The sequence below is a fragment of the Clostridium sp. AM25-23AC genome (assembly GCF_003435125.1).
In the GTDB taxonomy this organism is placed as follows: Bacteria; Bacillota; Clostridia; order Lachnospirales; family Lachnospiraceae; genus Pilosibacter; species Pilosibacter fragilis.
Map to the genome: position 1 here is coordinate 57,672 of NZ_QWGI01000012.1, position 48,685 is coordinate 106,356.

36 protein-coding genes and 2 pseudogenes (1 of these 38 running past the window's edge) are annotated in these 48,685 nt (G+C 46.3%); 28 read left to right on the forward strand and 10 right to left on the reverse strand.

All coding sequences use genetic code 11. The features are described from left to right. The 6 genes from DW677_RS08950 to DW677_RS08985 form a co-directional block, all read left to right on the forward strand. Positions 1–1,081: the 3' portion of an MATE family efflux transporter gene (locus DW677_RS08950; RefSeq protein ID WP_347473110.1), read on the forward strand. 263 nt of this gene lie to the left of the window's left edge; 1,081 of the gene's 1,344 nt are visible here — the last part of the coding sequence; its start codon lies beyond the left edge, outside the window; it ends in the stop codon at positions 1,079–1,081. A gap of 122 nt (positions 1,082–1,203) precedes the next feature. Then, positions 1,204–2,043, forward strand: a complete 840-nt coding sequence (locus tag DW677_RS08955) for a class B sortase (protein WP_117472238.1) — start codon at positions 1,204–1,206, stop codon at positions 2,041–2,043. Between the two features lie 187 nt (positions 2,044–2,230). Then, the gene (locus tag DW677_RS08960) at positions 2,231–2,761 is read left to right on the forward strand and encodes an isochorismatase family cysteine hydrolase (RefSeq protein WP_015552652.1); all 531 of its coding nucleotides are present in this window, start codon (positions 2,231–2,233) and stop codon (positions 2,759–2,761) included. Between the two features lie 267 nt (positions 2,762–3,028). Then, positions 3,029–3,310: a sporulation transcriptional regulator SpoIIID gene (spoIIID, locus tag DW677_RS08965; RefSeq protein ID WP_015552650.1), complete on the forward strand. Its 282-nt coding sequence runs from the start codon at positions 3,029–3,031 to the stop codon at positions 3,308–3,310. 225 nt (positions 3,311–3,535) lie between these two features. Next, entirely contained in the window at positions 3,536–4,258 is a 723-nt protein-coding gene (locus DW677_RS19185) for a thioesterase family protein (protein ID WP_347465903.1), read from the forward strand. Positions 4,259–4,283: 25 nt separating this feature from the next. Continuing rightward, positions 4,284–5,636, forward strand: coding sequence for a M20/M25/M40 family metallo-hydrolase (locus tag DW677_RS08985; RefSeq protein WP_117472240.1), 1,353 nt, complete (start codon positions 4,284–4,286; stop codon positions 5,634–5,636). 77 nt (positions 5,637–5,713) lie between these two features. Here DW677_RS08985 and sigG read toward each other — a convergent pair whose 3' ends face one another. Further along, positions 5,714–6,490 carry an RNA polymerase sporulation sigma factor SigG gene (sigG, locus tag DW677_RS08990; RefSeq protein ID WP_117472242.1) on the reverse strand — a complete coding sequence of 259 codons (777 nt, stop codon included), beginning with the start codon at positions 6,488–6,490 and terminating at the stop codon, positions 5,714–5,716. Positions 6,491–6,746: 256 nt separating this feature from the next. Between sigG and DW677_RS08995 the strand changes: the two genes are divergently transcribed. Continuing rightward, positions 6,747–12,785, forward strand: a complete 6,039-nt coding sequence (locus DW677_RS08995; RefSeq protein WP_117566988.1) for an MBG domain-containing protein — start codon at positions 6,747–6,749, stop codon at positions 12,783–12,785. A 517-nt stretch (positions 12,786–13,302) separates the two neighbouring features. Here the strand turns inward: DW677_RS08995 and DW677_RS09000 are convergent. Continuing rightward, positions 13,303–14,637 carry an ATP-binding protein gene (locus tag DW677_RS09000; RefSeq protein WP_181968334.1) on the reverse strand — a complete coding sequence of 445 codons (1,335 nt, stop codon included), beginning with the start codon at positions 14,635–14,637 and terminating at the stop codon, positions 13,303–13,305. Between the two features lie 295 nt (positions 14,638–14,932). On the opposite strand from DW677_RS09000, the gene DW677_RS09005 reads away from it, so the two are divergent. From DW677_RS09005 to DW677_RS09025, 5 genes are all read left to right on the forward strand, one after another. Continuing rightward, a complete protein-coding gene (locus tag DW677_RS09005) occupies positions 14,933–16,048 on the forward strand; it encodes an iron-containing alcohol dehydrogenase family protein (RefSeq protein ID WP_117566991.1) in 1,116 nt (371 codons plus the stop codon). Next, positions 16,032–17,210, forward strand: coding sequence for a hypothetical protein (locus DW677_RS09010; protein WP_117566993.1), 1,179 nt, complete (start codon positions 16,032–16,034; stop codon positions 17,208–17,210). Before DW677_RS09005 ends, DW677_RS09010 begins: the two co-directional genes overlap by 17 nt. Positions 17,211–17,539: 329 nt before the next feature. Beyond that, positions 17,540–17,980: a DUF4869 domain-containing protein gene (locus DW677_RS09015; RefSeq protein ID WP_117503399.1), complete on the forward strand. Its 441-nt coding sequence runs from the start codon at positions 17,540–17,542 to the stop codon at positions 17,978–17,980. Between the two features lie 9 nt (positions 17,981–17,989). Next, entirely contained in the window at positions 17,990–18,949 is a 960-nt protein-coding gene (locus tag DW677_RS09020; protein WP_117552769.1) for a translation initiation factor 2, read from the forward strand. Between the two features lie 132 nt (positions 18,950–19,081). Then, the gene (locus tag DW677_RS09025; protein WP_117566995.1) at positions 19,082–19,345 is read left to right on the forward strand and encodes a pyridoxal-phosphate dependent enzyme; all 264 of its coding nucleotides are present in this window, start codon (positions 19,082–19,084) and stop codon (positions 19,343–19,345) included. Between the two features lie 10 nt (positions 19,346–19,355). Here the strand turns inward: DW677_RS09025 and DW677_RS09030 are convergent, their stop codons facing one another. Further along, the gene (locus tag DW677_RS09030; RefSeq protein ID WP_117566996.1) at positions 19,356–20,678 is read right to left on the reverse strand and encodes an acetyl-CoA hydrolase/transferase C-terminal domain-containing protein; all 1,323 of its coding nucleotides are present in this window, start codon (positions 20,676–20,678) and stop codon (positions 19,356–19,358) included. A 220-nt stretch (positions 20,679–20,898) separates the two neighbouring features. On the opposite strand from DW677_RS09030, the gene DW677_RS09035 reads away from it, so the two are divergent. After that, positions 20,899–22,635: a phospho-sugar mutase gene (locus tag DW677_RS09035; RefSeq protein WP_117566998.1), complete on the forward strand. Its 1,737-nt coding sequence runs from the start codon at positions 20,899–20,901 to the stop codon at positions 22,633–22,635. A gap of 367 nt (positions 22,636–23,002) precedes the next feature. Here the strand turns inward: DW677_RS09035 and DW677_RS09040 are convergent, their stop codons facing one another. After that, the gene (locus DW677_RS09040) at positions 23,003–23,992 is read right to left on the reverse strand and encodes a LysR family transcriptional regulator (protein ID WP_165859987.1); all 990 of its coding nucleotides are present in this window, start codon (positions 23,990–23,992) and stop codon (positions 23,003–23,005) included. Between the two features lie 283 nt (positions 23,993–24,275). Between DW677_RS09040 and DW677_RS09045 the strand changes: the two genes are divergently transcribed. The 9 genes from DW677_RS09045 to DW677_RS09085 all read left to right on the forward strand — a co-directional run bounded on the left by DW677_RS09045 (position 24,276) and on the right by DW677_RS09085 (position 36,266). Then, positions 24,276–24,989, forward strand: coding sequence for a DUF5058 family protein (locus tag DW677_RS09045; protein ID WP_015552637.1), 714 nt, complete (start codon positions 24,276–24,278; stop codon positions 24,987–24,989). Positions 24,990–25,002: 13 nt separating this feature from the next. After that, positions 25,003–25,677, forward strand: coding sequence for a hypothetical protein (locus DW677_RS09050; RefSeq protein ID WP_015552636.1), 675 nt, complete (start codon positions 25,003–25,005; stop codon positions 25,675–25,677). A 106-nt stretch (positions 25,678–25,783) separates the two neighbouring features. Continuing rightward, positions 25,784–27,220 carry an amidohydrolase gene (locus DW677_RS09055; protein ID WP_117567014.1) on the forward strand — a complete coding sequence of 479 codons (1,437 nt, stop codon included), beginning with the start codon at positions 25,784–25,786 and terminating at the stop codon, positions 27,218–27,220. A gap of 192 nt (positions 27,221–27,412) precedes the next feature. Continuing rightward, entirely contained in the window at positions 27,413–28,405 is a 993-nt protein-coding gene (locus DW677_RS09060) for a Wadjet anti-phage system protein JetD domain-containing protein (protein ID WP_117567001.1), read from the forward strand. A gap of 3 nt (positions 28,406–28,408) precedes the next feature. Further along, positions 28,409–30,022: a hypothetical protein gene (locus DW677_RS09065; protein WP_117513830.1), complete on the forward strand. Its 1,614-nt coding sequence runs from the start codon at positions 28,409–28,411 to the stop codon at positions 30,020–30,022. 3 nt (positions 30,023–30,025) lie between these two features. Then, positions 30,026–30,772, forward strand: a complete 747-nt coding sequence (locus DW677_RS09070; protein ID WP_117503407.1) for a DUF6063 family protein — start codon at positions 30,026–30,028, stop codon at positions 30,770–30,772. After that, positions 30,765–35,324: a hypothetical protein gene (locus tag DW677_RS09075; protein WP_117567003.1), complete on the forward strand. Its 4,560-nt coding sequence runs from the start codon at positions 30,765–30,767 to the stop codon at positions 35,322–35,324. The genes DW677_RS09070 and DW677_RS09075 overlap by 8 nt, the downstream gene beginning before the upstream one ends. Positions 35,325–35,508: 184 nt before the next feature. Then, entirely contained in the window at positions 35,509–35,850 is a 342-nt protein-coding gene (locus tag DW677_RS09080; RefSeq protein ID WP_117567004.1) for an arsenate reductase family protein, read from the forward strand. 95 nt (positions 35,851–35,945) lie between these two features. Then, on the forward strand, positions 35,946–36,266 hold the full coding sequence (locus DW677_RS09085; RefSeq protein ID WP_117567006.1) for a nucleotide pyrophosphohydrolase: 321 nt from the start codon (positions 35,946–35,948) through the stop codon (positions 36,264–36,266). Between the two features lie 122 nt (positions 36,267–36,388). Here DW677_RS09085 and DW677_RS09090 read toward each other — a convergent pair whose 3' ends face one another. Beyond that, a complete protein-coding gene (locus DW677_RS09090; RefSeq protein ID WP_117567007.1) occupies positions 36,389–37,453 on the reverse strand; it encodes a P1 family peptidase in 1,065 nt (354 codons plus the stop codon). A gap of 315 nt (positions 37,454–37,768) precedes the next feature. On the opposite strand from DW677_RS09090, the gene DW677_RS09095 reads away from it, so the two are divergent. The 6 genes and pseudogenes from DW677_RS09095 to DW677_RS09120 all read left to right on the forward strand — a co-directional run bounded on the left by DW677_RS09095 (position 37,769) and on the right by DW677_RS09120 (position 42,496). Continuing rightward, positions 37,769–38,386, forward strand: coding sequence for a Fic family protein (locus DW677_RS09095; RefSeq protein ID WP_117567016.1), 618 nt, complete (start codon positions 37,769–37,771; stop codon positions 38,384–38,386). 34 nt (positions 38,387–38,420) lie between these two features. Next, positions 38,421–39,311 (forward strand): Fic family protein, encoded by an 891-nt coding sequence (locus DW677_RS09100; protein WP_117567009.1) that lies wholly within the window; start codon positions 38,421–38,423, stop codon positions 39,309–39,311. Between the two features lie 129 nt (positions 39,312–39,440). Continuing rightward, complete coding sequence (locus DW677_RS09105; RefSeq protein ID WP_117567011.1) at positions 39,441–40,487, forward strand: hypothetical protein; 1,047 nt, start codon at positions 39,441–39,443, stop codon at positions 40,485–40,487. Positions 40,488–40,495: 8 nt separating this feature from the next. Next, positions 40,496–40,708 (forward strand): annotated as a pseudogene (locus DW677_RS18750) (site-specific integrase); the annotation flags it as partial. A 311-nt stretch (positions 40,709–41,019) separates the two neighbouring features. Further along, positions 41,020–41,484, forward strand: a complete 465-nt coding sequence (locus tag DW677_RS09115) for a hypothetical protein (protein ID WP_117503413.1) — start codon at positions 41,020–41,022, stop codon at positions 41,482–41,484. A gap of 115 nt (positions 41,485–41,599) precedes the next feature. Continuing rightward, a complete protein-coding gene (locus DW677_RS09120) occupies positions 41,600–42,496 on the forward strand; it encodes an ankyrin repeat domain-containing protein (RefSeq protein ID WP_117567012.1) in 897 nt (298 codons plus the stop codon). A 293-nt stretch (positions 42,497–42,789) separates the two neighbouring features. Here the strand turns inward: DW677_RS09120 and DW677_RS09125 are convergent, their stop codons facing one another. The 5 genes and pseudogenes from DW677_RS09125 to DW677_RS09145 all read right to left on the reverse strand — a co-directional run. Then, the gene (locus DW677_RS09125) at positions 42,790–44,298 is read right to left on the reverse strand and encodes a recombinase family protein (protein ID WP_107001168.1); all 1,509 of its coding nucleotides are present in this window, start codon (positions 44,296–44,298) and stop codon (positions 42,790–42,792) included. 400 nt (positions 44,299–44,698) lie between these two features. Further along, positions 44,699–44,899: a hypothetical protein gene (locus DW677_RS09130; RefSeq protein ID WP_107001169.1), complete on the reverse strand. Its 201-nt coding sequence runs from the start codon at positions 44,897–44,899 to the stop codon at positions 44,699–44,701. A 490-nt stretch (positions 44,900–45,389) separates the two neighbouring features. Beyond that, positions 45,390–45,812: a sigma factor-like helix-turn-helix DNA-binding protein gene (locus tag DW677_RS09135; RefSeq protein ID WP_107001170.1), complete on the reverse strand. Its 423-nt coding sequence runs from the start codon at positions 45,810–45,812 to the stop codon at positions 45,390–45,392. An 808-nt stretch (positions 45,813–46,620) separates the two neighbouring features. Continuing rightward, a complete protein-coding gene (locus DW677_RS09140) occupies positions 46,621–47,157 on the reverse strand; it encodes a hypothetical protein (RefSeq protein WP_107001171.1) in 537 nt (178 codons plus the stop codon). A 635-nt stretch (positions 47,158–47,792) separates the two neighbouring features. Beyond that, positions 47,793–48,685: pseudogene (locus DW677_RS09145) on the reverse strand (relaxase/mobilization nuclease domain-containing protein); the annotation flags it as partial.

Genomic DNA, 48,685 nt, shown 5'->3' on the forward strand with positions numbered 1-48,685 from the left:
GGCAAACGGAATGATCCTGGCGGTGATCGCAGCGGTCATCCTGACACTGGTCTGTGTGGCGATCATGAACCCGCTTTTGCACCTGATGAATACGCCGTCAGATATCTTTCAGGATGCCTACACGTATATCATGGGAATCAGCGTCGGACTCACGGCAAATATCTTCTACAACCTGTTTTCCTCCTATCTGCGGGCGGTGGGAAACAGTCAGATCCCACTCTTTTTCCTGATATTTTCCGCCTGCCTGAACGTGGGTCTGGATCTGCTTTTTATCATCCGCGGCGGCATGGGTGTGGCAGGAGCAGCCTGGGCGACAAATCTGTCCCAGGCGATCTCGGCGGTGCTCTGCGCGGGATATATCTGGGTGAAGGTTCCATCCTTAAAGCCGGAGAGGGAACACTGGAAGATCCACGGAAGCGACACGAGAAACCAGCTTGCGGCCGGGATTCCCATGGCGTTTCAGTTCGCGATCACAGCGTCGGGAACCATGATCATGCAGTCCGCTATCAACCTCTTCGGTTCCGTGGCAGTTGCGGCTTACACAGCTGCGGCGAAGCTCCAGAGTCTCGTGATCCAGGGCATGATCGCCATGGGACAGACGATGGCGACCTACGGCGGACAGAACTACGGATGCGGGGATGTAAAGCGGATCAAGGCAGGGGTAAAGGCAGCGCTTCTCGCGGAGTTTGTGTATTCCGTCACAGTAGCATTACTCATGTGTGCGCTGCTCAGACCATGTCTCGGACTTTTCTTTACCGGGGACGTGGATATTTCAGCGATGATGCCGTGGGCGGAGACTTACTGCTATATGACTGCGATGTTTTTCCTGCCGCTCTGCACGATCTTTATTTTCCGCAATATCATGCAGGGCTGCGGATATGGCTTTCTGCCGATGATGGGAGGTGTATCGGAGCTCATCGCGAGACTGATTGTCTCCATGGCGGCGATGAAGCTTTTGAGCTATCCGCTCGCCTGTTTCGCCGATCCGGCGGCATGGATCGCAGCGGCGGTATTTACGGGTGTCTCGTATCTCTTTGTGATAAAAAAGATCGGGAGAGAGCTTAAGGAAAAGACAACTTAGGTTCCTGAGACTGGTGATGTGACACATGGCTATCTGTGGTTTTTACTTGCGGGAATTTCCCTCACTGGTCTTCTTGCACGGATACTCGGAAAGGAGCACTCTGACAGAAGGAGAAAGAGCTGATGGCAGAAGGAAAGAAGAAACAGAAAAAAAGCCCATGGTGGTACAAATTAGGAATCCTGGTGTTCGGCGCGGTGTTCTGCGTCTCCGCCTTTATGGCGGGCCGGGATTACCTGGCGGCCAAAAAGGAAGCGGACGCGTTCGACAGCCTGAGTAAGCTGGCGGCGGATTACGCGGAGGAAAAAGCTCCGACAGATCTGACGGAGAGTGCCGGGGAGACAACGGATCAGGAGAAAGCGGCGGAGTGGGCAGAACTCTTAAAGGAGGCTGCCGGATACGCGGCGCTTAAGAATGAGAATCCCGATTACGTCGGTTGGATCAGAATCCCGGATACAAGGATCGATTACCCGGTGGTGGACCGGGAGTCTGATCCGGAATATTACCTCCACAGGGCCTTTGATGGTTCCAAGTCATTTGGCGGAACCCCGTTTCTCGGCGAGGCATCCGGCGTGGACACGAAGTGTCTGATCATCTATGGGCACAACATGAAAAACGGGTCCATATTCGGAACCCTTGATTCCTACAAAAAGGCTGATTACTGGAAAGAACATCCGCTCGTCCGTTTTTACGTCGACGGAGAACCGCGGACTTATGAGGTCTTTGCGGCGGTGGAGACGCAGGTGCTCTATGAAGATGAGGATGGATTCCGGTATTACCGCTACGACGGGGATATTCCGGAGGAGGAATACGATGAGCTGGTGAACTGGCTCAGAGGACATTCCGACTACGACACGGAGATCGTCCCGGAGTATGAGGATCAGATCCTGATGCTGTCCACATGCAGCTACCATACGAAAAATGGACGGTTTGTGGTGGCGGCGAGACGGGTTGCGGAGCCGTAAATATAAGCTGCTATCGCGCAGGTCCGCGATCAATGGGATGCGGGCCGTGCAGGGAAAAGAAAAATGCCTTCTGGGTGGAAACTCAGGGGCATTTTGCTGCTGATCCGGAAAAACGCTTGACAGGGCAGGTGGCCTGGGGTATCCTCGACCTAAGACAGATCCGGATTCGGAGAAAGGAAGATGAGCTATGGCAGAGAAGATTTTGATCGTTGTGGATATGCAGAAGGATTTTGTGAACGGAAGTCTCGGCAGCAAGGACGCGGAGGCGATCGTCCCGGCTGTTGTAAAGAAGGCAAAAGAGTTTGATGGGGACCTGATCTTTACGAAGGACACACATTTCGAGAATTATATGGACACCCAGGAGGGACATTTCCTTCCGGTTCCCCACTGTATGAAAGGAACCGACGGATGGAACCTGATCCCGGAGCTTGAAAAGATTTTCGTGGAGCGCGACGCGGCGATGTATGAGAAGATCACCTTCGGATGTCCGGAGTTAGCGGAAGACCTTCTTGAGAGAAATAAGAAGACACCGATCGAGTCCATCGAGCTTGTGGGACTCTGTACGGATATCTGTGTGGTTTCAAACGCACTCCTCATCAAAGCGTTCCTCCCGGAGACCCCGGTCTTCGTGGATTCCGCATGTGCGGCAGGTGTGACGAGGGAAAGACATGAGGCGGCTTTAGAGACCATGAGAAGCTGTCAGATCGTGGTGAAGTAAGAAAATTAAAGATTTAGAGTGAAATGATGTGCAGATATGGAGATCCTTTTATGGAGGGGACCTATATCTGCACATTTTTGTATATAGGAAAATTCGAGGAATGCATTGCTATATCAGAGGACGATAACGTATCGGGAATACGCATCTGCGCGAAAATACAGACTGCTGCGGCGCGGGAATGCGTTGAGATATAGGATAGGAATCTTGCCCGCATAAATTCTCAAATTCTGTAATAAGATGGTAAAAATATCATCGAGGGGCAACCCTATGAAGGAATATATTGAAGAACGGGCGATCCAGATCGCGAACTATATTATTGACGAGAATGCGACGGTGAGACAGACGGCGAAACGGTTTGGAATCTCAAAGAGCACGGTACACAAGGATGTGACGGATCGTCTGATCCATATCGATCCGTCCCTGGCGGCACAGGCGAGAGTGGTTCTGGATATCAACAAGGCGGAGCGGCATATCCGCGGCGGGCTTGCGACGAAGGAGAAGTACGAGCATGAACATCAGCTGCAGGCCTGCAGCAGGGTGGAGATGTGAGAGGGAAACTGCTGCGGATTGCCGCGGATATTTTGAGAGAAAAAATCTCAGTATCGACAAAAGGTCTGAAAACTGTGGAAAAATCCGATTGAATTTTCGAAATACATGCGATAGAATGGGAGCAGGACTGTTTCTGCAAGGGGAAAACCGGAAAAGATTCCTTCCGGAACAGTCTTATCAGAGGCAGAAAAAGTGACATGAAAGAAACGAACGGAGGAATAAATCATGAGCAAAATAGAGGCAATGATCGAGAAAGTTAAAGCACTTATCAACGCGCCGTCCTGCTGTGCGGAGGCAAAGGAAGCTGCAAACAAATGGCTTGAAGCCGTCAATACAGAGAAACAGGACGAGGCAGCAAAGGCGCTGATCGAGGAGATCGCGGCAGATATTATCCCGATCGACGGCCTGATCGCTTTTGCGGGATCTGAGGATGGGAAGAAGATCTTTGGAGAGGAAAAGGCAGCAGGAATCGAGGCTCACGCGAAGAAGATCAAGGCAGAGGGCGCGAGATTCTGCGACTGTCCGGCATGCACAGCTGTTGCTGCAATCTTAGCTGACAAAGCAGACCTCTATGCACCGACATACAGCCTCACATGGACTGTTACCGATGACATGACCGCAAAACGCATCGGCAGCGCCGGTTCCAAGATCCTCTCCACCCCGAACATGGTGGCTCTTATGGAGGACGCAGCCCTGGAGCTTGCGAAATCCTACCTCGAAGAGGGACAGACGACCGTCGGCGCGGAGATCCACTGCCGCCACCTGGCACCGACACCGGTGGGAATGAAAGTGACAGCTACCGCGAAGCTCCGCAGCATCGAGAGAAGAAAGCTCTGGTTCGACATTGAAGTGAACGATGAAAAAGGCAAGTGCGGAGAAGGTTCCCACCTGCGCGTTATCGTAAACTCCAAGGCGATGAGTGAGAAGGCGGAGAAGAAAGCAGAATAATCCGACAGCAAAGGAGAAGAGACACATGGGAAAACACACCATCGATCCGCAGATCAGCGCGGAACACCTCGCGGGCGCGGTCCGCTTCGCAACCGTATCAAACGCGGACAATTCACTGACTGACTACACAAAATTTGACGCGTTCCACGAGTATTTAAAGGAAACATACCCGTTAGTACATAAACACCTGACCCTGGAACATACCGGACAGGCAGGACTTCTCTATCACTGGAAAGGAACCGGAAAATCCGGTGCCGCGCCGCTTCTCTTAATGGCGCATCAGGACGTTGTCCCGGAAGGCGACCTTGAAAAGTGGACATATCCGCCATACTCCGGAACCATCGCCGATGGAAAGATCTGGGGCCGCGGATCCAGTGACTGCAAGAGCAACCTGATCGGACAGCTGGAAGCCGTTGAGGCACTTCTGGAAAAAGGCTACGAGCCGGACTATGACCTTTACCTTTCCTACGGATACATGGAGGAGGTCGCAGGTGGAAAGATCCCGGCGGAGACACTCCGCGGAACCGGCATCCGCTTCGGCGCCGTCCTTGACGAAGGCGGCGGAGTCCGCGCGGGAAGTGATTACGGAATCGACGATAAGGGACTCTGCACCATTGGTCTCTGCGAAAAAGGATATGTGGACTTTGAACTCTCCTACACCGCAAAAGGCGGACACTCCAGCCGCCCGGGCGAGAATTTTGCGACGACCATGATTGCAAAGGCACTGATCGCGATCCAGGAGAATCCGATGCCATATCGCGTGACGGATACGATCCGATGCCGCTTCGAGGTCCTTGCGCCGTATATGGCGAAGGAAAATCCGGAGCTGGCAAAGCTGCTTGAGAAACCGGATGAGAATCTGGAAAAGCTTGTTCCGTACTTTAAGAAAGATCCGGCCCTCGACGCGATGTTCCACACCACCGTCGTTCCGACGATGCTTTCCGGATCTGCCCAGGCGAACATTCTTCCGGCGAAGGTCACCGCAGTTGTAAACAGCCGTATCCTCACGGGAGATACCGTTGAGAGCGTAAAGAAACACCTGGAAGACATTGTGCCGGATGAGGTGGAAGTGCGCGTTCTCAAAGGCAGCACCGCGTCTCCGACATCCCTGTACGACGGAGCCATCAAAGACCTTCTCGTTGAGATCAGCGGTAAGATCTATGGCGATGCGATCCCGTGTCCGGAGATGATGCTCGGCGGAACAGACGCGAGATACGTCTACGACCTCAGCGACCGCGTATACCGCTTCTCAACGATCTACGCGCGAGACGACCATCATGTCCATGCAGCGAACGAGTTCACAGGAGTAGAAGAGCTGGCGGACAGCATCGACTTCTATATGGAACTGCTGACCAGATATGGGGAGACAGCGAAATAATTATATGAAAATCTTTTAAGCTGACCAAAACAAACTCAGAGCCAGGGATATAAGTCTCTGGCTCTTTCTGATTATTATTAATCTAAATAACTTTTCATTGCCTTTAAGGCATTTTTTTCCAGACGGGACACCTGCGCCTGACTAATTCCAACTTCCCCCGCAACCTCCGTCTGCGTCTTCCCCTCAAAAAATCTCATATCAATAATCCGCCTCTCCCTGACCGGCAGCCTCTTCATCGCCTCACTCAGAGAAAGCTGCTCCACCCAATTCTCCTCCCGGTTCTTTTTATCACTGATCTGATCCATCACACAAAGCGGATCCCCACCATCCGTATAAACCGGCTCATAAAGACTCACCGGACTCTGGATCGCATCCATCGCATAGGTGATCTCCTCTTTCGAGATCCCCACCTCATCCGCAATCTCCATGATCGTAGGTTCCCGCAGATTCTTCTTCGTGAGAAGCTCCCGCGCTGAAAGCGCTTTATAAGCCGTATCCCTGAGTGACCTGCTCACCCGGATCGAATTATTATCTCTCAGATACCGCCGCACCTCCCCCAGGATCATCGGCACCGCATAAGTTGAAAACTTCACATTCTGCGACAGATCAAAATTATCGATGGCCTTGATAAGCCCGATGCACCCGATCTGAAACAAGTCATCCAGATTCTCACTGCTCCCTGAAAACCTCTGGATCACACTTAGAACAAGCCTCAGATTCCCCTTAATATATGTTTCTCTTGCGTCCGTATCTCCATTCTGGATCCGTCTGAAAAGGTCGGTTTTTTCCTCATTCGTCAGAAGCGGGAGTTTAGAAGTATTCACCCCGCAGATCTCAACCTTATATCCTGCCATGACAAGAACCTCCGCAAATTATTTTCATAGAAAAATGATTTACGAAAACAGGACAGTTTATACATGAAAAAAACGGGAGCTATTTCCTGAGAATTATTCCTGATTTTGACATCTTATGCGGAATTTTGACATCTTGTGCAGAAAGAATTGCGGGTGGAACAGAAAAACGTATAATAAAATCAACTATGAACCGTGGAACGGTCTGAAAATTTACAAGTATAATCCAAAAGAACCTGTCATAAAGGGGGAAATGAATATGAGAAAGAGAAAATGGTATGAACGTATGTCAGCAGCAGTCCTGATTGCAGTCCTTCTGGTCAATCATGGCGATATGGGAATTATGGCGAAGGCGGAGACAATAACTGCGCTGGAAGAAAATCTGGAAGAAGAGAATAAGAAAATCGAGGCCGAGACAGCCAGCGCGTCCAATGCGGACGAGAAGCGGGATACAACTGTGGATTCAAACGAGACGACCGAGTCCGACCTTGAGAAGGAGACCGCGACAGCATCGAATGGGAAAGAGAACCCGGCGACGAAGAGAAAAATGGCTAAGCGTGCGATGAATGCGGAGACAGTTACGGAAGAGACGTATTCGATCAGCCAGACAGATGGGAAGTTTAAGGTTGTTGGCGGAAGCTTGACAGAAGATGGAGAAAACTTAAATAGTCTGACAGATGCGTTCAACAAGATTTTGAGTTTCGGTACAGATACGAATATAAATATTAATTTTGATAATGTCAATATTAGTAGCGGAGCGCCCGGAGCGCCGAAACTTACGAAAGGCTGCGAATTGACTTTGAAAGGCACATATACGAGTGCAGCTGAAGCATTTATTATTGGCTCAAATGACACATTTATTATACACAATGAGGCTGATATAACAACAAGTTCGTACGTTATTCGTAGGTCGTCTGCTAAGAATTCTAAGAATTCTACAGTTATTTTTGAACAAAATGGCGGTACTGTTAAGTCTGTAGATGGCTTTTATATGTATGAAAATGATGTGATTTCTTTAAATGGAGGAACAATTAATGGAAATGTCAGAGGAAACGGTGGAACAGGCAGTATTAAAATAAAAGACGGTACATGGAATGGACAACTGGCACAAATAAAAGATATAGATATATGTGGGGGACAACTCAATAATATAAAAGATGATACGAGTACGATTACTGCAATTAGCGAAAGCGAAGAAGTTTCTATCAGTGGTGGAAAAATTTATGCCGAGAATACTAATCCATCGGGAAGAGCTTTTGCGATTTTAATGTCAGATAAGACAAAATTATCATTATCAGATAATATTGATATATCTGCTGCAGGTAAAAATACGTATGGATCGATATATTATGGTTACAGTGCTCAATCCTGTGCTACTATTGATGCTGTGAATTTAAAAACGATAAATGACACATTCAAATTTGTGGTAAGTGACCTTGCAATGAAGGCCAGTTCTTCATTGAAAAACTGGATCAAAGGTTCATCCGGGAACATGAAGACGTTAGTCGAAGGGATTCATTTAAGCATTGTCAATCATAATTCTGATAAAGGATATGCGGACCAGTATAAGAGTTACGAAGCGAGAGCGGTGGACAACTATATCCGTATTATGGATCCAAAGGATGAATCCAGTTTGATTCCGGCAGGAAATATTAAAAGTGCGGAAATCCAGTTACCTTCCGATCCGGAAAAGTATCAGGTTACGATTACGTATGACAAAACTGAGGATGGGACTGAGAAAGTAGAGACGGTCAAGTACACTAAAGCCCAAGTTACAGTATCCGGAATTATAGATGAAATTCTGCTGAGAAACACTGGAACGGATGGAGTAGAAATCAGTGTGGGAACAACAAAAAATCCAATTGCTGGAGATATTACAGTAGATTCAGGCAACGCTGACGATAAACCAGTTTTGCTTAAGGGAAAGATCACTGGAAAAGTAAATGTTGTTGGAACGGGAACTTTGGAATCTGAAATTAACTGCAGCGGTTTCAATGGAGAGACAAAAAGTACGATCCATATTACAGGTGGGGAGATTATTGGAACTGTGAATGCAGATAATGCGAATGAGTCTGTTATCACATTGAACTCTGCAGATCTGATTGTAGATGGTAATGCGCATATTGTAGATCAGTCCGCTTATTCTTCGCAAAACCGATATGCAATCAGCGCAACTGGTGGCGTAAAAGTAACAGTTAACGGTGGAACGATAGAGTCAAAAAAGAATACGGCGGTTTATCTGTATAGATCTGGAAGCAGCGGATTGCAGGAAGACCATGCTAAGTTCGAGATGACAGGGGGAACGATCAAAGGCGGAGAGTATGGTTTAAAGCACACACATCTCAATGAAGTTACCTTGTCAGGCGGAAAAATTTCCGGTGGTGAGAATCGGCCGGATGTTTATATGGCTTTAGAGAAAAATAGTGTCAGCGGGACTGCAAAATTTACGGTTGAAGGAAATTTCCCGTTCGCATCTATGCAGATCGAAAGTGCTTCAAAAGTAAATGAGATCGATTTTACAAAGGCAAAGGCAACAGGCGAAGAAAACCTTAAAATCAATCTCCCGTTGGACGGAAATGACACAGGGGCGAACATGAAGCTTTTCAAAGCCTCGACCTCAAATTATCGGGATCTCCTTGAACATATTACACTGTCTGGCGGAAAGACTCCGATCTTTGCAGTATATAATGAGCATAAGATTTCTGATAATCCGGAAACAACTGAGATTTATGCATTCAGCGCACCGAATCTTTATACAGTTCATGTGAAGTATTATACTGGAAAAGATGAAAAGGATCCATTTTACGATGAATATCTTCTGAATCTTGACGATAGCCATCGAAGCTATTTGAGCAATCTCGGGTTGCCAGATGGTGCGGCTTTTTCAGTATGGAGGTACAAAGAAGATTCAAACAGAAATGGCACTGCGACAGATACAACAGCAACAGTGAATCAACTTGTCGAAGATAGGTTAAATCCACAAGGTCAAATACCGGAAATTGAACTTTACGCAGGATATCAGGTTAAGTTTGACGCAGCAATATCATCTGATGATATCAAAGAGAATTTTGCGACTATAAAGGGAACTTCAGATGGAACAAAAGTATACTATACAAATTCTAATTATCAAGGATACACTGGAGAAGCGCTCAGAGCAGAAGCAAAGAAAGAGGATAGTAAGGCGAGCTTTGCAACAGTAGATGTAGAAAATGGTAAATTTTCTATTGAATTGAATAATCTCTCTGTTGATACGTCATATACATATTATCTTGTAGCAGAGAATGATAATAATGATGTGTCGGAAATGCAGACAGTCAAATTTATGACTCTTAAGCGTACATTGACAAAGGATGATTTCAAGATAGTTGGAGACACCGAATTTACCTATACAAATAATGGTGACGTGCATAACGTGAAGGTACAGCCGGTAGAGGAAAAAGGCGGAACGTTTGGCATTGACGCAGTTCGATATAAAGAAAAAGTTGGTGCAGAGGATGCGGATAATTTCATCGGTGCTCCGGCGGCAGCAGGAACCTATGGAATCTATGTAAGCACCAATAGTGAAAATGGAGTTGAACGTGTTACAAATTTACGAATTGGAGAGATAACGATCAAGAAAGCCACGTTCAATCCTGACTGGTTTCAGACTGTAACAAGCATCAACTATGGCAACGATGAAGAGGACTATCTTAAACCGGGAATAAAGGATGCTTATTCCGTTGGCGGACATACGGTGACAGGTTATGGAGAAATCCGGTTTGAACTGTATCGTGACGCAGAGTTGACCCAGAAGGTTTCGAGAAATGCAGAAGGACATTATGAGGTCAATGCAGATCCGGATCAAGAATATGTAACTTATTATATGGGAATTACCAGCAGCGGTGGAAACAATGTGGAAGCGCACGAAAATCCTGTACGCATAGGGACAGATTTAAAGATCTATCGCGCTTCAAACACAATCTCCATAGTAACATGCCCGGATATCCGCTACGGAGAAACACCGAAGCCGGAGCTCACGGCAGCGGACACCACAGGAGAAATTAAATACATCTACAGTAGTAACGAAAACGGTGAATATAAGGAATGGAATGCAGAGAATAAACCTGGACTCTGGTATGTAAAGGCAGTCGTAAGCCAGAGCCAAAATTACAAGGAAGCGGAAAGCACCCCGGTCGCATTTACAGTCTCCAAAGCGCGGCTCGTTCCTTCTGTAAACACTCTTCAGTCAAAGACTTATGATGGAGGTACAAACGCTGAGGGAACGCTTACGCTCAGTTCTGCTGACGGAAAACCGATCCTGCCGGAAGAAGCGGGAAAATTAAAGGCCAATGGAACTTTCCAATGGACCTCCAGTGATTCCGGGACAGATACTGTGAATGTGACAGAGATCAAATTGGATCCGGAATTTGCGGATTGCTATGAACTTACAACGAGTAAGCTTTCCAATGTCTCCTGCAGCGGTGCAAAGATCGAAAATGCCAAAATTCGGAACATTTCTGTACGGCAGGTGAGGGAATTGACCTACAATGGAAAGGAACAGCTGCCGGAAGTCACGGCAACAGGAAGTACAGTCGGTGGCACGGCTATCACCTTCCACTACGGTCTCACAGCAGAACAGGCCGCAGACGAAACGAAGGCATTAAAAAATGCTCCTCCTTTCAAAGATGCTGGAACCTATACGGTATACTACACTGTGTCTGCTGCAAATCATGATTCCGTATCTGAAAGCTTTGAAATCGAGATTAAAAATGCCTCGATCACAGGCGTCGACGCAGCCGGTTATACAGGAATCTACGACGGACAGTCTCACGGAATCAAGATCACCCTTACCGGAAACGCTGAAAACGGTAAGATCCTTTACGGTGAATCCGAAGATAACTGCACACTCGCAGAAAGCCCTGTATACAAGAACACAGGCAGCTATACCGTTTACTACACGGTAACAAAGAAAAACTTCGACACCTTAAGCGGTTCCGCAACCGTTGCGATCACCCCGGCTCCGCTTACTGTGACGGCAGAGTCCAAAAATGTGACCTATAAGGACGAACCGCCAGTATACAGCAGCACGTTCGAAGGTTTCGTAAACGGAGAAAACACAGAAATCCTCGGCGGAACACTTTCCTACGAGTGCGCGTATGCGGCCGGCAGCGATGTGGATGAGTACGAGATCATCCCGTCTGGTCTCACAGCGGAAAATGGAAATTATGAGATTACATATCTGCCGGGCAGACTGACTGTAGTTCAGGCAAAACCGAAATTTGAGCTTCGAAATCCGGCTGAGTTAAACCGTGTCTATGACGCGAAGAACACCGCGCCGGAGACATGGACGGACAGTGATGGAAACGTGACCGTGACGATCAAAAACGGCAGTGAGATCTTAACGGAAGCTCCGGTGGGCACCGGAACCTATACGGTGGAAGTACATGCGGATGCCGGAAAGAACTACGAAGCGGGAAGCCGGATCTTTTCCTTTGAGATCAAAAAAGCACCGCTCAGTGTAAAAGCGGTGGATCAGAATGTCACAGTTGGAGATGCGATTCCGGAGTACGCAGTCCTCTACGAAGGATTTGCAGGAACAGATACCGCGGATGTGCTGAACGGCAGCCTGAAGTTTACCTGTGAATACGCGCCAGACAGCGCGGCGGGCGATTACGCGATCCTGCCGTCCGGTCTGACATCTGGAAATTACGAGATCCTCTTTGAGAACGGAACACTTCATGCAGTCCGCAGAGCAAGCAGCGGATCCGATGATTCCGACAATTCCGACGGTTCCGGCAGTACGAAGAACCCGGCGGCAACGAACTTCGGAAAGAATGTCTCAAACGGCCGCTCTTCTGAAAACGAAGCGCAGGGAACTTGGAAACGTGATGAAAAAGGATGGTGGTTCGAATTTACGAATGGAACCCATCCGGCGGGAAAGAAGAGTGAAAACAACAGCAGTGAAAAACCGTTCTGGATTTGGACAGGAGGAAGATGGTGGGCATTTGACTCCGAAGGTTATCTGAAGACCGGATGGGTGTTCGATGGCGCAAGCGGAAAATGGTATCTGCTTAATGAGAAGAACGGAATGCAGATTGGCTGGCACTACGATGAGTCAGGACGCTTCTGGTATTACCTTGATCCGGTGAGTGGAGCTATGCTCACAGGCTGGCAGCTCATCAATGGAAAATGGTACTACTTTTCAAAGACATCCGGAGCTGTGCCGCTTGGCTCCATGTACAAAGAAATCAGGACACCGGATGGATATTATGTCGACAAAGACGGTGCATGGGATGGACTTGAGGCAAAAGAAAATTAAGACATGAAGTAACTGTTCAGTAGGTCTGCGCATTTACTGCGCTGACCGTAAGAAAACTTAGAATAGAAGGCAAAAATCCTATCGGCACAGCCGATTAGGAATGGATTTTTGCGCGTAACTGTGAGGGCACTGAACAGTTACAACATGAAGTAAAAAAGATCCGCAGGATCCTAAAAGTGGGAACCTGCGGATCTTTCTTTTTCTGCAATCGAAATTCGTGTGAAATGAAGCCATAATACGCTTCACTTCCGGCATTTATGCGATATTTAAGTGAAAAAAATCTCCCCATGCATTGCTGCATGAAGAGACGATGGTTTTCACCGCGTTACCACTCCGATTCGTCCATAGAAGACGCTGCTTTACAGGATACCGGCCGGATATCCTTTCTCTGTAACGGGAGAACCCGTTTACGCCTACCGTTCAATTTCAGCGGAACCGCAATGTAAGATAGTCAAGGAAAAGTCTGAAAAATTACAGTGAACGATCGAAATTGCCCGGAAATATTTTGCTATTTCTATCATGACTCCGCAGACGGAATTAAGATCACTGATGCGTAGAACATTCCGTTCTTCCATTCAAAACGCGCATCTCCACGGTGCCGTTCAGCGATGAGCCGGATGGACTGGGTGCCTATGCCGGGGCCACTGTGCTTTGTGGAGAGAAAACGCTTTCCTTCAAGAACTGGAGGCTTTCTGCAGGGATTGTCTACCGTGATGGCTATGAGGGAGGTGCCGGTCTGGCGGATATGGACCTTGATCGCGCCGCTTTCATTGTTTTCCCGACATGCGTCCACCGCGTTTTCCAGTAAATTTCCCAAAAGCACGCAGAATTCCGGTTCCGGGACCGGTATTTCCTTTTCCATCTGTGCCTGGATCTCCAGAGCAGTTCCGGCTTTTTCTGCAATCTGCGCATAGTAGCTAAGGATCGCGTTGACGGCCTGATTTTCACAGTAAGAAGGCAGCCATTCCGGCATCATATGTTTCCGGAAGGACGCGAGATAGTCTGAGATCGCGTCAAGATCTTTGTTCGCCGCGTATCCTGAGAGAACCGTGAGATGCTGACGGAGATCATGGCGGGCGATCCGCGTCTCGTCGATGGAGCGCTGGAGATTGCGGTACTGGGCGCTCTGAAGCTGCAAAAGCTCATTTTCCCTCAAAAGTCTCGTGTTCTGGTTCATCTCCGATGCCATCAGGTAGAACATAAAATAGAAGAGCAGGAGGAATGTCAGGAGCGCCAGAATTAAAATCGGGTAAAACTTCATGACCCGGTTCGTGTAGAGCGTCTCATAGTAGCGCGGACGGATCAGGCGGTTCAGCAGGAAGAAGGTCGCCGGGAATACCCAGAATATATACCAGGTCTTCGCCATTTCGATATCGTCCACCAGCCATTTTGCGGCATGGGTTGCCGGATACCATACGATGGCCACGATGAGAACGGAGAGCAGCAGGTGGATCCCCGCGCCCGGAAGCGTGAACAGACCGGAGGTATTCGTCCGGTCAATGAGGGCATCTGCGACGAGTGTCAGGTTTGTGATACAGGAGAAGACCGCGCAGACGGCGGTCAGGATACTGAACGGCTTCCAGAGGGCGAGATCACAGACCCGATGGAAGAATACCGCAAACAGGATAAAGGACGGCAGGACCCAGAAGTCTCTCGCAATCCCGAAGTCTGCGCAGACGAGGCCTCCGGCGAAAGCCCAGAGGAGCGAGAGCGGGATACCGGTGAGAAAAAGGTTCAGTGGTTTTCTACGAAGCCGGTCCTGGACCGGAAGAAAGCAGAGAACCGCACAGGGCACCATGGAAAAAAAATCCAGAAAATTCCGCATGACAAGGGACCAGAATGGGCTGTTCATACTCAACAATCTCCTCTCGTTTCTATATGATCCATTATAACAAAGTTTTACTGTTCTGAAAGTATAACTTATGCAGGATTTTGACATCTTGTGCAGGGATGAGACGTTTTAGGATACACAGAAAAAAAGGTATTCTTTTTTTACGATCTATGCTATACTAACCCCATCAACTTGAAACTTTACAGTGATATAGTGATGTAGCGGGCGGATCATGATCGCCCGGAGATATTTATGGTGTCGAAAAGTGAAAAGTCGATCACATCGAGGGAATTTTTTGTTAAGAAGGAGAAGATACATGAAGCTTGAGAATTATGAGGTACATCTTCCGAGCTATTCCATCGGAAATACCATTTACAATAAGATCGGTCCGGTCTGCGAATCCTACGGAAAGACAGTCCTGGTGATCGGCGGAAAGCTGGCTCTGGAGGCGGCTTATGATAAGATCAAGGCGGTTGTGGATAAGACGAACCTCACGATCATCGGAAAAGAACTGTTCGGGGAGGACTGTACCTACAAGACTGTGGAGGCGCTCCGGGCGCTGCAGGTCTATCACGAGGCAGACATGGTCTTTGGTGTCGGCGGCGGAAAAGCGCTGGATACCGTAAAGTGCCTCTGCATCACGGACGATAAGCCGGTATTCACATTCCCGACCATCGCCTCCAACTGCGCCGCGACGACCTCCGTCTCCATCATGTACAACGATGACGGGACATTCTTAAAACCGCACTTCTTTATCCGCCCGGCGATGCACGCCTTCATTGATACGGAGATCATCGCAAAAGCTCCGGCGAGATACATGTGGGCTGGAATTGGCGATACTTACGCAAAATATTATGAGGCGAAGATCTCATCCAGGGACGAGCGTCTGGAGCACTTCACAGCGGTAGGCGTCGCGGTCAGTGAGATGTGTCTGCAGCCGCTTCTTGAGTATGGTGTAAAGGCGTATGCGGATCATCAGAAAGGGCTCTGCACTTACGATGTGGAGCAGGTGGTCCTCGCCATCGTTGTCACCACGGGAATTGCGTCTATCTTCCTCACAAAGGACTGTACTCCGGATTACAACAGCGGACTTGCCCATGCGGTCTTCTACGCGCTGACATCTTATCCGGTGATCGAGAAACGCCATCTTCACGGGGAGGTTGTTGGCTTTGGTGTTCTCCTTGCACTGCTTGTGGACGGACAGGAAGAGGAGTTTGAGAAGATCTATAAGCTGAACCGTGAAATCGGACTTCCGGTATCCCTAAAGGAGATCGAGATCACAGAGGACGAGTGGGAGGAGAGCATGAACCGGATCCCGGAGATGTCCGATGTTGCCCATTATCCGTACAGGGTGACAAAAGAAATGCTGAGAGATGCCATGGACCGCTTAAAGGAACGGGCAGGAAAGGACGCCTATGACACAGAAAAATAAAGCCGGTTCCATGATCTTAGGGGTTGCGTTTGTGTGGTTTACGACTCATTTCGGCGGCGGTTTTGCCTCCGGCGCGCAGATCTACAGTTACTATGTGCGTTATGGGATCTGGTGCCTGATCATGCCGGCGGCCGCGATGCTCTATAATACAGTGTTTTTTGCCTACTGCCTGCGTTTTGCGAGAAAACATGAGGTGTACGATTACCGGTCCTACAATAACGCGTTTTATGGAAAATTCTCACCAGTCTTTTCCAACCTGTTTGAGATCCTGTATCTCTGTGTGATGTGCGTGGCCCCGGCGGTTGCCTTTGCGACGGGCGGCGCGACGCTGTCTGTGCTCACGGGACTTCCGTATTTACTCTGCACGTTTGTGATCGGTGTGTTTATTTTTATCGTGGCGATCTTCGGAACGGATCTTGTCCGGAAAGTGGCATCGGTGCTTTCTGTCTGCATCATCGCGGGACTACTGATCGTGTATATTCCGAACATCGCGGCAGGCTTCGGCGCGATCAAAGAGACCGCAGCCGCAATGCAGGCGGAGCCGGTTCCTTTCGGGAAAGCGCTGTATTCTGCATTCCTCTACGGAACATTCCAGTTAGCGAATGTGGCTGTTTTCGTGCAGCACGCGAAGTCCTTCGAGAAACCGGATGACGCGGTGAAAAGCATGGGGATCGGATTCGTGGTGAATACGCTGATGATGACTATGGTAGTTCTGGGAATCATGACGGTCTGCCAAAACCCGGAGATGAAAAACCAGAGCGTTCCGACTTTATTTATGGTTCAGAATGGTGTCGGAAAGGCATTTATGACACCGCTGATCTCGGTCCTTATTATTCTCGGGGCAGTCTCCACGGCGGTCAATATGGTGGCTGCGATGGTGAGGAGGATCTGCAGCGGAATCGAAGCCGGATGTGCTGACAGAAAGAAAACTGTTTTGGCCGGAGAATCCGTGAAAAACACAGGCGAAACGCCTAAGAGAAAGATCTCCCGCCACGAGATCTTTGCAGCCCTGATTTGCTGCATTGTAGATTTCGCCATCGCCCAGTTCGGTCTCCTGACCCTGATCCAGCGTGCGTACAGCGTCCTCGCATACCTCGCGATCCCTGTGATCCTGATCCCATATCTGGTGCATATGGCGGTTACGAGATTTGATACGAAATAAATAGAAATTGTATGGATAAAAAGCATCTGTGGTGCATCCGGTATGTCTCTGTCTGGAAGGCAGGGGGGATATTGGAGACGCTGTGGGTGCTTTTTGTTATGGAGTTGGGGTAAGTGATCAGCAATCAGTGAAATAGTGGCGTCAGAGGATCCTGCCTGTTTGGAATGTGAAGAATAGAAAGAAATTTGTTCTTAAAAATATGTGTATGATATGAAGCAGGTATGATATACTTTATAGTATGATATTCTGCAGTTAGCCATTATATATGAACAAGATAACAGTAGGCAAGAAAATAGAAATCATATAGAAATATTTGGAGTGAAAAAGGAATGCTGAAAATCTTTCTCGGAAACATGGGTGGAGTTATTTATCATCCGCCTACATATTTTGACAATCAGTATGAAGACGAGTGGATCACAGATCCATTGACAAAAGAGATGGTTAAGGATGTGGATCAGTCGGAGGTTATCAGCTCCAGACTAATCGACAGCCCTGTTCTTGGACCGGTTTCAGTAAAGGAATTGTCAGGTGGTGTGAAAACCCTGATCCTGCTTGCATTTGATAAAAATCAGAAGATATTTAATATATCCGTATGTGGAAACAACTGTGCGAAGTGGATTCTGGAAATTGGGAAAAAGAAAGATCTCACGGTCAATCTTCGTCATGTCATGAATTTTGGAGACGGAAAATTCGAGATCGAAATACTGAACACGGGTGAAATTGTTTATGACATGGAAAAGTTTTCGGAAATCGCCGGGAAATATGTGTAGGAGAGAGGTATGAAAGGAAAATATAAAGTAATTGTACAGAATAACCGGCTTCACTATGAACTGGAGATCAGACGAAATATCACGATTATTCAGGGCAATAGCGCGACAGGGAAAACTACGCTGGTCAATATGTTAAGGCAGGCAGAAAATCTGGGGAATTCCAGTGGAATCGATGTTCAGTGCGATGTGCCATGCAGAATTCTGGAGGGAACATCCTGGAAACTGATTCTTGAGAATTCACAGAAAACGATCTTCTTTATTGATGAAGAAAATGCGTTTATGAACACAGAGGAGTTTGCATCAGCTGTATGCAAGTCCGATAATTATGTTGTTCTGATTACAAGAGAAAATCTTTATAATCTCCCTTACAGTGTCGAAGAGATATATGGCTTGCATTCATCGGGAAAATACCAGAATACAAGAAAAGTGTATCAGCAAATGTATCAGATTTATTCCAATATGGAAAATGTTCCGGTGAAACCGGAAATATTGATTACGGAAGATTCAAATTCCGGTTATGATTTTTTTTATGCTGTCGCAAAAGAAAAACATATGGAATGTATGAGCGCAGAAGGAAAATCTAATATTTACTTTAAGCTGAACGGATTGGAGCAAAAAGAAGTCTGTGTCATTGCTGACGGTGCCGCGATAGGACCGGAGATGAACCGGTTATATGAAATTGTGAGGAAAAAGAAGAGGATTCATCTGTATTTGCCGGAATCCTTTGAGTGGCTGGTATTGAGTTCAGGATTGATTGAGGGGAAAGACATTGAAAACATGCTGGAAGAACCAGAGAAATATATAGACAGCAAAGAGTATTTTAGCTGGGAAAGGTACTTTACAAAAGTCCTTGTAGATCGGACGCAGGACAGTTATCTGCAGTATAGGAAAGCAAAGCTTAACGCGGCATATCTGCATGAGAGAAATAAGAGGACGATTTTGAAAAGTATTCGCGGAATTGAATTTTAAGTGTCAAGTATATGTGATAAGCAGAAAATATGATTCTAAATAACGAAAGGAGACGACTGATTGCCGTCTCCTTAATTGTTTTATAAATAAATACCAGCCCATGGTCTGAGCGGGAGGTTCAGAGTTACCCATATGATTAACTTGTTGTCCCAGATAACAGCAAATTATTTTCTTGTGAAGCCAAGAGCTACCGGCATATATGTAAAAATGGAGGTCCGGGAGCATATCTTTGTGCCGCTGGGCAACGGAACCCTGTTCTTAGGAGTTGTGTTTGGACTGGAACATCTCCTCGCCAGCGGCATGATCGAAAAGATGCTGAAGGTCATTGCAATCCAGAGTGAGCACTGCGCACCGTTTGCGGAGGCGGTAAAACAGGGATTAAAGTCGTATCATTAGAAACTATTTCTCAGTGGAACGCCTCTTTCGCATACTGCTCCAGCTCATCCCTGAAATCCGGGTGCGCGATCGCGATCATGGACTCAGCGCGCTCTCTTAAGGTCTTTCCGGAGAGGTTCGCAATACCGTACTCGGTCGCAACGCTCTGGATCATGGTACGTGGAGCGGATACGGTGGAGCCGCCCGGAATGAACGGAACGATGTTGGACTTTAAGGTGCCGTCCTTTGCTTTTCTCGCGGAGTTGATGCAGATATATCCTTTTCCACCGACGGAGCGGTAAGCGCCCTCAAGGAAATCCATTTGTCCACCGATGCCGGAGAGCTGGCGGGTTCCCGCGGACTCAGCATTCTCCTGACCCATCAGGTCAAGCTGCACGCCGCCATTGATGCTGATGACATTCTTCATGGTTCCGATGCGCTGCGGATCATGGACATAATCGAGGTCAGCCGGGTGGAAAAGCTTCGGATTTTCAGAGATCCAGTCATAGAATTCCTGAGATCCCATCGCGAGATTCCAGGTGGAGAGACCGGTGTCAAATTCTTTCTTTGCGTTTGTGAGCTTTCCTGCTTTCCAGAGGTTTAAGTAGGCGTCGCTGATGGTTCCGGTATGGCAGCCAAGATCCCTGAGATCGGATTCCGCCAGCATGTTCGCAACGGTGAACGGAACGCCGCCGACGCCGAGAGAGAGAACCGCGCCGTCCGGAATCTCGTTTACGACGAGCTTTGCGATCTGGATATCTGTCTCAGACGGAGCTTTGTAGGTTCTTACCGGAAGCGGCTCATGTTCGCCCTCTACGATATAATCCGCTTCGGAGAGATGGACACGGTGGGAACCGTCCACACCCTGAAGCTTCGGATAATGCTCATTGATCTCAAAGATCACAGTTCTTGCACTCTCAAACATGGTTCTCCATGCGAAGTTTGAGATGCCGAGACCGCAGTAGCCGTTCTCATCCGGTGCGGATACCGGGACGAAGGCAACATCTGTCCGGATATAGTGCTGGCGGTAGAGCGTCGGGAGAAGGCGGAGTACCACCGGCATGAATTTTACGAGACCGCGGGTCTGGAGTTTCCGTTCGTAGTCACCGATATGCCAGCTGTAGTAGGAGAAGCTTTCCTGTTCCGGGTCAGCCTCAACGACCTCGATGCGCGGACGGATCACGAGACCGCCGCGGATCTTAACATCCCTCAAATGCCCTTTTCTTGCAGCAAGTGCTTTATCAAGAAGTTCCGGGAATCCGCCGCCGAATCCATAATCGACCCAGTCGCCATCTTTTACGGCTGCCGCAACGGCAGCTTCCGCAGTTACGATCTTACTCTTGTAATTTTCCATATAAATCCTCACTTATTGTAATATTTTTTTACGAAATATGAATTGCACCACACAGGTTCATTATAAAAGGTTTTTGGGGTTAAAACAAGAAGATTATCAGGAAACGGGATATGGAAATAACTTTATTTTTCATTAGAAATGTAATATAATGAACCTATCTTACAGGCGGCTGGAATTATATTTTCCGCCCCGGAAAATAATGCATGAGGGGAGTCAAAACATGAAGGATTACATGAAGATCTACCAGGAATGGCTTGCCAATCCGTACTTTGACAATAAGACGAAAGAAGAGCTTCGGGCAATTGCGAACGATGAAAACGAAATCAAGGAACGTTTCTATATGGATCTGGAGTTTGGCACTGCGGGACTCCGCGGGATCATCGGTGCCGGAATCAACCGTATGAATATCTATACAGTCCGCCGCGCGACCCAGGGACTTGCGAACTATATTATCAAACAGGGCGGAGCCGACAAGGGTGTTGCGATCGCTTTCGATTCCCGCCATATGTCCCCGGAATTTGCCATGGAGGCGGCAATGACACTTGCCGCAAACGGCATTAAGGCGTATAAATTTGAATCCCTGCGCCCGACACCGGAGCTGTCCTTCGCAGTCCGCGAGTTAGGCTGCATCGCCGGCATCAACATCACCGCAAGCCATAACCCGCCGGAATACAATGGATACAAGGTATACTGGGAGGACGGCGCACAGTTCACACCGCCGCATGATAAAGGGGTAACGGCCGAAGTTCTCGCCATTGAGGACCTTTCTACAGTAAAGACAACAACGGAAGAAGAGGCATTAAAGAGCGGAAAATTCCAGGTCATCGGAAAAGAGATCGATGACAAATATATCGCCCAGGTAAAAGCCCAGGTAGTCAACCAGGAAGCGATCAACCGCATGCAGAAAGACATCACGATCGTCTACACACCGCTTCACGGAACCGGAAATATCCCGGCCCGCCGCGTGATGAAAGAGATCGGCTTCGAGAATGTCTATGTTGTGCCGGAGCAGGAACTTCCGAACGGAGATTTCCCGACCGTCAGCTACCCGAATCCGGAAGCTGCCGAGGCATTTGAACTCGGATTGAAACTTGCAAAAGAGAAGAACGCGGAACTTGTTCTTGCAACGGACCCGGATGCAGACCGTCTCGGTGTTTATGTAAAAGATACAAAGTCCGGTGAATATATCCCGCTTACCGGAAATATGTCCGGCTCCTTGTTATGTGACTATGTGTTAAGCCAGAAACAGGCAGCAGGAAAGATCCCGGCCGACGGAGAAGTCGTAAAATCTATCGTTACCACAAATCTGGTTGATGCCGTCGCGAAACATTACGGCTGCAAGCTTGTCGAGGTTCTGACCGGCTTCAAGTATATCGGTCAGCAGATCTTAAAAGAAGAGACAACCGGCAAGGGAACCTACATGTTCGGTATGGAGGAGAGCTATGGCTGCCTGATCGGCACATATGCCCGTGATAAGGACGCGATCTCCGCAACTGCCGCTCTCTGTGAGGCTGCTGCTTACTATAAGGAAAAAGGAATGACCTTATGGGATGCGATGGTCGCAATGTACGAGAAGTATGGCTACTATAAAGATACCGTAAAATCCATCGGCTTAAAAGGAATTGAGGGACTTGCGAAGATCCAGGAAATTATGGAGAACTTCCGCAAGAACCCGCCGAAGACACTTGGCGGCTACGAGGTGACTTCTGCCCGTGACTATAAGAAGAACATGATCACAGATATCGCGACCGGAGAAGTAAAGGAGACAGGCCTTCCGGAGTCCAACGTTCTCTATTACGATATGAATGACGGCGCATGGCTCTGCATCCGTCCGTCCGGAACCGAGCCGAAGATCAAATTCTACTATGGCGTTAAGGGAACATCCATGGATGATGCTGAGGCGAAGTCCAAAGCTGTCGGTGATGAGCTGATGGGCATGGTGGATAAGATGATGTAAGATTCCCGGATGTGGGGATAAAGGCAGCGGATATCAGAACGCTGTGAAAGATATGAAATGAATCCTTGTCTGGACTGGCTGTGTGAAAACAGCCGTCCGGGCGGACATAGAAAAGCTCTCGGAGAGACTGCGGATCAAAAGCAGTTTTTCTGAGAGCTTTTTAGCTTCCGGGTATTTTTTAGAAACTCGCCTAAAGGGCGATCAGTTACTGTTCACGCCTTGCGCAAACAGTAACTGATTTTGCCGATGCTTCGCATTCCAAATCGGCAAAATCCACTACCACCACTGTACTGTACGGAATTTTCAGTTCAGAAAATTCCTACCCGTGTGCAGTAACGGCGATCCTGCAGATTTCAACGAAACAATTCTACAAGCTTTTGTTCTTCGAACATTCTTCCTCATACCCCGAATCCGGACCGTAAAACTGTTCCAGAAACGTGATATACGCCCTGGCTGCCTTCGGCAGCTGGATACCTTTCTGGAAGATATAGGCGCTGATAAAATCGCCATACCGGTCGGCTTCCGGCCGCATCCAGTCCGGGAGCGGGAATGAGACGATATTATAGTTTTCCACCTGCTCCCGCATCGGGATCATTCCGATTCCGAGATAGTCGGAGCGCTGGATCACGTTGTGGAGCAGGGCGCGGCTGTTGACATAGATGACCTGGGAGATCCTGTTCCAGTGGATGAGCTGCAGTGTTTCGTCATTGTAAACGCTCTCGGCGGCCCGGGTCTTTGTGCTCTCACTTGGGTAGAGGACGAAGTTGTACTGATACAGCTTTTCCGGTGTCAGGTTATCCAGTTCCTTTAGAATCGGATGCCCTACCCGGCAGAAAAACTGTGTCGGGGACTGGAACAGCGGGCGCGCTTCCAGATGGCGGAAGGTGAGAAGCTCCTGGATCTTGTCTGCTTTATGGGCCGGATACATAATAAATCCTATGTCGGCGCGGTTCGTGTAGACATCCTCGATGACTTCATTTCCGGTCATTTCCCGGTAGAAAAAACGGAACGGCGTGTCCGCAAGAGAGTTCACCATGCGGATAAAGGCATCGCTGGAGTGGGAACAGCTGCTGGAGGAGACCCGCAGGCGGTAAGCTTCCGAGTGTTCCTTAAAGGTGGTCTTAAAATGTTTCGCGTGCTCGATGAGATCCCGGCTCATGTCGAGAAAGAGCCGTCCGGATTCCGTCGGGATAATTCCGTTTTTTCCGCGGGTAAAGATTGTGAGCCCGTATTCTTTTTCCGTCTCCCTGAGGACCTTGCTGAGATAAGGCTGGGTCACGAAGAGGCGTTTCGCGGCGGCGGAGATGGAACCGCAGTTTGAGATCTCGATGAGGTATTCCAGGTTCTGAAAATTCATAGGGATGGTCTCCTTTCTGAAATTAAAGCCGGGTGTTTTTCTGCTGCAGTCATGGACCGTGAGCAGAAACATATAACGTGTCAGCTATACGACAATCCAGATAAACACTGATTTATAATATTTCGGTTATAACGTGATGAAAACGGGGAATTTGTAAAATTCCATAGAAATAGTATAATCAAGTGTATACCAATAAACCGGATATGTCAAACCAAACAGATATAGAAACTGGCGAGTGATCTGTAACTATTACATTCCGGGCTATACATAAGGAGGAATCACTATGAGTACGCATCTGCAGTTAGCAAACAGTACGACGATGGCAATTCTTTGTGGAATCACCATTCTGATCGTTCTTCTCCAGCCGGTGATCTTTATGATCGTGGCATTCAAACGCGGAAAAGAACTGAACATGACAGACCAGGAGATGAAGGAAGCCGCACGAAGCAGCGCGATCTTCTCTATTATCCCGTCACTCCCGATCATTGTGAGTTACCTGCTCTTAGTTCCGTCCCTGGGCCGCTATTTCCCGTGGCTCCGCTTAAGCGTTGTAGGTTCCGCGGCATATGAGACAATGGTCGCGAACATGGCGGCAGAAGCGCTGGGCCTGGAATCCATCACCGTCCCGGACATCCCGGCTGATACTTTTGTGTTTATTCTGTTTGTTGTAACAATTGGAATTCTTGGCGGAAATATCTTCAATGTTTTCTTCTTAAAGGCATACGACAAGAAAGTCGAGTCCATCAAGAACAGCAACGCGAAGCTCGTTCCGATCATCACGACAGCAATGTTCCTCGGTCTCTACGGAACCATGGCAGCTCCGCATTTCACAAATATCGCGAACATCCCGGCGGTTGCAGCGATCCTGGTTGCCGGTATCACATCGATCTTCGTAAACAAGTTTGCGGCGAACCACAAGAAGTTGAAAGAGTTCGCATTCCCGCTCAGCATGATCGTTGGAATGCTCGGTGCATGTGTAGCGAATCTGCTTATTTAGGAGGAAAAACGATATGAAAGATAACAGCTTTTATAATAAGATCCACAGACTTGGAAGAATCACCGTCGTCTGTGCCCTGATCAGTTTCATGGCGGTTCCTTTCGGACTTGCCGCAGTAAATGGAATTTCCATGAATATTCCGGAAATTCTGAAAAATGCGATCCCGCTTCTCCTGACATTCAGCATCAGTGGTATCTGTGAGAACCTGTCCTTTATGCCGATCATCGGAAGCGGCGCGCTCTACATGTCCTGCGTTACCGGTAATGTCAGCAATATGAAGGTCCCGGCGGCGGTCAACGCTATGGAGGTTGCAGGATACACAGCCGGAAGCGACCGCGCCGATGTCGTTGCGATCATCGCCGTTGCGGCATCCACATTCGTGACAACAGCCATTGTATTCCTGGGAATGCTGTTTTTAGCTCCGCTCTTTGAGCCGATCTACAACAATGCGTTCTTACAGCCGGCATTCCAGAACATGGTTCCGGCACTTATGGGTGCCCTGTTGTTCCCGTTCATCTTAAAGGCCCCGAAGCAGGCCATCGTGCCGATCGCACTTCCGATCATCGCGATCTTAGTGATCGGTCGCAAGGTGTTCTCCTCAAACCAGAGCTATATTATGGTCGGTGTGATCATTTTGTCGGTGATTTACTCCCTGGCACTTTATAAAAAGGGAAAGATCAGCGCGTAAAGGGAAAATAAGCGTCCTGGTCGGTGGAAAATATGAAAACGTGCGGTACAGGCGCAATTTCCTGGTAAATTTAGGAAAGGAAGATCCGGAATTTCGGACAAATAATATGGATAAAAAAGAATTTGTCTTAAAAGCAGTTGCAGATAAAAAAGCTCTGATTGTTGATGTCAGCGACAAAATTTTCGACTACGCAGAGGTCGGATTCCATGAATTCAAGACCGCGAAGCTCTACGAGGAAGTCCTGAAAAAAGAGGGATTCCAGGTGGAGATGGGAGTCGGCGGTATGCCGACGGCGTTCAAGGCTGTATACGGAAGCGGAAAGCCGGTGATCGGTTTCCTCGCCGAGTATGACGCCCTGCCGGAGCTGTCCCAGGAAGGCGGCTGCACGATGAGAAAGAAAGCCGCAGGGGATAACCCGGATGGACATGGATGCGGACATAACCTCCTCGGAGCGGGAGCCATGGCGGCAGCGCTTGCTGTAAAAGCTTATATCGAGGAACACCCGGAAGCGGGAACTGTGATCCTTTTTGGATGCCCGAGTGAGGAAAAGGGAGACGGAAAGGCGATCATGGCACGAGAAGGTGTATTTGACGGTGTGGATGCTGCTTTTACATGGCATCCGGGCGATAAGAACGCGATCTGGTCCGAGTCTACACTGGCGAATGTCAGTGTGTTCTTCAACTTTAAGGGTGTGACTTCCCACGCGGCGGCAGCCCCGGAACTTGGACGTTCCGCCCTGGACGCTGCGGAGCTCATGAGCGTCGGAGTCAACTACCTGCGGGAGCACATTATCTCCGACGCGAGAGTCCACTACGCGTACCGTGATGTAGGAGGAATCGCCCCGAACGTTGTCCAGGGACACAGCAGAGTCCACTATTTTATCCGCGCACCAAAGTCATGGCAGGTGAAGGAGATCTACAAGCGCGTCGTTGATGTGGCGGAAGGCGCCGCAAAGATGACGGGAACCGAGATGACATACGAGCTTTACGCCGGACTTTCCGACTATATCCCGAACCATGTCCTCTCAGAAGTTCTCCACGAGTCCATGGAGGAGATCGGTGCCCCGAAATACGACGAGGCGGACTTTGCCCTGGCGTCAAAATTCTTCCACGAGACCGCGACGCCGGATGAGATGGAAGCAAAGCGCGCGTCCTTAAGGAAGCTCTTCGGCGCGGACCACATGGAGGAGATCGAAGCCCACCCGCTCCACACCTCCATCGCTCCGCTCGTCTGGAACGGAAAAGTTCAGGCCGGCTCCACCGATGTCGGTGACGCCAGTTATGTGATCCCAACCGCTATGTGTACAACTGCTACTGCAACTCTCGGCACCGCCGCTCACACCTGGCAGATGACCGCCCATGGAAATACGGAGATCGCACATAAGGCGATGTTAAATGCCGGCGAGGCGATGGCGTTAGCAGCATTAAAAACCATGGAAAGCCCGGAGATCCTGAAAAAAGCTCATGACGAGTGGATGGTGGAGACAAACGGCGAGTACGATTGCCCGATCCCGAAAGAGGTTGGACCGAGACTTGAAGATTAAATTTCTGATTCCGGAACATAACATGAATGAAGATAAGAACCAGAGGGAGAATGACTCTTTCTGGTTCTTTTTTGTTTAACAGGAAATATTCTTTCTGAATCAGAGAGAATCGCGAAATCACCTTGGCAGATCCGCCTCCTGATGCTAAGATACATATAAAGCGAGCGCGGAAAAAGGAGCGGAATCAGGGAGATGAAGAAGCACAAGGTCTACTTACAGGAGCTGTCAGCGGAGTTTTCGGAGGCAGATTATTCAAAGTTTTATGAAGTTGTCATGCGGCGGATCGAGAACGGAGAGCTTGTTCCGATGAAAAGTGCAAAGAATAACGGGAGGAAGCCGGCGCTGCCGCTATGCTTTTGGGAATACGAAAAAGAAGCGGATCATACGGAGCTTTATGAGGAACTGAAATATCGGTATCATCCCCGGATCAATACGTCCTATTACCGGGAGCATCCGGAGTGTTACGAGAGAGACAGGGAGAAGCTGCAGCTTTTAAGTGACTATCTAAAGGATCATTCGGAGCTTTTGTTGGTTCAGGAAACAATGAATGAGCGCAGTTTTGAGATTTTCCACAGGGAGAAGTATTTCCAGAGAGAGGGCGGTCTTGAGCTTTGTAAGAGGGTTGCGATCACTCCGGAAACGCTGGCTTTTTATGAAACATCAGAGCCGCTTTCTTATTATTCCTGTTCCAAGCAGACACCGCAGAATATTTTGATCATAGAAAATAAGGACACCTTTTTTGATATTCGGAGATATATGAATTCCGGAAATGACAGGATCATGGGAAGGGAGTTCGGTACAGTGATCTACGGAGCCGGAAAAGGAATCTGGAAGACCTTTGAGGATTATGTCAATGGTGCGGAACGATACTTCCTGGGAAAGAATGCATTGTTTTATTTCGGTGATCTTGATTTTGAGGGCATTCTGATCTTTGAACATTTGATCGAGCAGAAGCAGTACCGGGAGAGCGGAATCCATATTTTTAAAGAGGCGTATGAAAAGATGTTAGATAAGGCATGGCAGCTTGGGTTTTCCAGACTACCGGATATGAAGGAAAAGCAGAACGCCAACATCGGAACCAGCTTTTTGTCGGCATTTGATACGGAGCGGAGGCATCAGATCCGGGAGCTGCTTGAGATGGGAAAATACATTCCACAGGAAATTTTAAATGAACATGATTGGTGATAAATGATGATCGATAAAGATTTTTTGAAAAATTTTGATCAGAGAATGAAGTGCGTCGGCCGATATTCGGTGCTTTGCAGCAACAGCTTTGATAAAAAGCTCTGGAAAGAATATGGGATCGAGACACGGGATGAGCAGATGAACATGCTGTTTACATTGCTCCTTTTCATTATGGAGTATTCTCTGCGGGAAGAAAACTGCACGATGGACGAGATCGCGTCATTTGTGGAGGACATCAGCTACGGATATTACGGGCGGAAATTAAACTTTGAGAAAAGTCAGGAATTTGCAAGATTTATGGTGGAAGATATCCTTGGGAACAGCGGTTCTTCCATGTATTTTAAGGCCTTTGATTATGAAAAACGGACCTATCAGGACATCAATATCCGCTATATTGACAATAAGGTCGTGTATCTGGAGAATGGCGTCAGGAGAACCTCCTACTATCTGACAGACGAGGGCTATAACATGATCCTCGCCACGATGGAGATGGAAAACAACTTAAAACTTTCCGTCCATGAGATGCTTTTTAAACTTCATATGGAAAAGGCGGATTACAATCGCGCTGTTGATGACATCAAAAATATTTTCGGTCAGCTGCGCAAACAGAGCCAGAAGATCGAGGAGGCAATTTTAGCCGTCCGGAGAAACGCTTTATCCTATTCCGTGGAAGAGTATGGAAAATTAGTGGAGGACAATATCAGCACCGTGGTGGAGACCAGGGAAAAGTTCCGGCTCCACCGCGATTTTATTGAAGAAAAAATTGAAGAATTCGAAGAAAAGCAGATGAATGCGGAAGAGTTCACGGAAAAAGAAAAAGCGAATCTGGGAAATCTCAGGACGATCGGACGGTATCTGACACAGACGCTGGACGAGCATCAGCGGATCCTGGGACAGCACTTTGACCTGAAGAAACTGTACGATGAGGAGTTGGAAAATTATTCCAATATGACATTGGTGCAGCGGTTTCCGTTCCGGAGTGATGTCTATGACAAGATTTTGAAGGATGCGTCACTTCTGAAAAACGCGGATAAAATATTTGCGCCCCTGTTTAGCAGCCGGATCAATAAGATTTTCAACCCGGAAAAAATGATGGAATATCAGAAAAAGCTAAAGAAATCAGATGTGGAAGATGAGTCTATGGAATTGGATTTTGATGAGGAAAAATACAACCGGGAAAAGGAGCAGAGCAGGCAGGAACGGATGAAAAAATATGAGGGCTGCGTCAATGTGATCCTGGAACAGCTGGCAATCCATAAGGAAATGACACTGGAAACATTAAATATCAGCTGTAAAGAGGAAGAACGGGAACGGCTGCTTCCAACTGCGGAAATATTCAGGGAAGTCATCATCGAGTTCCTGACAGCCGGAACGATCGATATCGGGACGATTCAGAAAGAACAGACAGACTATCTCATGGATGCCTCAGAGGGCTTTGTACTGAATGAGATGCTTCTGGCTATTCTGGAAGACCGGAGATACCGGAAAATCGGGAAGATCCATATATTCCCAATGGAAGACGGGAAACATGTACATTTTAAAAACGTGATGGACGAAGCCGGGAACCGGAGAAATTTCAAATGTTCCAACGTGGGATTTTGCTATGAGGAGAGATAAGAGATGGCATACGAAGCAGAGATGATCACATACAGCCAGAAAATATTTTACTACCTTTTGTGCCATGGTGCGTTAAGCGATCTGGACGCGGGAGTCAATGATCTGTACCGCGCCTATGTGGAGCACGAGGAGGTCATGAATTTAGTGAAAAATCAGGCGGAGATTGCGGATTGTAAGATCGAGAGATACGGAACCACGATCTATCTGATGCCGGATATCGACAATAAATATCTTGGATTTACGAAGGCAGATCTGAAAAAAGAATTATGTAAACCCAATGCCACGGACCGGGACTACTATCTGGCTCAGTTTGTGATCCTGACGCTGCTTGCAGAATTCTATGACGGGCAGGGAAGTACCAGCAAATCCAGAGAATTCCTGAAACTCGGAGAGCTGCAGAATATCGTGTCAGAGCGGTTGAAGGCGGGACTCGCGCTTGAACAGGAGAGGGAGCAGGATGGAACAAATCTTTACACCGAGATGTACGAAACGGTTCTGGATTATAAGAGCATGAGTGAAGCTTATGAAGCGTTAAAGAGTGTGGAGGCAGGCAGCCGGTCAAAGTATACGAAGGAAGGATATGTGAGCATTATCTGCAATTTTCTGGACCGGCAGGGGCTGATCATCTTTATCCCGGAAGATGAGATGATCAAGACCACGGCAAAACTCGACAACATTATGGAATACAAGATCCTGAACAAGGAAAATTACGCAAGGATCATGGAGACATTGGGGGAGACACATGAGTAAGATATCGCGGATCCGGATTTTAAACCTGAACTACAACAATAATACCATAAAGATCGACGACGAAACCTTTGATCTCGGCGGGCAGAATACGCTGATCTCCCTGCGGAACGGCGGCGGAAAAAGCGTGCTGGTGCAGATGATCGTGAGTCTTTTTGTGAACCGGACATACCGGGATTTCGGAGATCGTCCGTTTAAGAGTTACTTTACAACGAATCGTCCGACGTTCCTCATGACGGAATGGATTCTTGATAATGGAATTGACCGTTTTCTGGCGGGGATGATGGTGCGGAAAAACCAGAAGGAAGATAACGACACGGAAGAGCTGGAAATGTACACATTTACCGGGAGCTATTCGAATGGCTGTAAATATGACCTTGACAATCTTCCGATCATTCGACAGGACGGAAATAAAAAGATCCTGAAGGGCTTCGGAGAATGCAAAAATCTTCTGGAAGAGATCAGCAGGAATGAACCGGGAGATTTCCGCCTGTATGATATGGCGAGCCAGTACGGGAGACGCCAGTATTTTTCCACACTCCGCCAGTATCAGATCAACAATAAGGAATGGGAGAGCATTATCCGGAAGGTAAACCAGAAGGAGTCCGGACTTTCGGAGCTGTTCCAGAACGCAAAGGATGAAAAGGATCTGGTGGAAAACTGGTTTCTGCGTCCCATCGAGGATAAATTAAATCAGGAAAAGAATAAGATCGACGAGTTCCGGAAGCTGGCATTCCAGTTTATTGAACAGTACCGGAGCAATCAGTCGAAGATCCTCCGCAAGGGGATCATTGAGCAGTATTTTGAGGACACGAAACCGCTGAAAGATATGATTGATGATTATGCGCAGAAAGACCGGGACGCTGTGAATCTCAGAACGGAGATGATTCTCTATGCGAAGTCGCTCCGGAAAGAACTGGATCGGCTGCAGACAGAGATTGCTGCCGGTCAGGAGAAGTTCGAACAGATCGAGAGAGAGCAGAGACAGATCGTTTATGAACAGCTCTCCTACCAGATCTATCTCAGTGAGGACCAGAAAACGGAGATCCTTTCACAGAGAGCGCAGCAGGAGATCGAGATCACAAGACTCACTTCTCTGAAAAATCATCTGCTGCGGAAGATCGATACATATGATCTTCATAAGATCTATCTGGAATTAAAGGACTTTGAACGCCAGAAGGCGGAGGTGGATGCGAAGCTTCAGGTGCTCTTGCAGAAGACGGAAGAATCGAAGGATGAGATCGAGAAGATTGGATGCCGGTTATATGCGCTGTACTCGGAAAATGCCAAAAAGCTGAAGGATCAGAGACAGTCGGAGGAGAAAACACTTGCAGAAACGGAAAGAGCCCGGGAAAATGCGGAACGGGAGCGGGACGAGAAGGAGCGGGAGATCCGGAAATTAAGCGGAGATATCGGAGCGAAAGAGAGCAGGGTCAGGAGCTATGATGAGGTGGAAGACTCCTTTAACCGGGAGTTTAGCACCGGTCTCAGGAGAAACCTCCTTGGGCTTTATGAAGATGGAGCGCTGGAGATTTTCCGGAAGGAGATCGATGCGGGACTGCAGGAGAAGAAAAATAAGTCGGTGAAATACGCCCGGAAACTTATGGAACAGGAACAGACCCGGAAAAAGCTTTCGCAGGAAGCTTCGGACGGAACTGTGACGTTAAATGACATTGCCCATAGGTTAGACCATGTTTCTGAGAAACTTGCAGATCTGGAAAGACAAAAAACGGAACGTCTGAGGATCATGAAATACGTCAATGTGGACGAAGAACATCTTGACAGAAGAGATCTGATCCTGGATCAGCTTGACGGAAAGATCAGGGAACTGGATGTCGCAAGAAGCAGCTTGATCCAGAAAAAAGGAGATCAGGAAAAGCATTTCAGACAGTTAAAAGAGGGAAAGACCACGGAGCTTCCGGAAAACATCAGGACTTATATGGAGCAGAACGGGATCGACCTTGTATACGGAATGGAATGGCTCTCGAAAAATGGCAGGACGGCCACGGAAAATGCCGAACTTGTGAAGAAGAATCCGTTTATCCCCTACTCGATCCTGATGGAGCGGTCGGTCCTTGAGCGGTTTCAAAAGAACGGGGAGGAATTATATACAAGCTTCCCGATCCCGATCATCGTGAAGGAAGAGCTGGAACAGGAGCAGGAACATGTGGATCCCAGGTTTGCGGATTATGGGAATGTACATTTTTATGTCATGTTCAACACACATCTTCTTGACCGGGAGGAGCTGGAAAAGATTCTGGAGAAGATCCGCCGGGAGATCGAAGATCTGAAAAAGGCGGTGGAGGACAAGGACGCCGATCTTGAGACCTACAGAAACTACCGGAGTGTGGTTGAAAATCAGACGTTCAGTATAATTCTCTGTCAGCAGACAGAAAAAGAGATCAGTAGTCTGAAGGATGAGAGGACAGCCTTAAAAGGACGTCTGGAAGAGATCTATCGGGAGCAGAGCAGGCTGGAAGAGGAGAAAAAAGAGATCGAAACGCTTGCGGATACGGTAAAGGAACAGATCGACGGCTTAAAGAGAATGGACGTACAGTTTGAGATCCTCCTAAAAAAATATGATCAGTATGAGACGGACCGGACAAGTCTGGAACGCCTGAAAAAGGAGAATCATGAGCTTACGGAGAAGCAGACAGCGCTTTCCGTGCGTCTGGGTGAACTCCGGGAACAGGAGATGGGACTTAGGGCACTGGTGAAGGAATTTGCGGAGAAGATCGACCGCGAGGAGAAGAAACAGGCGGAATTTGAAGAGATCGCGAGAACAGCGGAGAACAGGGATTTGTCTTCCTTGGAGCAGATGACTTCGGAAGAGCTGGAAGCGAGATACTATGCGCTGACAAAGGTGATATCGGACAGTGTGGAAGAGCTTAAAAAGTCACAGACGGACTGGATCGGAAGAATCAGCGGGAAGAGGACGGAGCTCAAAAAGAAAAATGAGGACAGTCAGATCCCGGAGAAAGAATACCAGAGTCTCGTGTGCCCGGAAGAACAGTATGACGCATGGAAACGGCAGAAAAAGCAGACGGAGAGGGAACTCAACAAAGCGAATGAAGAAAATACGGCTCTTGGAAGAAAAGAAGGTGCGCTGACAACAACGATCACGCTCTATATGAGGAATCTGAAAAAGGAAACCGGATATGAGCAGCCGGCAGAGAGAAAGACGATCACAGATACGGAATTCGAAAAACGTCTGAATCTCAAGGAATATGAGCTTACGGCACATCAGAAGAAATTGAGTCAGCTTCGGGAGAGAAATATACAGATAGCTTCGCAGGCGGCAGGCGTGGAGGAATATGTGGATGAGTCGATTCCTGCAGAGTTGATTTCTGGAGATGGCCTGAGTTCTGCAGATGAACGGATGTCTGTGGGGCGTTCGATCGCGTCAGGTGGTCTGATTCCAGAGAGTGGGGCTGACGCGTATTCGGAAACCGGAGAGAATAAAATTCTTTTTGCCATTCAGGAGCGGATCCCGGATGTACGGAATGAGGAAATGGATGTCATAAAAGGGTACCAGAAGGAGATCCGCAGGAAGATCACGGAGAGTTCCAAGGCACTGGACCGGTGCAGGGGTGATGTGTCTGAGCTGATCCGCGTGATCGCGTCCGGAAAAACGTATGCGGATGATTACTTTAAGAAGACTTTCGAAAGCCTGCTCTCCCAGACAGCCAGCCCGCGGAATCTGTTCAGGCAGTTTGAAATGAACCGGCAGGCGTACGAAAATCAGCTGGAAAAACTGGAGATCGATCTCGCCCATATCGATGACGAACAGAAAAATCTGGAAATGATGTTTCTGGAATACGTTGAGCAGATCAATGCGAATATCGGCATGATCGATAAGAACTCTACGATCTCTGTGAGGGGAAGAAGTCTGAAGATGTTGCGGATCCAGGTGCCTGACTGGGAGACGGAGAGAGAGCATTTCCGGCTGAAGCTGCATGACTATTTTGAAAATATCGTGAAGCTTGGAATCGAGACGATCGAAAAAAATGGAAACCTGACAGAGTTTCTGGGAAGAGTGATCACCACCAGAAAACTGTATGACGATGTTGCTGGGATCCAGAACGTGAAGATCCGGCTGTACAAGATCGAGGCGGAGCGCGAAGTGCCGATCTCCTGGTCCGAGGTATCCGCCAACTCCGGCGGCGAAGGCTTCCTGTCCGCCTTCGTGATCCTGACCTGCCTTTTAAGCTACATGCGGCGCGATGAGACGGATCTCTTTACCTCCGGTGAGGAAGGGAAAGTCCTGGTCATGGACAACCCGTTTGCCCAGACAAATGCGGAGCATCTCTTAAAACCCCTGATCGAGATGGCAAAAAAGACAAACACGCAGCTGATCTGTCTTTCCGGCTTAGGCGGCGATTCCATCTACAACCGGTTTGACAATATCTATGTATTAAAGCTTGTCGAATCCAGTATCCGGAATGGGGTACAGAGGGTGGATGTGACCCATATGAAAGGTGAGGAGACGAAACGGATGGTATTGTCGGAGTTTAAGATGGAGCAGATGAGTTTGTTTGAGATGATGGAAGAGTAATAGCCAGAGTAACTGTTCAGTAGGTCTGTGCATTTACTGCGCTGACCGTAAGAAAACTTAGAATAGAAGGCAAAAATCCTATCGGCACAGCCGATTTGGAATGGATTTTTGCACGTAACTGTGAGGGTACTGAACAGTTACCAGCCAGGGCATATTTCCAGGACAGAAAAGGAGTAAGAATGTTTTGAACATACAGATTTTTGGCACGAAAAAGTGCAATGATACGAAGAAGGCAGAGCGGTTCTTTAAAGAGCGCGGTATCAAATATCAGTTTATTGACATGAAAGAGAAGGGAATGAGCAAAGGCGAGTTTCGTTCGGTTGCAGAGGTCAACGGCGGAATCGAAAATATGGTCAACTGGTCTGGAAAAGATAAGGATACGCTTGCGCTGATCAAGTATATCGCGGATGAGGATAAGTTAGAGAAGATTCTGGAAAATCCGTCCGTGCTCAGGACGCCGGTTGTAAGAAACGGGAAACAGTCCACACTGGGGTATCAGCCGGAGGTGTGGAAGGAATGGAAGTAGTAAGCGGCAGATAGGAGCAGGATGGGAGTGGCTTATCTGCTCATGCTCAGAACTCAACTGAAATAAGATCATTTATTGGGAAAGAGGAAATTTTTATGAAACAGGAAACCATAGACAGAATCCGCAAATTCACCGATGACCGCGACTGGGAGCAGTTTCATTCTGCCGCGAACCTTGCGAAATCCATCGTCATCGAGGCAGCAGAACTCCTGGAGTGCTTCCAGTGGAACGATGAGGAGTATGACCTGCAGCATGTAAAAGAGGAGCTGGCGGATGTGATCGTATACTCCCAGAACCTTTTGGACAAGCTGGGACTTGACGCGGATGAGATCGTGAATATGAAGATGGGGAAGAACGAGAGAAAGTATCCGGTGGAGAAGGCGAAGGGGAAGTCGGCGAAGTATGATTGCTTGTGAAAGAGTGTAGATATCGCCCAATGGACTGATTCTGAACAGAGGTTATCGCTGGGCATTTAGAATGAAAGAAGCACCAGAACCGGTGAAATGCCGGAAATGGTGCTTCAAGTCTATTTTGAGGTTCAGGCTTCCCTGTCCTTAAGATATTCTGCAAGACTGTAATACAGCTCTCCCTCTCTTCCGCGTGTCTGTTTTGCAGCCGTCATGGAATTTAGAATCGCTTCCTGTTCGGCTTCCGCCGCAGCAAGAAAAGCCCGGTTGATCACATGCTCCGGAATTGCTGATATCTGGAGCAGTTCCTCCTCGCGACCGGATGGGATCCGATTTGCGGTTGTAAAGCCGATCATGACTTCCCCGCTTCCATGTCCCGTATAACCGCCGGTTCGTGCGATGCCAACCCCTGTTCTTTTAAGGATCCGTTTGAGCTGACGGCTTGTCAATGGGAGATCGGTAGCCAGAATGCTCATGATCGAACCTTTATCTTCTTCGGATGCAGCCATATCATTCTTTTCCTGCTTCCATTCCAGAATTTTTGGACCAACAGCCTCTCCGTTCAGTACAAAATCTTCGGTTGCACCAAAGTTTGACTGAACCAGAACGCCGATGGTGTATTCCTTTTCACCAATACAGATCACGCGGGATGCAGATCCGATTCCACCTTTCATGCCGTAGCAGATGGTACCGGCACCGGCACCGACATCCCCCTCTTCGAACTCCTCGGCAGCAGCCGCAAAAGCCTGCCGCACTTCTTTTTCACCAACTGCACGCTTCTGGATCTGGTTGATCCGGCAGTCATTGCACTCGCCAACGACCGGATTGATGCTCATGGGTTCCAGCCCATCGTTCTGGCACTGCTCGATCACGATACTGGCAAGTGCATCCCAAACCTTTCCGACATTTAACGTATTTGTAAGGGCGATCGGCGTTTCAAGGGTCCCAAGCTCTTCTACCTGTACCAGACCGGCACTTTTTCCAAATCCATTGTGGACATAGGCTGCCGCCGTATAGTGATTTGCAAATGCATTGTCCGGTCCAGGGATGATCACGGTCACACCGGTATGATTTTCTTCTGTGTTCACAGTACAGTGTCCTACCAGTACACCAGGTACATCCGTAATCGCATTTCTTTTTCCTGTTTTCACTCTTCCGGGTACGATTCCAAAGTCCCGAATCCGTTTTTTCTCCACGTTGATTTCCTCCTTGGATTTTGTCGGCTATTTCTAATGATTGTATCATAGTTTGTGAGAAATAAAAACAGGATGAGAGGAATTTTCACACCAATCGTATTTATAGGATATTTTATTTACCAACATCCAACGGTGAAATGTTGTCGATAAGTACTTTGCCATTTTTTATGTTAATAGGAAGAAAGAACTATTAAATACGGCAAAATAAAAGTTGAATATTCATAATAAAATGGATTTGTTGCCGATATTATGGTATACTTATAAAAATAGATTTGTGACTGGAAAAGTGATCGCATGAAGAATGTGAGGGAAACTATGCTTGAAAATAAATTAGGTATTACAGATTCTACAGAATTAGCAAGAATGGAAGAAAGAATCAGTAAGCAAAAAGCGCTTGAAATGTTTGAAAGTGGCTTTTTTGAGACATTAGAACCAGGGACTTATAAAAGTCTTGCGATGATCCATCAATGTCTTTTTGATGAGATTTATGATTTTGCCGGTAAATTACGAAAAGTTAATATTTCAAAAGGAAATTTTAGATTTGCTCCGCTGATGTATTTGGAAACAGCGTTACAGAATATAGACAAAATGCCACAGTCAACTTTTGATGAAATTGTCGAAAAATATGTTGAAATGAACGTGGCTCATCCGTTCCGAGAGGGAAATGGGAGAAGTACAAGAATATGGCTTGACTTGATGTTGAAAAAAGAAATCGGCTATGTGGTTGACTGGAGCAAGGTGGATAAAGAAGATTATCTGCTTGCCATGGAGCGAAGTTTTATCAAAGATATCGAAATAAAGTTTCTTTTGAAAAATGCACTTACGGATCATGTAAATGATCGAGAAATTTATACGAAGGGTATCGATCACAGTTTTTACTATGAAGGTTATTATGTGTTTAAGATGGAAAATTTGACGGACACAAAGGATTAACTTGATTTAACGTTAGAAAAGTGGAGGGATATGGATGCAATATCGTTCAGTTAATGAAATAGCGAAAAAATGGAATGTGTCGGAACGAAGCGTTCGAAATTACTGCGCCCAGGGGCGTGTGAACGGTGCGTTTCTTACCGGCAAGACATGGAATATTCCCGAAAATGCAGAGAAGCCGGAGCGTTCCAATAAAAAGAAAGAACAGCCGATTACCTTGCTGGATATTTTGCAGGAGCAGAAGGTAAGTAAGTATTCCGGAGGCATTTACCATAAGACACAGATTGATTTAACATATAACTCCAACCATATCGAAGGCAGCCGTCTGACCCATGATCAGACCAGATACATCTTTGAAACCAATACCATTGGTGTTGAAAAAGAAGTGCTGAATGTGGACGATGTGATTGAAACAGCAAATCACTTCCGCTGTATTGATATGATTATTGGTCATGCAAAGGCAGCACTGACAGAGAAGTTTATCAAGGAACTTCACTTGATTCTGAAAAGTGGTACCAGTGATTCCAGAAAAGATTGGTTCGCTGTAGGCGATTATAAAACAATGCCGAATGAAGTTGGCGGCGTGGCAACCGCACTTCCGGAAGAAGCTGCCGATAAAATGAAGGCCTTGCTGACGGAATATAACGCCAAGGAAGAAAAGACCTTTGAGGATATTCTGGACTTCCATGTGAAGTTTGAGCGGATCCATCCGTTCCAGAACGGCAATGGCCGTGTGGGCAGATTGATCATGTTTAAGGAGTGCCTGAAATACAATATCGTTCCGTTTATCATTGAGGATAATTTGAAGCTGTCCTATTATCGTGGATTGAAGGAATGGGACAACGAAAAAGGCTATCTGACAGATACCTGCCTGACTGCGCAGGACAAGTATAAGGAGTATTTGGATTATTTTAGGATTGCTTATTAAAAGTGGTTCAAAGAGTAAAGTAAAAGGGCAAATTCGCACTTTGAGATAATTAGATGACATACATTTTAAAGACAGGAGTAAGTACATGTTCTATACCAAATATAGATTGATAAGGATGGAATAAAAAGCATGGAGAAATTGATCTTTTCGCTGGTTTTGCTATTGACTACAAAAATCATTTATCTGATCACAGGAAGAAACCGACGGCAGATAGCGCGTATCCCCAAAGGGATGGCAATCTTATGCCAGCCGCCAGGACGACGGTATGTCGCTTATGCAGTAGGCGTATTCCAACTTCTTTTTGTTGCCTTTTTCCTCGTACTTTACATAAAAGACGGCGCACCTGCAGAAGCGCGGCTGATGTGGAGCCTGCTCGTCATAACTTCAATCTTGAGCTGCATGCTTCTGATTTTCAGCGGGAATGTGGCAGGTCGGGACTGCGTTTATTTTAACAGCAGGGAAGTCCGGATTGAAAAGCCCTTTCGCAAGTCCAGAACCTTTCAGTGGGAGGAAATCCGAAAAGTAGACGGTAACTTTGACAATGCAGTCAACTTATATCTTCTGGATGGAACCAAGGTTCTTACCGCAAGGCTCGGAATGGTAAATTATGATGTATTTTGCGATATGATCAAGAAAACATGCCCAGAAAAGATTGCCAGCTACTATCGTTCCCATATGTACGAAGAATCGCAAAAATGTATTCTGCGCTATGGCTCCGAGTATTATCTTCTGGCAGCTATGGGCATCGGCATTCTCCTGATTTATATGGCAAGTCTGGTGCCCGCAGCAGCGGAGAACAGCATCATACAGCAGTTTCTGCAGGGTGATTTCTCCCAGAGGTTCGCGCTTTGGTTTGCACCTGTCTGCGGAGTCATCAGTATCGTGTTCCTGGTTGTGATGCTCAATACAAATATCCGGTATTCACAGGAAAAAATGACCATCAAATACCCACTGCACAGAAAACGTGAACTTTACTGGAGAAACATCCAAAGAATCGAAATGGCTGCAGTGGAAAAAACGGAAAAAGCGGAATGGATGAAGCTGCGGCTGTACACACGGGAAGGTACTTACAAGATCAGTTTCAAATTCCTGACACATGGAAAAGATGAATTTTTATCCATGCTTTTCAAGATGATTCAAAAATATGGAATTTCCTGCATGCAAACAGATAAATAAACAGAGTTAAGACGGAGATCGGAGCGACTAAGCGAAAGAAAATCCGTACTGTGGACTTCTGCGACACACTGGCGGCAATTCTTAAGACAGCCAAAGCCGAACAGCACAAAAACTGCTTCCGATACGGAGAACTGTACAGCCTCAACTATTACAGTGAGGTCAAAGAAAAAGACTGTACTTATTACGAGGTGTACAGTCTGCCGAGAACGGAAGAAGTCCCTGAGGGATATATTGCCAGATAAAATAAATGCACTTTGGGAATAGATTCTTTTGTTAGTTATATGACGAACAGTACATAAGCCTTGAGGTTTAAGGAGACAGAATGGTATATTGTGATTTCAGTAATAGTTTATATAAACAAAAGATACGATTATCGGAGATGCAGATTATTTTACAGCGTTAAATGATGTTGAAAAATATGCTCTCGATTCAAAGAAAGATAGCGTTTTAGTTAAGGGACTTTCATTAAGTGAATTGGAAAGTTTAAGGGGATAAACATTTCAATCAAATTGAAATTTGCGAAGGAAGTGCAATGATAGAATTAAATTCTAAGATTAAGAATGCTCTAATTAAAATTGGCTTTATTGAGCGATATGAAGAATTATCTAATAAATTTAATGCTAAAAGAACACCTTCAAGTAATCGTTTGGCTTATATTGATAGTGAAGAGGTCATGGAGATAATTCAAAATTTAGGCTATTCTCCGGTGTTTGATGTAAAAGAAAAATTTTATAAAATCAAGGAAGAACAAATTGGAAAGATTACTTTGGAAGTTCATATTATTCTGAGATATGGAATGGTAGATTTAGTTTGGATAGTCAGAGAAAATGGAGAATTGCTTCTTGGGGCTCCTTGGGGAACATATTCAAGGAGACTTATTGATAATAATTACAGGATAAAAAAACCTATCATAGGAACATATGAGGATTTAGAAGAAATTTTGAAAATTACTTTTAAAATGTATGAAGACTTTAAGAGTACATTAACTGGTAATTAGCTTATTTAGCCATTCTGGCAAAAGATTAAAACTAGAAGGATATAAACAAGCATCATTAGCTGTATTTTATGTCAAATTATATAAATATATGATTTGTATACGAGGATAGAGAACAATGAATTCTGATATGACAAAGTATTGTTATCAACATTTTGAAAATGCTTACAATATTGGGTGGAATACAAATTTTGATAGTACAGTGGAAAGTAAAGAGACATTTGATTCAATATTCATAGAAAAGTTGACTTCTTATTGTGAGAATCCATTAAATAGCGACTTGAATGGTGTATGTCGTGAAACAGAGATTGATGGAAAAAAGTATGTAAAAGGGTTTGGAGAAATACGTATCATTGATTTAAAAAAGAAAATAAGATATGCAGCTCCTAATGTTATTATAGATGATATATTAAGTGGAAAATATATACCGCCAATAGAATTTATCGATGCAGTTTTAACAGGACCGACTTTTGATTCTGAAGAATATCAGGAATTTTATTTGAATTATTCGGAAAAAAACTTTTGGGGAGAAAACGAAGAAAATTTTGAAAAAATAGCTAAGGTATTGGAATTGGCAGGAGATTTGGAGGGCTTTAAAGATTATATTTTGAATAACGATTTAATAAATATAGTTGTCCCTGAAGGTTCGTTACTTAATTATGCAATCACAGAAGGGAAAGAAAAGGAAGCACTTTGGCTTATTGAAAATGGTATAGATATTAATGCTTTTGACGGTTTGGAACTTATGACGGCAATAAAAAAGAACAATAATATAATTGCAAAAAAATTAATAGATGAAGGTATTGTTATTAATAGTAGAGAGATGAACGATAATCCTTTAGTTAGTGCGATTCGTTTTTCAAATGCCTTTCTTGTAGAGGAACTTATGAAAAATTACAGGGATTTGATAGTAGCTTATTCAAACGAATATGTAAGAAATTGTAGTGTTTTAGATATTGCTGAAAGAACGAAAAATGAAAAAATAATAAATATAGTTAAGAAGTATTTAGTATGATCTATTGATGTTAACATAAATTCAAAAAATTTGATAATAGTTGCTTTTCAGGTTTAAGTTCGTAAGAGAATAATAATTTTTTGATATGTTTATAGGTTGCTATGGAGATTAAACTAATAGAACAATTAGGACTTAATGATTTAGATGTAGTGGAAGCGTTGATAGATGATTTAGAAAATGCCGTAAGTTTATTTAATTGATTGGAAGCAACGGTGTACAAGGGGTACAAACAAGATTAAAAAGAAAAGATAGATTTGAAAGTAAGTAGAGTGGGATAATCCAGAAGTTAGAGCTTAGATTTTCCACTCTACTTGAACGTGGTCGCTAGTTGCGCTGATTGAAATAATCAGGCCGTCAACGGCTTTCCTTTTGTCGTCAAATTCAATGCTGTCCCAATGGTCGAGGTAATAAGAGAGTTCCTGCTCCTTTTGGGGTGACATTGTTTCAATGGACATTTCCGCAATCTCCTTTGAAATGGTCTGGCGGCGAGTGTCCAGTTCTTCAATTTTTTTGTTAGCATAGGCAAGAAGTGTTGCGTTGGCTCCGGTTAGCGTATCAAGTAGTTTTTCAATCTCGGCTTCAACTTGCGCCAGTTCAATTTGATGGGCGGTCAGTTTGGGATTGACTTTTTCCTCCCGGCTATGGCGGACTTGAAAATTTTTAAATCTCGCCCGCATAGCACTGAAAATAAATTCCTCAAATTCAGATTTACGGATTTTACCACAGCCCGGGCAGCCTTTATTTTCAGTCCGTTTACTACAGCGAAAATAGCCTTCGCTGTTCGGAACGTGTGTTGCCTTTAAGGCATATCCGCAACACCCGCATTTAACTTTTCCGGCAAGCCATGTATTTTTCGGCTTACGTCCTTGTTGAAAACTCTTATTTGTCATTAGCTTCTTCCTGCATTTCAGCCATACATCAGACGGTATGAGCGCTTCATGTGGAGCGATTACAAGTATCTGGTCTTTCAGGCTCCTGTCTTTATCCTCCTTCACGTCCCGGCCCTGATAGAGATAACAGCCATTGGTTCCGGCAAAATCGGAAGCGTCATTGACAATAGCCGCCCCCTGGCTTTTAAAAAATTCGTAGAGTTCTAAATCTGCTTGTGCGTAAACAGGATTTCTTAAAAGCTGTGAAATAAAGGTACGGAATAGCGATTTACCGTAAACTTTGATGTTCTGTTCCTCAAAGTACCGTGTAATGTCACCAAAAGACGTTTCCGGCTCGGAATACATTTCAAACATGAGCTTTACATATTGGGAAGTTTCGGGGTCTGCCACCATCTTTTTTGTGCGGATACCTTCAACCACTGTCGGCTCCAACTGATAACCATAGGGGGCCTGTCCGCTCATGTGAAAACCTTTCAGGCACCGGGAGTAGTAAGCGTCCGTGACGCGTTTCTGGATTGTCTCACGTTCAAGCTGTGCGAATACGATACAAATATTCAGCATGGCCCGCCCCATTGGGGTTGAGGTGTCGAACTTTTCTGTGGACGAAACAAACTCCACGTCATATTCCTGGAACAGCTCCATCATGTTTGCAAAGTCCAGAATGGAACGGCTGATTCTGTCCAGCTTATAAACGATTACCCGCCGCACCCGGCCCTTTCGGATTTCTCCTAACAGCTTTTGAAACTCCGGCCTGTCCGTATTCTTCCCGGAATAGCCTTTATCCTTGAATACTTTACAGCTTCCGCCTTTCAGCTCATACTTACAAAAATCAATCTGGCTTTCAATGCTGATACTGTCCTTACGGTCTACCGACTGTCTCGCGTATATACAATCTTCTCTGATAATGTCCATATTGGGCTCCTTCCGTATGGAATGGAGCTACCAACCTTACAATTATATTATACCATAGGCAGCCCCGGACAACAATGTTGCGGTTGATTAGTAAAATCTGTCCGTGTATTTACTGAACACATCATATAAGTGATTTTCGATTTCTCTTTTTCGCTTGTTCTTTTCATCCGGGGATAGTACCGGAATTAGATTTTCCAATACGATAAGTTTCCCTTGAAAATATACGGATTGTTTTTCGCTTTGGTATGTAACAGATTGAACCATCGAAAACCTCCACTTTTCAGTACGGATGAACAGCGGCCAGCTTCCCTCTTGTCTGCTGGGGAAACCTAAAAAAGCGGCTCCCTGGAAGGAACTGCCCTTTGAGCTTTCCCCAGCCTCGGGCCACGTTGGCCCGAAGCTAATAATCGCCGTTATAATATTTCTGTTCAGCCTCGTTGAGTGTGTATAAGTCAAACACTCCATAAAGCTGATTTACTACACGGCTAATATCTTTATGGGTGAATCCACAGTCCTGCATGGCCATAATCACATAGCCCCGGCAGGCGTCATTACTCCATATATTCAGCGTTAATTCTGGACTAGATATATTTTCCTTCATAAAATTCTCCTGTTCATAGAAAAATATGGGGCCCAGCCAGAACGGTTGCCCTATCATCAGACAGTAATAGAGGAAGGGCCCCACAGGTTAGAAAGTTTTTTCAGATAGACCGGACGGACAGTTGGCTTTTTGTCCCATAGCATTTCAGCTCTCCCCATTCTGATGGCAAGGCGATCTCATTACCTGCGACGGCTCACGGTTCGCAACACCGCTGCACGCTCGGATTGTGACTAATCGCAAGTATCCGGGTTTTGTGTTTTGTCCGGCAGACCTGCCACAGTCTGCCTACGGCATGGGCCTGGTCGCTCTCTCTAGTGTAAAAATAGAGGTCATGGCGGGCCTGTCACTGGACACAAGCACCCTTCGTATCCGTCTATCTTTTATTCAGTTTTCAATCTGCGTGAGGCGTGTCCCGCTTCGGGCCAATGTGGCCCGAGGCTTTGACTGCCTCTCATAAGCCATTTCATTTTTGAGGCGAAATCGGTACACCTTATAAAAATTTTTTTAAAATTTTTTCCAAGTTCCGAAGGCCGCGCTCAATGGCGAGCCGCACGACCTTTTCATCCACACCCTCGGCCCGGGCAATGTCTTGTTTCGTCAAGCCGAGAATGAAATGAGCGTAAATGCGCTTTGCCTGTTTGTCGGGCAGTCGTGAGATGGCGGTATAGAGTTCTTGTATCGTCACTTTACGCTCATACAGTTCATAGGGAGAGAACGCAACGAAAAGCGCCTCATGCTCAATTCCATCATTCCGATCCAGGGAGTAATAGGCTTTGTGCCGGTATGTACGCAGACGGTAAGCGGCTTCCTTCCGGTCAAACTCCTTGAACATTTCAACAACATCTTCTGGTACTTCCATAAAGTAGTCTGACGTATAAAAAGGGTAATAGTCCCGTAAATTTATAATAGCCATATTGAACCTCCGCTTTGTTTTGTGATGGATGGACAACAAAACAGAAGCGGCGGGGAGCGTATATGTAGGCTGAAATTTCTGAAATTTTCAAAAAATAACAGTGAAAAATCTATAAAATAGTAAAGATGGCTACTCGTTCTAAAAAAGCCTCGACAGCTTATCTCAAGACTGGCTCTGTTTCGATAGCAAATCCTGAAATAAGGTGTCGAACATAAAAAAAGCTCAAACAAATAACAGCTTGTTTGAGCCTTAAAAAAGTTTAAATTGGAATAAAACTCCTCCCATCTAGGAGGAGGTAAAGCAAAAGGGGCGTTGCTTCATCTATTTTTTCTCAATAATCTAACTCATGTTATTAGCAACCTCCGCGTAAAAATCTCGTAGTTCTTTTATTATCATATAATGTATTTTTTGCAAAATTTGTCGTAGATAGGAGGCAAAAATAAAAAAATAGAGTAGAGGATATGTTAATGGTTAACGTACCTCTACTCTATCTAATTGTTACTAAAAATTTTCTTTTAAAAAGGTTGTTACAAAACAGACTCAATTTACTATATATAGTATATGTCAATTATTAAATCTACCATATACAGAACATTACTTTTCTCTTTGCAACAACCCTTTTAAATTGTATAATTGCTTTCACTTAATCAGCATTATTTTTTATCTGATTGAATAGCCATCCTATAATTCGAGCTATACAGTATAAAACACCAAGTCCAAGGACGGAGCATACAACTAGAAAAAATATAGACATTGCCGACATATTTACATCAACACCTTTTTGAATAGGACTCTACTTATATTATTCTTAATTTAATACGGTAGAAACTTCTCCATTAAAAACTTCCGTTCTTAAAGCGAAAGAAAGTGTTCCTACTCCGCCGACTACATTTGCTCTCATAGAGCCAGTCACTTCGGCCGCTTTGCTTGAGGTAGATGTTGCACGGCCAATGGCTAAACTTTCATCTTCAACCGTTCCGCCAACACAGTAGGTATTTAAATCACGTGCATTAGAAATTTTCCACTGGCTACCACTCTTTGATAAGTCAAATCTGTAATCCATACCTGCGACACCCCAAAATGCATCCGATTTCCACGTTCCTTCAGTAGCAGGATCACGAGTTAAAGGAGGCGTATAGCTAAGTGTCACTGTTACCGGCTGACCGTCCTTCTCGAAATGTAATGTTTCCGAATAGGGCTGGCTTTCGTCAAAATTATTCAGATCGACACTGAATGTTTGTCTCTGTTCTGGAGAATCAGCAGCAAGAGCACTAAATGCGCTACCAACTACCATGAGACTCAGCGCTACCAACAGACCCAATGCCTTTTTCAAACCTTTCTTCATAAATGACCTCCTTGAGACTTTACCATAGTAACAAACTCAGATTTTTTAGCGCCCACCATTATGTAAGGCACTATTCTCTCAAATTCTCCTCCTCTATAGCCCCAATGGTATCCCTCCCTTTACTAATCGGTTATGAGCTTTTTATAACTAACTGTAGTATACCACAGAATCCCTATATATGCAATATAATCTAAAAATGGTAAATAAAACTTAATAAATTGTTAATTATCAACATATATCGTATATTTTTCTGATATAAAAACCGGGTATTCAAGTTTTGTGTTTTGATGTTTGAGTTAAAACGATAAAAAGAAAGAGAACTTGTTGATATAAAAAAAATATCATTCTTTTTGCATAAACATATAAAAACTCGAAAAGCGATTGATAAATCACCGAAAATTTGTGGCGAATTTTCTTAATATAGATATTTTAAGGAGGTATTGCGTAAAACAATAGATGTTGTATAAACTCAATAATCTTTTTTGCAGTATATTGCTAAATAGCTAAATGGCAAGCAATGCCTCTGTGGCCACAAGTGGCACAAAGGCGGCTTGTTGGGGCTCGCCCCAAACCCGTATCTTCGGGCCAACATGGCCCGAAGTGTCAGCGTCGCTTTGCTCCTTATTTTCATAACCTTAACGCTCCTTTTCCTGCGTTCGTCCCGGCCCGGTGTAGCCCATCAGAGTGTCAATGTTCGCCTTGATCGTGACGATCTCCTGCATATCCCGTCGTGCCTTCTGGTATTCTCCATAGAGCTGTTTTTTCTTTGCTGTGAGCTTGCGGCCTTCCTCCTTCAGCACATCCATTTTAGGGAGCTTCGCCCCGCCCAGCAGAGAGCGCATTTCCGCTTGTGCAGCCCGGTACAGTTCAAGGTCGGCCTCATGCTCCGCAAGGAATTTCCGGCTGTACTTCGTCGCCTTATACTGCTCAAAGACTGGACGGGTTTTGGCATACTGAATCGTTGCGGCCTTTAGCCCGGCATTGGTTTTCATGGCCTGTTCCGTCTGCTTGATCTGCTCGGAAATGGCATGAAAACGGTCTGCTGCCTCGGTGGCTTTCTGTGCCAACTGCTCATAATCGGTCAGGCCATTGTCCTGTATATAGGCAAGGGCAGCAGCCATCTGCTTAATGTTAAATACCTTCGCCCAGCGTTCATATCCCGGCCCCTTACCGGCAGCCAGCTTCGCTTGAATATCCACCGCCAGACTGATTTTCCGCTCCGAGTGCCCGGGGCGTTTTTCTTTGCCCTCAATGGCGGCCAGAACATCTTGCAAGTCGTAGCCGTCCCCCAGCGTGGAGGCGCGCAGACGGGTGAAGCGTTCCTGTCCCTGCCCGGTCAGCCGGAAGCTGATACCGCCGCCCCGAACCTTCTTGACCTCATATCCGGCCCGCTTCATCAGATTGAGAAATTCGTCCAGATCAGCGGGGCGTTCCGCCAGCGCAGTATCAATGGCAAGGCGCAGTCTGTCCTGATAGGAAAGCGGCCCTTTTCGTTCTTTCTGCCATTCTCCATAATTCCGATACTTGC

Bases quoted from the DNA above. Each gene is read 5' to 3' on its own strand.
- DW677_RS08955 (WP_117472238.1), top strand. From the start codon at position 1,204: ATGGCAGAAGGAAAGAAGAAACAGAAAAAAAGCCCATGGTGGTACAAA.
- DW677_RS08960 (WP_015552652.1), top strand. From the start codon at position 2,231: ATGGCAGAGAAGATTTTGATCGTTGTGGATATGCAGAAGGATTTTGTG.
- spoIIID (WP_015552650.1), top strand. From the start codon at position 3,029: ATGAAGGAATATATTGAAGAACGGGCGATCCAGATCGCGAACTATATT.
- DW677_RS19185 (WP_347465903.1), top strand. From the start codon at position 3,536: ATGAGCAAAATAGAGGCAATGATCGAGAAAGTTAAAGCACTTATCAAC.
- DW677_RS08985 (WP_117472240.1), top strand. From the start codon at position 4,284: ATGGGAAAACACACCATCGATCCGCAGATCAGCGCGGAACACCTCGCG.
- sigG (WP_117472242.1), bottom strand. From the start codon at position 6,490: ATGGCAGGATATAAGGTTGAGATCTGCGGGGTGAATACTTCTAAACTC.
- DW677_RS08995 (WP_117566988.1), top strand. From the start codon at position 6,747: ATGAGAAAGAGAAAATGGTATGAACGTATGTCAGCAGCAGTCCTGATT.
- DW677_RS09000 (WP_181968334.1), bottom strand. From the start codon at position 14,637: ATGAACAGCCCATTCTGGTCCCTTGTCATGCGGAATTTTCTGGATTTT.
- DW677_RS09005 (WP_117566991.1), top strand. From the start codon at position 14,933: ATGAAGCTTGAGAATTATGAGGTACATCTTCCGAGCTATTCCATCGGA.
- DW677_RS09010 (WP_117566993.1), top strand. From the start codon at position 16,032: ATGACACAGAAAAATAAAGCCGGTTCCATGATCTTAGGGGTTGCGTTT.
- DW677_RS09015 (WP_117503399.1), top strand. From the start codon at position 17,540: ATGCTGAAAATCTTTCTCGGAAACATGGGTGGAGTTATTTATCATCCG.
- DW677_RS09020 (WP_117552769.1), top strand. From the start codon at position 17,990: ATGAAAGGAAAATATAAAGTAATTGTACAGAATAACCGGCTTCACTAT.
- DW677_RS09025 (WP_117566995.1), top strand. From the start codon at position 19,082: ATGATTAACTTGTTGTCCCAGATAACAGCAAATTATTTTCTTGTGAAG.
- DW677_RS09030 (WP_117566996.1), bottom strand. From the start codon at position 20,678: ATGGAAAATTACAAGAGTAAGATCGTAACTGCGGAAGCTGCCGTTGCG.
- DW677_RS09035 (WP_117566998.1), top strand. From the start codon at position 20,899: ATGAAGGATTACATGAAGATCTACCAGGAATGGCTTGCCAATCCGTAC.
- DW677_RS09040 (WP_165859987.1), bottom strand. From the start codon at position 23,992: ATGAATTTTCAGAACCTGGAATACCTCATCGAGATCTCAAACTGCGGT.
- DW677_RS09045 (WP_015552637.1), top strand. From the start codon at position 24,276: ATGAGTACGCATCTGCAGTTAGCAAACAGTACGACGATGGCAATTCTT.
- DW677_RS09050 (WP_015552636.1), top strand. From the start codon at position 25,003: ATGAAAGATAACAGCTTTTATAATAAGATCCACAGACTTGGAAGAATC.
- DW677_RS09055 (WP_117567014.1), top strand. From the start codon at position 25,784: ATGGATAAAAAAGAATTTGTCTTAAAAGCAGTTGCAGATAAAAAAGCT.
- DW677_RS09060 (WP_117567001.1), top strand. From the start codon at position 27,413: ATGAAGAAGCACAAGGTCTACTTACAGGAGCTGTCAGCGGAGTTTTCG.
- DW677_RS09065 (WP_117513830.1), top strand. From the start codon at position 28,409: ATGATGATCGATAAAGATTTTTTGAAAAATTTTGATCAGAGAATGAAG.
- DW677_RS09070 (WP_117503407.1), top strand. From the start codon at position 30,026: ATGGCATACGAAGCAGAGATGATCACATACAGCCAGAAAATATTTTAC.
- DW677_RS09075 (WP_117567003.1), top strand. From the start codon at position 30,765: ATGAGTAAGATATCGCGGATCCGGATTTTAAACCTGAACTACAACAAT.
- DW677_RS09085 (WP_117567006.1), top strand. From the start codon at position 35,946: ATGAAACAGGAAACCATAGACAGAATCCGCAAATTCACCGATGACCGC.
- DW677_RS09095 (WP_117567016.1), top strand. From the start codon at position 37,769: ATGCTTGAAAATAAATTAGGTATTACAGATTCTACAGAATTAGCAAGA.
- DW677_RS09100 (WP_117567009.1), top strand. From the start codon at position 38,421: ATGCAATATCGTTCAGTTAATGAAATAGCGAAAAAATGGAATGTGTCG.
- DW677_RS09105 (WP_117567011.1), top strand. From the start codon at position 39,441: ATGGAGAAATTGATCTTTTCGCTGGTTTTGCTATTGACTACAAAAATC.
- DW677_RS09115 (WP_117503413.1), top strand. From the start codon at position 41,020: ATGATAGAATTAAATTCTAAGATTAAGAATGCTCTAATTAAAATTGGC.
- DW677_RS09120 (WP_117567012.1), top strand. From the start codon at position 41,600: ATGAATTCTGATATGACAAAGTATTGTTATCAACATTTTGAAAATGCT.
- DW677_RS09125 (WP_107001168.1), bottom strand. From the start codon at position 44,298: ATGGACATTATCAGAGAAGATTGTATATACGCGAGACAGTCGGTAGAC.
- DW677_RS09130 (WP_107001169.1), bottom strand. From the start codon at position 44,899: ATGAAGGAAAATATATCTAGTCCAGAATTAACGCTGAATATATGGAGT.
- DW677_RS09135 (WP_107001170.1), bottom strand. From the start codon at position 45,812: ATGGCTATTATAAATTTACGGGACTATTACCCTTTTTATACGTCAGAC.
- DW677_RS09140 (WP_107001171.1), bottom strand. From the start codon at position 47,157: ATGAAGAAAGGTTTGAAAAAGGCATTGGGTCTGTTGGTAGCGCTGAGT.